The following is a 42,552-nucleotide window of genomic DNA, read 5'->3' as shown; positions in this document are numbered from 1 at the left end:
GGGTACGGCGGAAGGTACGCGGTCTGCTCCGCGGCCCCGCCCTGCTCCAGACCGGGACCCGGGTACGGCGGAAGGTACGCGGTCTGCTCCGCGGCCCCACCCTGCTCCAGACCGGGACCCGGGAACGGCGGAAGGTACGCGGTCTGCTCCGCGGCGCCGGACCCGGCCGCCGCACCCTGCCCGCCCTGGGACCAGTCCTGCACGGGCGCGGCGGGGGCCTCGTCGCGGAACCAGCCCTCCGGGGCCACGGCCTGCTGCTGCTCGGGCCCGGGGTAGGGCGGGAGGTAGGCGGTCTGCTCGGCGGCGGACCCGGCCGCCGCACCCTGGCCGCCCTGGCCGCCCTGGCCGCCCTGCGACCAGTCGTGCACCGGAGAAGCCGCGGGATACGGGGACGGGGCCGGGGCCGGGGCAGCCGGAGCCTCGTCGCGGAACCAGCCCTCCGGGGCCGGCGCCTGCGGCTGCGGGCCGGTGGCCGGCGCTCCCCAGGCCGGCCCCTCGGCCGGAACCCCGGCAGGCGGCTGCCCCTGGCCCTGGCCCGGGTACGCCGGGTAGGCCTCGGCCTGGCCGGGCACGAACCCCGCACCCGGGGCGGCGGCCTCCTCGCGGAACCATCCCTCGGGCGCGACCGGCTGCCCCGGCACCGAGCCCAGCGGCGGATGCACCGGCTGGTAACCGGTGTCCCAGGTGTCGGCCTGCCAGGTCTGGGTCCCGTACGGGTCCTGCGGCGGCTGCTGCTGCGAGCGCTGCTGCTGCTGTTGCTGCTGTTCCTCAGGCGTGCTCATCGGCTCCCGCTCACCCGCCCGCGAACGGCGGGAGCACCTCGACGGTGCCCCCCTCGGTCAGCGGTACGGAATCGTGCGGGCGCTTGCCCACAGGTTCTTCGTTCACGAGGAAGGAGCAGCGCAGCAGGACCCGGGTCAGCTCCCCGGGGTGGCGTTCCCGCACGCCGTCGAGCGCCTCGGCCAGCGTCCCCGCCGAGTACGGCTCCTCCGCAGTCCCGGCGGCGGCCTTGGCCGCCGCCCAGTAGCGGATGGTTCCGGTTGCCACTGCAGCTCCTATCGTCGGCTCTCTACCGTCGGCCTCCATGATGGCCCCTCCGGCCACCGCCCCCGGCGTGCTCCGACGCGCCGTCCGTGCGCCGGGGGGTGACTGCCCCGCCGACCCGCATACCTCCGTTCCGGTGAAAAACGGTGCATACGCAGGGCGGGAACGTGGCAGGAGCGTGGTAGGAACCACAGAAGACGAAGCAGGAGAGTCCCGGACGGGAAACGACGGGTGGGCTATTCTGCTGGCGAGAGGATCCGGGCAATGTGGCCCCCGGGTCCTTTTGTGCTTTCAGCACGTTGAACGAACCGAGAACAGTGGTGGCCGGGCGGATCCCCAGGGCGCGGGGCCGCGAGGGCACCAGGCGACACGTACGAAGCAGTACCGCGCACGTCCTCGACGGGACCGAGGAGGAACCGACGTGATGGACCAGCGAACCGTGCACCACCGTCCGGCCCGGGCAGGTGGTCGGTCATGAGCTCGCTCCTGCTGCTCACCAACGCACTGCAGCCGTCCACCGAAGTGCTGCCCGCACTCGGCCTGCTGCTGCACAACGTCCGGGTGGCGCCGGCCGAGGGCCCCGCCCTCGTGGACACCCCGGGCGCCGACGTCATCCTCGTCGACGGCCGCCGCGACCTGCCGCAGGTGCGGTCGCTGTGCCAGCTGCTGCGCTCCACCGGCCCCGGCTGTCCGCTGATCCTCGTCGTCACCGAGGGCGGCCTGGCGGCCGTCACCGCCGACTGGGGCATCGACGACGTCCTCCTGGACACCGCCGGCCCCGCCGAGGTCGAGGCGCGTCTGCGGCTGGCCACGGGCCGCCAGCAGCTCGGCTCGGACGACTCCCCCATGGAGATCCGCAACGGCGACCTGTCGGTGGACGAGGCCACGTACTCCGCCAAGCTCAAGGGGCGGGTGCTGGACCTGACCTTCAAGGAGTTCGAGCTCCTCAAGTACCTCGCGCAGCATCCGGGCCGGGTCTTCACCCGTGCGCAGCTGCTGCAGGAGGTCTGGGGCTACGACTACTTCGGCGGCACCCGGACGGTGGACGTGCACGTACGGCGGCTGCGCGCGAAACTCGGCCCCGAGCACGAGTCCCTGATCGGCACGGTCCGCAACGTCGGCTACCGCTTCGTCACGCCGGAGAAGGTCGAGCGGGCGGCGGCGGAGGCGGCGGCCCAGGCGGCGGCCCAGGTCGCCGCGGAGGCGGCCGCGGAGGGTTCCGCCACGGCCTCCGGGGCGGCCACCCGGTCGGCCTAAAGGCCCGGTGATCGTCCGGTCTTCAGGACGCCCTGCCCAGAGGTAGGTCACCCCGCGTAGACTGCCGCGCGTGGCCAAGGTGACGCGGGATGACGTAGCGCGACTTGCGGGTACTTCTACCGCCGTCGTGAGCTACGTCATCAACAACGGACCCCGGCCGGTCGCCCCGGCCACGCGCGAGCGTGTCCTCGCCGCGATCAAGGATCTGGGCTACCGCCCGGACCGGGTCGCCCAGGCGATGGCGTCGCGGCGCACCGACCTCATAGGCATGATCGTCCCCGATGCCCGCCAGCCGTTCTTCGCGGAGATGGCGCACGCGGTCGAGCAGGCCGCCGCCGAGCGCGGGAAGATGGTCCTGGTCGGCAACTCCGACTACCGGACCGAGCGCGAGGTCCACTACCTGCGGGCCTTCCTCGGCATGCGGGTCTCCGGCCTGATCCTGGTCAGCCAGGGCATGAGCGAGCAGGCGGCCAGCGAGATCGAGGCGTGGGACGCCCGCGTGGTGCTGCTGCACGAGCGCCCGGAGGCGATCGACGACGTCGCCGTCGTCACGGACGACATCGGCGGCGCCCAGCTCGCCACCCGGCACCTGCTGGAGCACGGGCACGAGTACGTCGCCTGTATCGGCGGCATCGAGAACACCCCGTCGGTCGGCGACCCGGTCGCCGACCACGTCGAGGGCTGGCGCCGGGCCATGCTGGAGGCCGGCCGCTCCATCGAGGGCCGGCTGATCGAGGCCCCGTACAACCGCTACGACGCGTACACCGTCGCCCTGGAGGTCCTGGCGCGGCCGGACCGGCCCACGGCCATATTCTGCGCCACGGACGACCAGGCGATCGGTGTCCTGCGCGCCGCCCGTGAACTGCGCATCGACGTGCCCGGGGAACTGGCCGTGGCCGGCTTCGACGACGTGAAGGAGGCGGCCCTCACGGACCCGCCGCTGACCACGATCGCCTCGGACCGCCCGGCGATGGCCCGTGCCGCGGTGGACCTGGTCCTGGACGACGGCCTGCGCGTGGCCGGCTCGCGCCGCGAGCGCCTCAAGCAGTTCCCGTCGGCGCTGGTGGTCCGCCGCTCCTGCGGCTGCCGCTAGGCCGCGGCCTCGGCCGTCCGCTGCCTCAGCCTCACCAGGCGCAGAAGAGGAACAGCAGGAACATCAGAGGCAGCACCACGGCCAACACCACCGAGGCGCAGCCGGGCGAGTTGTCGGGATCGGCGACGGCGGCGACCAGCAGCAGGAGCGACGCCGGGACGACGGGTCCGAGACCGAACGCGGCCCCGATCAGCGAGGCCCACAGCAGCACCATCCCGATGAGCAGGCAGGCCCGGCGGAAGACCGTCGGCGCGGCGCGCATGAGGAGCGGCAGGGCGGCGACGGCCAGCACCGCCAGGTGGACGGCGGCCGGCACGTCCCCCATCCCCACGGTCGCGGCGCACGCCGCCGGGACGGCCGTCACCGCGGCCGCCGTCACGGCCAGCCTCCACGGCACGCGGGGCACCCTCCGGCGCACAACTTCGTCCACGATCTCCCCCGACCATCATGTGAACACGTTCATTTGAACGCGTTCAAGATAGCGGATCGGGGCGACGTCGGGAAGCGTCCTTACATCGGGCATACACGGTTCTGTCGGGCTTCTCAGGCCTGACTCAGGAAGCTCTCATCAACGGCGGGGAGAGTCGTGTCATGACCGAGAGCTTCCGCCGCGAAGGCGAGTACCCGCAGGAACACCGCCCCCAGCACGCGCCGTTCGGCGAGGACTGGCAGCGCGGACGCGACCGGCTGGCGCACGAGGCGGGTGCCGGAACGGGAGCCGGGACCGGGGACGGACCCGGGACCGGGACCGGGGCGTATCCGCCGCCGCCCGCCTACCCGCCGGCCGCGCCCGGCTGGTACGAGGCGCACCGGCCGCCCGTCATCCGGGGCGAGACGGTCCCGGCCCCGGCCGGCGGCGGCGAGGGCGGCGAGGGCGAAGCCGGCGTCCCGCAGGGGCCGGCCCACGCCGCCCCCGCCCGGCGCGCGAAGAAGCCCGTCGCCCTGCTGGCCGCCGTCGCACTCGCCGCGGCCGTGGTCGGCGGCGGCACCGCGGTGGCCGCCCGGGAACTGCTGGAACGGCAGGCCGGCACCAGCGGCGGGGTCAGCGGCACCAACGTCTCGCAGTCCAGCAGCGGCACCGTCGCCGGCGTCGCCGAGCAGGTCGGCCCCTCCGTCGTCCGCATCGACACCCGCACCGGTTCCGGGCAGGGCACCGGATCCGGCTTCGTACTGACCGCCGACGGGGAGATCGCCACCAACAACCACGTCGTGGACGGCGCCACCCGGATCCAGGTGACGACGAGCGACGGCAAGAAGTACACCGCCAGGATCGTCGGCACCGATCCCGGCAAGGACCTGGCCCTGATCAAGCTGGAGGGCGCGTCCGGCCTCAAGCCCGCCAGGCTCGGCGACTCCGGCAGCGTCAAGGTCGGCGACCAGGTCGTCGCCATCGGCTCCCCCGACGGCCTCACCGGCACCGTGACCAGCGGCATCGTCTCGGCCCTGAACCGCGAGGTGAAGGTCCCCACGTCGCAGCAGAGCGCCCCGCGGGCCCGCCAGCAGGGCGAGGACGGCTGGCCCTTCTCCTTCGGCGGCCGCCAGTTCAACGGGGACACCGGCGCGAACACCACCTCCTACAAGGCCCTCCAGACCGACGCCTCACTGAACCCGGGCAACTCCGGCGGCGCCCTGGTCAACATGAACGGCGAGGTCGTGGGCATGCCCTCCGCCATCTACTCGCCCTCGACCGGCGACTCCGCCGCCGGCAGCGTCGGCCTCGGCTTCGCCATCCCCGTCGACACGGTCAAGGCCGACCTGGATTCCCTGCGCAAGGGCGGCCCCGGCGGCAAGGGCTCCTCCGACACCTCCGGCCAGGACTCCTTCGCAGACGGCTTCGGCACGTCCTTCTAAGGGCTGTCCCGCAATCCCCGGTGGATCGGCGCACGGCGTCAGATGCGGTGCATCGCAAGGCGGAAGGGCGTCCTCATACTGGGCGTATTCGGGCGTTCCGACAACGCAGCGAGGTGCCGTAGCTGTCGTCGTGCGCCCGCCGGGGACTACGGGACAGCCCTCAGGCGGCCGTGCGAGGCTGGAGGCGCCGTCAGCCGCCGGACCCCGCAGGCCGGCCACCACCCCCGGGAGACCCATCCATGAACCCCGCCGAAGGCGACGCGCGGATCCTCGTCGTCGACGACGAACCGGCCGTACGCGAGGCCCTGCGCCGCAGCCTCGCCTTCGAGGGCTACGCCGTGCAGACCGCCGTCGACGGGCTCGACGCCCTCGACAAAGCGGCCTCGTACGCCCCCGGCCTGATCGTGCTGGACATCCAGATGCCGCGGATGGACGGGCTCACGGCCGCCCGCCGGCTGCGCGCCTCCGGGAGTGTCACCCCGATCCTGATGCTCACCGCCCGCGACACCGTCGGCGACCGCGTCACCGGCCTCGACGCGGGCGCCGACGACTACCTCGTCAAGCCGTTCGAGCTCGACGAGCTCTTCGCCCGCGTCCGCGCCTTGCTGCGCCGCAGCTCCTACACCGCCGCGCAGGCCGGCGCCGCTCCCCACGAGGACGCCCTGACCTTCGGCGACCTGCGCATGGACCTCGCGACCCGCGAGGTCACCCGGGCCGGACGCCCGGTGGAGCTGACCCGGACCGAGTTCACGCTGCTGGAGATGTTCCTCGCGCACCCCCGCCAGGTCCTGACCCGCGAGCAGATCCTCAAGACCGTCTGGGGCTTCGACTTCGAGCCCAGCTCCAACTCCCTGGACGTGTACGTGATGTACCTGCGCCGCAAGACCGAGGCGGGCGGCGAGCCGCGCCTGGTCCACACCGTGCGCGGGGTGGGCTACGTACTGCGCGCCGGCGAGGGCGGGCCCGAGTGAGCCCGGCCGCCCGCTTCCGCGCGCTGCCGCTGCGCTCCCGGCTGGCCCTGCTGGTCACGGTGGCCGTGGCCGCGGCCGTGGCCACCGTGGCCGGGGTGTCCTGGGTGGTGGTACGGGCCCAGCTCGACAACCAGCTGAACCAGTCCCTGATGGCCACCAACCCGACCAGCCAGGTCCTGGACCGGCTGCGCAGCGGCTGCCCGGCCCGCCCGCCCGCCCAGCCCCAGCAGGACATCGCCGAGAAGCTGAACGCGACCGTCCAGATCGTCACGGCGGACGGCAACCACTGCTGGGTGAGCGGCCAGACCGACCTGCCGGTCAGCGCCCTGGACCGGCAGGTCGCGACCGGCCTGAAGAACAAGGCCCTGCACGACGCGACCACGGACAACGGCGTGCGGATGCGCGTCTACACCTTCGCCGCGCAGACCACGCCCGGCGCACCGATCTTCGCGGTCTCGGTGGCCCGGCCGCTCTCCGACATCGACAAGCCGCTGTCCACCCTGGCCTGGGTGCTGCTGCTCGTCTCCGCCGTCGGCATCGCCGGCGCAGGCGCGGCCGGCCTGTGGGTGGCCCGTACGGGGCTGCGGCCCGTCGACGAGCTGACCGACGCCGTCGAGCACATCGCCCGCACCGAGGACCTGACGGTACGGATCCCCGACGAGGGCGACGACGAGATCGCCCGCCTGTCGCGGTCCTTCAACTCGATGACCGCGGCCCTGGCCTCCTCCCAGGAGCGGCAGTCCCAGCTGATCGCGGACGCCGGGCACGAGCTGCGCACCCCGCTGACCTCGCTGCGCACCAACATCGAGCTCCTCGCGCGCAGTGAGGAGACCGGCCGGGCCATCCCGCCCGACGACCGGCGCGAGCTGCTGGCCTCGGTCAAGGCGCAGGTGACGGAACTGGCCTCGCTGATCGGGGACCTCCAAGAGCTGTCCCGGACCGACGCGGCCTCGCCCGGCCCGCTCGGGGTGGTCGCCCTGCACGAGATCGCCGCGGCGGCGCTGTCCCGGGCCCGGCTGCGCGGTCCGGAGCTGGCCTTCACGTCGGACCTGGAGCCCTGGTACGTACGGGGCGAGGCGGCGGCGCTGGAGCGGGCGGTGGTCAACATCCTGGACAACGCGGTGAAGTTCAGCCCGCCGGGCGGCACGGTCGAGGTGGGGCTGCGGGCGGGCGAGCTGACCGTACGGGACCACGGGCCGGGCATCCCGGCGGCGGACCTGCCGCACGTCTTCGAGCGGTTCTGGCGGTCGGAGTCGGCCCGCGCCCTGCCCGGCAGCGGGCTGGGCCTGTCCATCGTGGCCCGTACGGCGGCCCGTGCGGGCGGCAGCGCCGAGCTGCGGGCGGCGGCGGACGGCGGCGCGGGCACGGAGGCGGTGCTCCGCATCCCGGGGGCGCCGACCCCGCCGCCCTCCGAGCCGTCAGTTGTGCCGGATCAGTGAGGCGACCAGGCCTGAGCGGGTGTTCGGGAAGTCCATCGCGGCGATGCCCAGCCCGGTCCGGCCGGCCATCTCGCCGCCGTCGACGAAGCCGTGGACCTGCGGGTTGAGCCGGTCGGAGTTCCAGCGGGGCGGCATGTAGGCGGAGGTGCTGACGTAGTTGACGAAGAGCTTGCCGGGCTGCTGGACGGCCTTGCGGAAGTGGTCCTCGATCTTCCCGCGCTTGGCGAAGGGCTCGGCGTTCCAGTCGTCCTGGATGTCGAAGACGTTCCCGTCGCCGTAGCGCAGGCCCGGCAGGCCGCCGTTGTCGGCGAGCAGCACCACCTTGCCGCGGGCCTGTCCGAGCGTGGGCAGGGCGTCGGCGATCCGGAACAGCGGGCGCCAGCCGCGGTGGTCCAGGTAGTCGTCGAAGACGGCGCGGAAGGTGGCGTCGCTCTCCCCGGAGTACTCCTGCTTGACGCGCATCAGGACGGTCTCGGCGGGGTGCGCGGCGAGGAAGTTCGCGCAGGCGGCGAGGACGTCGCCGAACATCAGGTCCTGGAAGAAGGACCCGTGGTGGATGGCGAAGGAGCCGCCGGTGACCCGGCAGCGGATGTCGAGGAAGCGGATGCCGGAGTCGAGCTGCTGGGCGATCGAGGTGTTCTGGCAGGCGACGTAGAGCCCGCCCCGGGTGGCTCCGGAGTCGTGCGTGCCGGGGATGGTCATCCGCTGGAGGGCGGTGGAGTCGCCGAGGCCGGCCATCCAGTCCTGGGTGCCGAGCGCGGCCGCCGAGGCGGGCGCGGCCCCCAGTCCGACGGCCGCCCCCAGGGCCAGTGCTCCGGCCAGGAACGCCCGCCGGCCCACTGCCGGTGCGGCGGCCGTGCCCGCATCGGCCGCATCGGCCGCGACGATTGCTGCGCGCCGGCCCCCGCCCGTACCCATGCCGATGGCGATGCCCGTGCCCGTGCCGATGCCCATGCCCGCCCCTTCGCCGACCCGGTGACGGCCGGATTATGGCGTGCACGCGTCAGCTTTACCACCACGTCGGCGGGGTCAGCCTTCGAGCAGACCGACCATGGAGCGCAGCCCCTGGAGGAGTTCACGGCCGTCCGGGGCCTGCTCCGGATCGGTCAGGGTCTGCACCATCACCCCGCTGAGCAGGGCGATGTGCAGCGAGCCGAGGGCCCGCACATCCTCCTCGGAGACCTCCTGCGGCGGCACTCCGCGCAAGGCCGCGGCCACCATCCGCCGGTTGCGGCGCTGCCCCTCGGCGAGGATCGCGAGCAGCTCGGGTGAGGACTGCGCGTGGACGAAGGCCTCGACGGAGGCCAGCCAGAGCCAGCGCGTCTCGCCGAAGTCGCGGATCTTGCGGTCCCAGGTGTCGGCGTAGCGCTCTCCCGCGGTCTCGCCCTCGCCGGCGAGCCGGCCGGATCCCGCGGCCCATTCCTCCATGGCGGCGAACAGCGCCTGGTTGAGCAGGGCCTCCCGGGATCCGAAGTGGTAGCCGATCGCGGCCATGCTCACCCCCGAGGCCGTGGCGATGTCGCGCACGGTCGTGCGCAGGTAGCCCTTCTCCTCCAGGCAGCGCCGGGCTCCGGCCAGCAGGTCCTCGCGATTTCCCATGCCGGGATCGTAGTCGCGACCTTTTTTGGGCAAGCGCGCAATACAAGTGTATTGCGCGCTTGCCCAAATCCTGGCAGGGTGGCGCCATCGGCAAGATCAACGGGCCCACGGGAGGCACGCACATGCGCCACGAGCTGAAGATCGACGACCGGACCCTCTCCTACCTGGACTTCGGCGGCACCGGACGCCCGCTCCTCGCCCTGCACGGCGGCATGTCCGAAGCCCTCGCCTTCACCGGCCTCTCCGCCGCCCTCGGCGGCACCTGGCGGGTCATCGCGCCCGACCAGCGCGGCCACGGCGCATCCGACCGGGCGCCCCACTACCGCCGCGAGGGCTACGTCGCCGACGCCGTCGCCCTCCTCGACCACCTGGGCCTCGACACCGCCGTACCGCTCCTCGGCTACTCCCTCGGCGGGCTCAACGCCTACCACCTGGCCGCCGCCCACCCGGACCGGATCTCCGCGCTCATCGGTGTCGACGCCACCGTCGAGATCCGCATCCCCGACGGCCCGAACTGGTTCGACTTCCTGGGCGGCCTCCCCCACACCGCCGCCACCCGCGAGGAACTCCTCGCCGCCGCCGGCCCGGCCGCGCCCTTCGTCACCGACGGGATGCGCCCGCTCCCGGACGGCACCGGCTGGCGCCTGGCCTACCACCCGCAGGACATGCTCGACTCCATCCACGCCTGCGCCGGCGACCACTGGGACACCTGGCTCGCGAGCACCTGCCCCGCCCTGCTGGTCCACGGCACCGGCAGCCAGGCCCTCACGCAGTCGGTCGCCGACGCGATGGTCGCCCGGCGCCCGAAGACCTCGTACGCGCCCCTCCACGGCGACCACTTCGTGCCGTTCACCGACCCGGACGGCTTCCACCGGGCCGTCGGGACGTTCCTCGCGACCCTCTGAACCCGCCGGTTCCCCGCGCCACGGGGGTGCACGGGGAGGAACGCCGAAGGGGCGGCCGGCCTGTCGGCCCGCCGCCCCTTCGGGCACGCTGTGCGCGGGTGTTACTTGATGACGGTGATCCGGTTCGCCGCCGGCGGGGCGATCGGCGCGGACTCCGAGGAGTTCTTCGTCAGGTAGGCGTTGAAGCAGTCCAGGTCGGACGCGCCCACCAGCTTGTTCTTGTGCTCGCGCAGGACGCTGAAGCCGTCACCGCCGCCCGCGAGGAACTCGTTCATCGCGACCCGGTAGGTCGCGGCGGGGTCGATCGCGACACCGTTCAGCCGGACCGAGTCCACGACGATGCGGTCGGCACCGGTCTTCGTCATGTCGAGGGTGTACGTGAAGCCCTTCGACACCTGGAGGATCTTCGGGCTGGTCCCGTTGACCGGGCCGCTGACCTGCTGCTGGAGTGCGGTGATCAGCTGCGCGCCGGTCAGGTCCACGACGTTCATCATGTTGTTGAACGGCTGCACCGTGAAGGACTCGCCGTAGGTCACGACACCGTCGCCCTCGGCCCCCGAGGCCTTGTAGGCGAGGTCCGAGCGGATGCCGCCCGGGTTCATCAGGGCCAGCTGCGCGCCGCCCTTGTCCGCCGGGGCGAGCGCCTCGAGCTGGGCGTCGGCGATCAGGTCGCCGAGCGGCTTCTCGGGCTCCGCCGAACCGCGGCCCGGGATGTCCGCCGAGATGAAGCCCTGCGGACGGTTGGCGATCGGGGCCGCCAGGGCGTTCCAGCGACCGATCAGCTCGGTCATGTCCGCGGCCTTGGGCTGCTCGCGGTGGACGACCTTGTTGACCGGCTTGGGCGAGCTGATCGGCGTACGGACGATGTCCTTGGTCTGCCGGTCGTAGGTGAGCGTGGTGTCCGTGAACAGACGGCCGACGGAGGCCGCGGAGGTCACCGCGCGCGGGTTGCCCGCCGGGTCGGGGATGTTGCAGGCGTACGCCTGGTGCGTGTGGCCCGTGACCAGCGCGTCGACCTTGGCGTCGACGTTCTTGGCGATGTCCACGATCGCGCCCGAGATGCCGGCGCCGGCGCCCGGGACGTCGCAGTCGTAGTTGTACGCGCCGCTCGCGGGCAGACCGCCCTCGTGGATCAGCGCGACGATCGACTTCACGCCCTGCTTGTTCAGCTCCGCGGCGTACTTGTTGATCGTCTCGATCTCGTCGCCGAACTTGAGGCCCTTGACGCCCTCGGCGGTCACGACGTCCGGAGTGCCCTCCAGGGTGACGCCGATGAAGCCGATCTTCACGTCGCCCTTCTTCCACACGTAGGTGGGCGACATCAGGGGGCGCTTGGTCTTCTCGTCCGTGACGTTCGCGGCGAGGTACTGGAAGGTGGAGCCCGTGAACTCCTTGCCGAGCTCGTAGCAGCCATCGACCGGGTGGCAGCCGCCGTACGCCATGCGGCGCAGCTCGGTCTTGCCCTCGTCGAACTCGTGGTTGCCGACGCTGGAGACGTTCAGCCCCAGCTTGTTCAGCGCCTCGATGCTCGGCTCGTCGTGGAAGAGCCCGGACAGCATCGGGCTGCCGCCGATCATGTCGCCGGCCGCAGCGGTGACGGAGTACTCGTGGCCCTTGCGGGCCTCGCGCAGGGCGGTCGCGAGGTACTCGACCCCGCCCGCGGGTATGGCCTTGGTGGTGCCGTCGGCCTGACGTTCGGTCACGGTGCCGGAGGAGCCCTGCGGGGGCTCCAGAGTGCCGTGGAAGTCGTTGAACGACAGCATCTGCACATCGACGGTCCGGCTCTTGGCCGTACCGCCACCACTCGCGGCTCCGGCCGGGAGTGCGGCGGCGACCATCGCCCCGGCCCCGGCCGTGGCGGCGAGGGCGGCGAAGGTCAACCGGCGGGTTCGGCGGTGCCGTTGTGGCGTCGCTGACATTTAGTCCCCTTTGTGGACAGCGATACTGCTCGGGAGGTCCGCCGAAGCCTATGGTCAACGCGCGTAGCTCTACCAGGGGGTAACGGGTATCGCGTTGGTTACACGCAGAAGAAGGACCGACCCCGCGCCCGTACTCCGCCCGGCGGCCCGGACGGTCGTAGGCTCGTTCCATGACTGACTCAAGCGCGGCCCTGGAGCCGGGACGGCAGATCGAGACCCTCGACGAGCTGACGGGGGAACAGGCCGATGCCGTCCTCGACCTGATCGAGGACGCGGCGCGTACGGACGGCACCACCGCGGTGTCGGAACAGGGAAGGCTCCAACTGCGCGGAGGCCCCCGCCCGGGGATCCGGCACTTCCTGCTCACCGACGGAGGCCGGCTCGCCGCGTACGGGCAACTGGAGGACACCGACCCGGTGGAGGCCCCCGCCGCCGAGCTCGTCGTGCACCCGGCGCTGCGCGGCCGCGGCCACGGCCGGGCGATGGGCATGGCCCTGCTGGCCGCCTCCGGCAAGCGGCTGCGGGTGTGGGCCCACGGCGGCAAGTCCGCCGCCCGGCACCTCGCCCAGGTGCTCGGCCTGACCCTCTTCCGCGAGCTGCGCCAGCTGCGCCGGCCCCTGGCCGAAGGGGCCCCGCTGCCCGATCCGGTGCTCCCGCCCGGAGTGGCCGTACGCACCTTCCTGCCCGGCACCGACGACGCGGCCTGGCTCGCGGCGAACGCGGCCGCCTTCGCCCACCACCCCGAGCAGGGCTCGCTCACCCAGCGCGACCTCGACGACCGGATCGCGCAGCCCTGGTTCGACGCCAAGGGCTTCTTCCTCGCCGAGCGCGACGGCGAGCTCGTCGGCTTCCACTGGACGAAGGTCCACGCGGCGGAGCAGCTGGGCGAGGTCTACGTCGTCGGAGTCCTCCCCGGCGCCCAGGGCGGCGGCCTCGGCAAGGCCCTCACCGCGATCGGCCTCCAGCACCTGGCGGCCCTGGGCCTGCCGACGGCCATGCTCTACGTCGACGCCGACAATCCGGCGGCCCTGGCCGTGTACGAGGGCCTCGGCTTCACCACCCACGAGGTCGACCTGATGTACCGCACGGAAAGCTGACCCGCACAAGCCCCAGGCCCAGCCGCCCCGCCCGACCCCGCCGCCTCACGTCAGCCCCGCCGGCGTTTGAGGCGCGGGGTCCGGGGCAGCGCCCCGGCAACGGCGCCGCACCCGCGCACACCCCCGACCACCACCACACCCCGCGCCCTCCGGGAACGACTCGTGCGCCAGCCGGAGCCGGGAAGCCACGCGCCATTAACCGGGCATTCACAAGCGCTTGCGACTCTCCCCCAATGCAGCCCCGACTCCGGCTGACGGCCGACCCGTCCGACGCGCCTGTCCTGCCGCTTGCGCGGAAGAATGGAGTCATGAGTCACAAGCCCAGCGCCGGCCCCACCGAGGTCCCCGCCCAGCACCCGTCTCACACGTCCGCCTCCGCCGCCGGCAAGGCCACGGGCAAGGCGACAGGCAAAGACACCGGCAAGGCCGCCGCCCCGGCCACCGCCGCCGCGCACGCCCGCATAGGCTCCATCGCCGCGCACCGCCCGCACATCGGCCTCGACCCCGACCTCGACGCCGACCTGGACGCCTACGACGACAAGGACGGCGGGGAGCTCCCCCCGGACCGCTTCCTCGACCGGGAGCGCAGCTGGCTCGCGTTCAACGAGCGGGTGCTGGAACTCGCCGAGGACCCCACGACCCCGCTCCTGGAGCGCGCGAACTTCCTGGCGATCTTCGCGAGCAACCTCGACGAGTTCTTCATGGTCCGCGTGGCCGGCCTCAAACGGCGTATCGCGACGGGTGTCGCCACCCGATCGGCCTCAGGCCTGCAGCCCCGCGAGGTGCTGGACCTCATCTGGACGCGCTCGCGCGAACTCATGGCCCGCCACGCCGCCTGCTTCCAGCAGGACATCTCCCCGGCGCTCGCCGAGGAGGGCATCCACCTCATCCGCTGGCCCGACCTCACCGAGAAGGAGCAGGCCCGCCTCTTCACGCTGTTCCGGAACCAGATCTTCCCGGTGCTCACCCCGCTGGCCGTGGACCCCGCGCACCCCTTCCCGTACATCTCCGGCCTCTCCCTGAACCTGGCCGTGGTCGTACGCAACCCCGTCAGCGGCCACCGCCACTTCGCCCGGGTCAAGGTCCCCCCGATCCTCTCCCGCTTCCTGGAGGCCTCCCCGCAGCGCTACGTCCCGCTGGAGGACGTCATCGCCGCACACCTGGAGGAGCTGTTCCCGGGCATGGAGGTGCTCGCGCACCACATGTTCCGCGTGACCCGCAACGAGGACCTCGAGGTGGAGGAGGACGACGCGGAGAACCTCCTCCAGGCCCTGGAGAAGGAGCTCATGCGGCGCCGCTTCGGCCCGCCCGTGCGCCTGGAGGTCGAGGAGTCCATCGACCCCGGCGTCCTGGACCTCCTCGTGCAGGAACTGAACGTCAACGCCTCCGAGGTGTACCCGCTGCCCGGGCCCCTCGACCTGACCGCCCTCTTCGGGATCGCCTCCCTGGACCGGCCCGAGCTCAAGTACCCGAAGTTCGTCGCCGGCACCCACCGGGACCTCGCCGAGGTCGAGTCCGCGCACGCGCCCGACATCTTCGCCGCCCTGCGCGAGCGGGACGTCCTGCTCCACCACCCCTACGACTCGTTCTCCACCTCGGTGCAGGCCTTCCTGGAGCAGGCCGCCGCGGACCCGGACGTCCTCGCCATCAAGCAGACGCTCTACCGCACCTCCGGCGACTCCCCGATCGTGGACGCCCTGATCGACGCCGCCGAATCCGGCAAGCAGGTCCTCGTCCTCGTCGAGATCAAGGCCCGCTTCGACGAGCAGGCCAACATCAAGTGGGCGCGCAAGCTGGAAGAGGCCGGCTGCCACGTCGTCTACGGGCTGGTCGGCCTCAAGACCCACTGCAAGCTCTCCCTCGTCGTCCGCCAGGAGGGCGACCAGCTGCGCCGCTACGCCCACGTCGGCACCGGCAACTACCACCCCAAGACCGCCCGGCTCTACGAGGACCTGGGCCTGCTGACCGCCGACCCGCAGGTCGGCGCGGACCTCTCCGACCTGTTCAACCGACTGTCCGGCTACTCCCGCCGCGAGACCTACCGCCGGCTGATGGTCGCGCCCCGCTCGCTGCGCGACGGACTGATCGCCCGGATCGACAAGGAGGCCGCCCACCACAAGGCCGGCCGCCCCGCGTACGTCCGCCTCAAGATGAACTCGATCGTCGACGAGGCCCTCATCGACTCGCTCTACCGGGCCGCCCAGGCGGGCGTGCCCGTCGACATCTGGGTGCGCGGCATCTGCGCGGTGCGCCCCGGCGTCCCCGGACTCTCCGAGAACATCCGGGTCCGCTCGATCCTCGGCCGCTTCCTCGAACACTCCCGCGTCTTCGCCTTCGGCAACGGCGGCGAGCCCGAGGTGTGGATCGGCAGCGCCGACATGATGCACCGCAACCTCGACCGCCGTATCGAGGCACTGGTCAGGGTCGCCGACCCGGCCCACCGCGCGGCCCTGGACCGGATGCTGGAAACCGGCATGTCCGACACGACCTCCTCCTGGCACCTGGGCCCGGACGGCGAATGGACACGGCACAGCACGGACGCGGACGGCCAGCCGCTGCGGCACGTACAGGAGATGCTCATAGACGCCCGGAGGCGCCGGCGTGGCTCAGCAAAACCGTAACCCGCAGGCAGGGGAGCCGGACGCAGGTGACGTGCTCGGCACGTACCTGCGTTCGCAGGCCACGGCCTTCCTGCGCGGCCTGCGCCTGCACGAGGAGAGCGGGGCCGACGCCGCGGAGAGCAGCGACGCGGCGCGCAGCCTGCGGGGGGCCGCGCGCCGCATCAGCGGATCACTGGCCACGTTCCGGGTGGTGACCCAGTCGTCCTGGGCCGACGCACTGCGCACCGAGCTGGCGTGGCTGTCCTCGACCCTGGCCGACGAGCACGCGTACGCCGCCCGGCTGGCCCGCCTCACGGCCGCGCTGCACCGGCTGTCGGGGTCCCCGGAGCTCCCCGCGCAGCGCGGTTCGGCCGGCTCGCTGACGGTGGGCTCGACGCGCGCGGGAGCACTGCTCGACCGCCAGCTGACCCTCGCCCGCACGCGCGCCCACTCGGCCACCCTCCAGGCGCTCGGATCGTCCCGCTTCCACGCGGTGGCGGACGCGGTGGCGCTCCTGGCCTCCGAGGTGCCGCTCGATGCGGTCGCGGCCCGCGGACGGGTCGGGGAGGTCCTCGTCCCCCTCGCGGCCGTGGCCGAATCCCGACTGTCGGCCGCGGTGTCGGCGCTGCCGCCGATCGACGCCCGCGAGGCGACGCCGAGCCCGTACGACGCCGACCACGACGGCCTCTGGCACGACGTGCGCCGCCTGCTGCGGGTCCACCGCTACGCGCAGGAGGTCCTCGGAGAGGACGTGAGCCGGTCGGCGGCCGCGGGCGAGGCGCTGGACCGCCACCGCGACGCCGCCGAGGCCGCCGCCGCCTCCGCCGCCGCGGCCCGTACCCCGCGCATCGCCCCGGCGACCGCCTACGCCTTAGGCGTCCTGCACGCCGACCAGCGCCACGAGGTCGAGGCGGCCCGGACGGATTTCCAGCACCTCTGGCTCCGGGAGCCCGCGGGGCGCACCGCGGTAACGGCGGGATAACGGATGATGGCGATCGTGGGCGGACTCGCCGGAACGCACCGGGTCGTCCGCCACGGTTCACCCTCCGTTCACTCGGGCCGGTCGGCTGCTTCACCTGTTCTGCCTAGTTTCGGTCGTGCACGGAGACGGCGGTCCGCAGACGGAGCGGCCGGCCCGCGCACCCGACGTAGTAGTCCTCTTCGCACGCCGCCCGGTACGAACGGAAAGCGGCCGGCGGCTTCTGGAAGGAACACCCGAAAGTGAAGCTTCAGCGCAAGAACATGCTTCGTGCCTCCGCCCTCGGTGCGCTTGTCGTGTCCGGCGCCCTGGTCCTCACGGCGTGCGGCTCGGACGACAACACCAAGACCGGCGACGGTGCATCGAAGGCCGCCGCTCCGGCCGCCGGCGACATCAAGTGCGACGGCGCCAAGGGCAAGCTGCTCGCCTCCGGCTCCTCCGCGCAGAAGAACGCGGTCGAGCTGTGGATCAAGAACTACATGGCCGCCTGCTCCGGCGTCGAGGTGAACTACAAGTCCTCCTCCTCCGGTGAGGGCATCGTCGCCTTCAACCAGGGCACGGTCGGTTTCGCCGGCTCCGACTCGGCGCTGAAGCCGGAGCAGATCGAGGAGTCGAAGAAGATCTGCACGGGCGGCCAGGGCATCGACCTGCCGATGGTCGGCGGCCCCGTCGCCCTCGGCTTCAACGTCGCCGGCGTGGACAAGCTGAACCTGGACGCCGCCACGATCGCCAACATCTTCAACGACAAGATCAAGAAGTGGGACGACGAGGCGATCAAGAAGCTGAACCCCGGGGTCACGCTTCCCTCCACCGCCATCCAGGCCTTCCACCGCTCCGACGACTCGGGCACCACCGAGAACGTCACCAAGTACCTCAAGGCCGCCGCCCCCGACGCCTGGCCGCACGAGGCCGCGAAGAAGTGGGCCGCCCCCGGCGGCCAGGCCGCCTCCGGCTCCGCCGGTGTCGCCGCGCAGGTCAAGCAGGTGGACGGCGCGATCGGCTACTTCGAGCTCTCCTTCGCCAGCGCCCAGGGCATCAAGACCGTCGACCTCAACACGGGCGCGGCCGCCCCGGTCGCGGCCACCGGCGAGAACGCCTCCAAGGCCATCGCCGCCGCCAAGGTCTCCGGCACCGGCTCCGACCTGGCCCTGAAGCTCGACTACACCACCAAGGCCGAGGGCGCCTACCCGCTCGTCCTGGTGACCTACGAGATCGTCTGCGACAAGGGCAACAAGGCGGACACCCTGCCGACCGTGAAGTCCTTCCTGAGCTACGCCGCCTCGGACGCGGGCCAGAAGGTCCTCCTCGAGAACGGCTACGCGCCGATCCCGGCCGAGATCAACGCCAAGGTCCGCGAGACCATCAACTCGCTGGGCTAGTCCTGAGCTCCGAGGCCCGGTCCGCCCCCTCCCCCCGTCCGGGGACCGGGCGGGCCGGCCCCGGAGACACTTCCCCTCCACCCGGGGGAATCCGGTGCACCGCCGCCAGGGGGCTCGCCCCCCACACAGACCGGAAAGACCATGGCTTCCACCACACCCACCCAGATAGACACGGCTCCGCCTGTCGCCAAGAGCGGAAGGTCCACCGGCCGCGCCGGCGACAAGATCTTCGCCGGGCTCTCCAAGGGATCCGGCATCCTGCTCCTGGTGATCATGGCGTCGATCGCCGCCTTCCTCACCTACCGCGCCACGATCGCCCTGTCGGAGAACGAGGGGAACTTCCTCACCACCTTCGACTGGAACGCGTCGGCCAACCCGCCCGTCTTCGGCATCGCCGTCCTGCTCTTCGGCACCGTCGTCAGCTCGATCATCGCGATGGCCATCGCGGTTCCGATCGCTGTCGGCATCGCCCTGTTCATCTCGCACTACGCGCCGCGCAGGCTGGCCGCGCCGATCGCCTACGTGGTCGACCTGCTGGCCGCCGTACCGTCGATCATCTACGGCATCTGGGGCGCCCTCTTCCTCGTTCCGCAGCTGAACGGCCTGAACCTCTGGCTCGACGAGTACCTGGGCTGGACCTACGTCTTCGACAAGACCCAGGTCGGCGTCGCCCGCTCGCTCTTCACCGTCGGCATCCTGCTCGCGATCATGATCCTGCCGATCGTGACCAGTGTCAGCCGCGAGGTCTTCCTCCAGGTCCCGCGCATGAACGAGGAGGCCGCCCTGGCCCTCGGCGCGACCCGCTGGGAGGTCATCCGGATGTCGGTGCTGCCCTTCGGCCGCTCCGGCGTCATCTCCGCCTCGATGCTCGGCCTCGGCCGCGCCCTCGGCGAGACCATGGCCGTCGCGACCGTCCTCTCCCCGAGCTTCCTGATCTCCGGCCACATCCTGAACCCGGGTGGCGGCACCTTCGCGCAGAACATCGCCGCGAAGTTCGACGAGGCCAACGAGTTCGGCCGGGACGCGCTGATCGCCTCCGGTCTCGTCCTCTTCCTGCTCACCCTGCTGGTCAACGGTGCAGCTCGCCTGATCATCGCTCGCCGCAAGGACTTCTCGGGGGCGAACGCCTGATGAGCCACACACTCCAGGACCAGCGGCCCACCCGGGCCCGCAAGTCCGCCGCCCCCGCCTCCCTCACCCGCGGCGGCCTGCCCCGCTGGGCGCCGGCCGGCATCGCGGCGCTCTCGATCGCCCTCGGCAGCGGCATCGGCCTCGCCTTCGACCTGCACAGCAAGATCCAGTGGGGGCTCATCGCCTCCCTGCTGTTCATCGGCATCACCTACGCCGCCAGCGCGGTGGTCGAGAACCGCCGCCAGGCCAAGGACCGCGTCGCGACCTCCCTCGTCTGGGTCTGCTTCGTCCTCGCGGTCATCCCGCTGCTCTCGCTGATGTGGACCACGATCAGCCGCGGCCTGAAGCTGCTGAACGGCAACTTCCTCACCCACTCCATGAATGGCGTGACCAGCTTCGACGAGGGCGGCGGCGTGTACCACGCCCTGCTCGGCACCATCGAGCAGATCGCCCTGGCCACCCTGATCGCGGCCCCGATCGGCCTGCTGACCGCCGTCTACCTCGTCGAGTACGGCAAGGGCAAGCTCGCCAAGGCCGTGACGTTCTTCGTCGACGTCATGACCGGCATCCCCTCCATCGTCGCGGGTCTGTTCATCCTCACGACCTGGAACCTGATGCTCGGCTTCGGCCCCTCCGGCTTCGCCGGCGCCATGGCCCTGTCGATCCTGATGATGCCGGTCGTGGTCCGCTCCACCGAGGAGATGCTCAAGCTCGTCCCGAACGAGCTGCGCGAGGCCGCCCTCGCCCTCGGTGTGCCGAAGTGGCGCGTGATCCTCAAGGTCGTCCTCCCCACCGCCATCGGCGGAATCTCCACCGGCCTGATGCTGGCCGTCGCCCGCATCGCCGGCGAGACCGCCCCGATCATGCTGCTGGTCTTCGGCTCCCAGCTGATCAACGGCAACCCCTTCGAAGGCGCCCAGTCCTCGCTCCCCCTCTACATTTGGGAGCAGTACAAGGTCGGCAGTGACGCCTCCTACGACCGGGCATGGGCCGCAGCGCTCGTCCTGATCGCCTTCGTCATGATCCTCAATCTGGTGGCCCGCGGCATCGCCCGCTGGAAGGCCCCGAAGACCGGTCGCTGACGCGACTGTATGAAAGCGAAGTGACCCCCATGGCGAAGCGAATCGACGTCAGCGGACTGTCCGCCTTCTACGGCAGCCACAAGGCCATCGACGACATCTCGATGACCGTCGAACCCCGCTCGGTGACGGCCTTCATCGGCCCCTCCGGCTGCGGAAAGTCCACCTTCCTGCGCACCCTCAACCGCATGCACGAGGTCACCCCCGGCGGCCGCGTCGAGGGCAAGGTGATGCTGGACGACGAGAACCTGTACGGCGCCGGCGTGGACCCCGTCGCGGTCCGCCGCACGGTCGGCATGGTCTTCCAGCGCCCGAACCCCTTCCCCACCATGTCGATCTTCGACAACGTGGCGGCGGGCCTGCGGCTGAACGGCAGCTTCAAGAAGTCCGAGCTGAGCGACATAGTCGAGCGGTCCCTCCAGGGAGCCAACCTCTGGAACGAGGTCAAGGACCGCCTGGGCAAGCCCGGTTCCGGCCTCTCCGGCGGCCAGCAGCAGCGTCTGTGCATCGCCCGCGCCATCGCGGTCGAGCCCCAGGTCCTGCTGATGGACGAGCCCTGCTCGGCCCTCGACCCGATCTCCACCCTGGCGATCGAGGACCTGATCGGCGAGCTCAAGGAGCGCTTCACGATCGTCATCGTGACGCACAACATGCAGCAGGCCGCCCGCGTCTCCGACCGCACCGCCTTCTTCAACCTCGCGGCGGTCGGCCAGCCCGGCAAGCTCATCGAGATCGACGACACGGACCGGATCTTCTCGAACCCGTCCGTGCAGGCGACCGAGGACTACATCTCGGGCCGCTTCGGCTAAAGCGAGATGTGAGAGCGTCCCGCGGTGCTGCATGGCGGTGCCACCGCGAGGGCGGAAGAAAGAAAGAGGGCCGGCTCCCCCTGGGTGGGGGGAGCCGGCCCGCTTTCGTGCCCGTACGGCCGCCGCCCCGGCAGGGGCCGGCGGCCGCCCTAGCCGAAGGCCAGGTTCACGACCCAGAAGCTGACGGCGGCCACCAGAGCCGCGGCCGGCATCGTGATACCGCATCCCCCGGGGGATGACCCCCGGACCCCCAGCAGGGGCCGGCAGCCGCCCTAGCCGAAGGCCAGGTTCACGACCCAGAAGCTGACGGCGGCCACCAGAGCCGCGGCCGGCATCGTGATGAACCAGCCCAGGATGATGTTCTTGGCGACGCCCCAGCGCACCGCGTTGACACGCTTGGTCGCACCCGCACCCATGATCGCCGAGGTGATCACGTGGGTGGTGGAGATCGGCGCGTGGAAGAGGTAGGCCGAGCCGAACATGATCGAGGCGCCCGTGGTCTCCGCCGCGAAGCCCTGCGGCGGGTCCAGCTCGATGATCTTGCGGCCGAGCGTGCGCATGATGCGCCAGCCACCCGCGTACGTACCCAGCGACAGCATCACGGCACACGCGACCTTGACCCATACCGGGATCGGCGCGTCGGAGCTCTGCACGTCGGCGATGACCAGGGCCATCACGACGATGCCCATCGTCTTCTGCGCGTCCTGCAGGCCGTGGCCGAGCGCCATCGCGGCGGCCGACACGGTCTGCGCGATGCGGAAGCCGTGCTTGGCCTTGTGCGGGTTGGACCGGCGGAACATCCACAGGATGACCACCATCACCAGGTAGCCGGCGACGAGGCCGACGACCGGCGAGGCGAACATCGGGATGACGACCTTGTCGACCACGCCCGACCAGATCACCTCCGTGCCGCCGGCCAGGGCCGCGCCCACCATGCCGCCGAAGAGCGCGTGCGAGGAGGACGAGGGCAGGCCGAAGTACCAGGTGATCAGGTTCCAGACGATCGCGCCGACCAGCGCCGCGAAGAGGATCCACATGCCGGTGGAGCCGTGCGGCGTCTCGATCAGCCCCTGACTGACCGTCTTGGCCACCCCGCTGCCCAGGAAGGCGCCGGCGAGGTTCATCACCGCGGCCATCGCGAGGGCGGCGCGCGGGGTCAGCGCACGCGTCGAGACCGAGGTCGCGATCGCGTTCGCGGAGTCGTGGAAACCGTTCGTATACGTGAAACCGAGCGCGACACCGATGGTCACGACCAGAGCGAAGGTGTCCACGAGGTTCAGGACTCCTTGACCGCGATGGTCTCCACCGTGTTCGCGACGTGCTCGAACGCGTCGGCCGCCTCTTCGAGCACGTCGACGATCTGCTTGAGCTTCAGCACCTCGATGGCGTCGTACTTGCCGTTGAAGAGGTGCGCGAGCAGCTTGCGGTGGATCTGGTCGGCCTGGTTCTCCAGCCGGTTGACCTCGATCCAGTACTCGGTGAGGTTGTCCATCGTGCGCAGGTGCGGCATGGCCTCGGCGGTCAGCTCGGCAGCCCGCGCCAGGACCTCGATCTGCTGCTCGACACCCTTGGGGAGCTCTTCGATGTTGTAGAGGACGACGAGGTCGACGGCCTCCTCCATGAAGTCCATGATGTCGTCGAGCGAGGACGCCAGGGAGTAGATGTCCTCGCGGTCGAACGGCGTGATGAAGGAGGAGTTCAGCTGGTGGAAGATCGCGTGGGTCGCGTCGTCCCCCGCGTGCTCCGCCGCCCGCATCCGTTCCGCGATCTCGGCCCGGGCGGAGGCGTCCGCTCCGAGCAGTTCCATCAGGAGCTTGGAGCCCGTGACGATGTTGTCCGCGGATGCGGCGAACATGTCGTAGAAGCTCGTCTCCCTGGGGGTCAGACGAAATCGCACGTGAGGTCCTCGGGGTGCATCGGATTCGGTCAGGCTGATGCTAGGCGCATCCCCCTGCCACGGCTAACCGGCCGTTCCCCAGTGTCCTCCATCAGGCAGAGTGAGGACCACGAGCCCCTGCCAGCCGGGCGGGAGCCCGGTACCCTATACCCATGAGGGGTATCCACCCCCCTCGTTCCGGACCACGGGAGAACCTATGACGACCATCGAGGCGGAGGGCTCCGGAGCCGTGTCCGGCGCGGCGGCCACCCCCGGCACCTCCCACGACGCCGCGGCCGTCCACGGCTACCACCACCAGAAGGACGAGCACCTCAAGCGGCTGCGCCGGATCGAGGGGCAGATCCGCGGCCTCCAGCGGCTCGTCGACGAGGACGTCTACTGCATCGACATACTCACCCAGGTCTCGGCGAGCACGAAGGCGCTCCAGTCCTTCGCGCTCCAGCTGCTGGAGGAGCACCTGCGCCACTGCGTCGCCGACGCCGCGGTCAAGGGCGGGGCCGAGATCGACGCCAAGGTCGAGGAGGCCACCAAGGCCATCGCACGGCTCCTGCGCACCTGACCCGGGCACCTGACCCGCCCGGCCCCCGCCGCGGGACGTCGCGCTGCGGGGCCCGGAGCGGCACCCGTGACGGGCCGGTGGGCGTCCGGCGGATGTCCGGCTAGCGGCCCAGCAGGACCTCGTCGATGCGGTCCAGGCTCAGCCGGTCCTCGGCGGCCGCGGACGCGGCGATGATCAGCTCACCGCACAGTTCGATCTCGGCGAGCGCCACGTGGTCCTGCACCGTCGTACCGCCTGCGGGAGTCACGCGTGTCACCTCTGTCTGCCACCGGCCACCGGCCGTCATCGGTCATGCCGCACCACCTGCCGGCGCCCGGCTTCTCAGCGTAGGGAGGACGCCCGGCCCCCCGCATGACACGGATGGACCATTTCCGGATACCCGGCCATGGCCCGATCGCGCCGCCCCCGGACCGCCCGCCCCACTAGTCGGCGATCTTTCCGGCGTAAATGTCCCTGCTCGCAGGCAAGACGACGGTGACCGGCGTCCCGAACCCGTACAGCAGCGTGGTCGATGACACATCGATCACGCCATTGTTGACGTAGGTGAAGCGGTGCCGGACCTTCCGCAGGCGCCCCTCTTCGTCCAGGTACGCGTCGAAGGGCACCGTGTCCTTGCTGAACCCTTTCGCCGCTGCCGCCAGCGCCCCGCGCAGCTCCGCCGACGCGCTCGCCGCGGCCCGCCCGATGTCGGTGGTGCCCCGGTAGTGCCGCACCTTGGTGCCCGCCACCTCGGTCTCCCCGACGTACGTCACCTCCTGCGCCGCCCGCAGCAGCTCGGCCGCGATCAGCGGGTCGGTGGCCCCGCCGGTGACCAGGTTCCCGTCGGCGAGGGTCGTGGTGTCGACGCGCACCCACTTGTCGGCGGGGACGCCCGCGCCGCGGTTCTTCATGTAGAGCGCGCCCGGCACGAGAAGCTCGGTGATCGGCCGGTGCTCGTCCTCGCCCTTCACATCGGCGGGGAGCAGCACGAGGAGCTGCCCCATCCGCTTCTTGAAGTCGACGCCGCCCTCACCGCGGATGGTGACCCGGGTCCCGCCCGTGGCCATCTCCATGGCCGTACGGACCCGGGCGCTGCCCGCGGGTGCCAGGGCGTCGGCGGCCCCGCGGACCACCGAGGCCGCTTCCGCCGGGGACCGGTCGTCGCTCCCGTGGCCTCCGGCGCACCCGCTCGTCGCCGTGACCGCCAGGGTGACTCCGGCGGCGAGCACCACCTCAGCCGCGCGCCCGCGCAGCCGCTTGTGCCGGTGAACCACCATCGCCTGCCAACCCCCAACGCGTGACCGCTGTTTGCCCGAGGCCCCCACCCGCTCCGCTTAACGAGGCCCCGGGTCTCCCGTCACGGGGGCACCCTCCCCGCCCCCGCAGGCCCCCGGTACCGTGGAGAAGTGGAACCGCACATCGACGCGACCCCGGTCCCTCCGCTCGACTCCGTAGCGCCTCCGCGGCCGCCGTCGCAGCCGCAGCCGCAGACTTCCCACACCACATCCACCGCCGACCGCGGATCGTTCTGCCTGGCCGTCTGCTCCTGCGGCTGGAAGGGACCGGCCCGCCGCTCGCGCGACCTGGCCCGCAAGGACGCCGCAGGCCACGAGGCGGCAGGCGCCGTCTGAGGCCCCTTCGGCGCCCCTCTGGCATCCCGCTGGCATCCCTCTCGCGTTCCTCCGACGCCCCCTCGCCCGTTCGGACGGCCCGGCTGGCCGGGGGACGCCGCAGCGGATGCCCTTGACTCATGCCAGGTTCCGCAGCCCGCCTCGCCACCCTCCTCCGGGTCGTGCTCATCGCGCTCGCCCCGGCCGCCGCGGCCCGGGCCAGACCCGTGGGCCCGGCGGACAGCCCGGCCGGCGCCGCCCCGGCCACCGGGCTGTGGCCGCGCGCCCGCCACCGCCGCGAGGGCGACACCGAGGCGGGGGACCGGTGACGCCCCGACCCCGCCCGCGGGCGGTCCTGGTGTGCTTCGGGGTGGCCGCGCTCTGCCTGCTGACGGCGGCGCTGCTCGCCGTGTGGGACTCGTACGGGACGGGCTGAGAGCCCCGCCGCGTCCCGGCCGGGCCCTGCGTCAGGCGGCGAGGTCCTTGTCCTGGGGGCGCCGGCCCGCGGGCGGGGTCCGGGGCTGCGCGAGGTCGACCGGCAGGGCATGCGCCCGGCCTCCGGCCCGTACGAGCCGCCCGAACCGCCGGGAGCCGGCCACCGCCCGCACCACCGGGCTCAGCAGGGCCAGCGTGAGCGGCGCGAGCACGAGGACCACGGCCGTGCCGAGCGCGAGCCCGCCGATCACGTCCGTCGGGTAGTTGACGCCCATGTAGACGCGGCAGAGTCCTTCGACGAGGGCCAGCCCGATCCCCAGGATCCCGAACTTCCGGTCGGCGACGAACAGGCCCACGCCCAGGGCCATCGCGACGGTGGTGTGTCCGCTGACGAACGAGAACTCGGTGTTGCCCAGTCCCACGCCCCAGCCGGGGTCGAGGACCTGCAGCCCCTCGTGCTGGCGGAAGGGCCGCTGCCGGCCGACGAGTTCACGCAGCGGCACGTTCACCAGCAGGGCCAGGCCGGCGGCGAGGGGCGCCCACACCAGCGCGGTGAAAGACTCGACGGCGGCGGCCTCGTCCTGTCGGCGGGCGCCGCGCCAGCACCACAGGACCAGCAGCACCAGGGCCAGCAGGACCCCGTACTCACCGGCCAGGCTCACGGCGGTGTCCAGCCACGCGGGGGCCCGCCGGGCCGCTCCGTTGACCTCGTACAGCAGGCTGACATCCACGTTCGGCCCACCTGTCGTGAGTCCAGCCATGGTGACGCGGCCCCTTGCTCTTGCCGTGGTTCCCCCGCAGGCGCACCCGGGTGTGCGCCCCTTCGACACCCACTTGATCAACCCCCGCGTTGATGGAACGCCCGCTCCGACAGCCGGGTTCCACTCTCCACCGAATGATCACGGCAACGTTATCGAAGAGTGACTGGCCGTCGCAGCTCAGGGCCTTTGCATCACGGAGAGTTGCTAGGACGGCCGGCCGGTACCGGACCGCTGCGGGAGGGACTCCGCACCGTCCTTCGTCACGCGGGTCGCTCCGAAGTAGTCGGGCGTGTCGATCTTGTCGAAGCGGATGACCGCTCCGGTGTACGGGGCGTTGATCATGTATCCGCCGCCCACGTAGAGCCCGACGTGCCGGATCTCCCGGGAGTTCGTCAGATCATCGGAGAAGAACACCAGGTCCCCGGGCAGCAGTTCGTCGCGCGAGGGGTGCGGACCGGCGTTGTACTGGTCGTTGGCCACACGCGGCAGCTCGATCCCGACCGTCTCGTACGCGGCCTTGGTCAGCCCCGAGCAGTCGAACCGCCCGCCCTGGTCGGGCGTGCCGTTGCCGCCCCACAGGTACGGCGTGCCCAGCTGCTTCTGCGCGAAGTAGATCGCACCGGCGGCCTGTTGCGAGGGCGCCACCCGCCCCACGGGCCGCGCGAAGCTCTTCGCGAGCGTGGTGATCGCCTTCACGTACCCCTGGGTCTCCTTGTACGGCGGCACTCCCCCGTACTTGATGACGGCGTAGGCGCCGGCGTTGTAGGCGGCCAGCATGTTCGACGTCGCGTCGCCCGGCACGCTCTTCACGTCCTGGGCCAGCTGGCAGTCGTACGAAGCGGCCGAGGGGATGGCGTCGTTCGGGTCCCAGATGTCCCGGTCCCCGTCGCCGTCCCCGTCGATGCCGTGGCCCGCCCAGGTGCCCGGGATGAACTGCGCGATGCCCCGCGCGTCCGCCGGGCTGACGGCACTGGGGTTCCAGCCGCTCTCGGAGTACAGCTGCGCGGCGAGCAGAGGCGGGCTGATGGCCGGGCAGAGGTTGCCCCACTTCTCCACCAGCGCCTGGTACTTCGCGGGCACCGCCCCCTTCGTCAGGCCCACGGCACGGCCGCCGGCACCCGATCCCACGAGCCCCGCCGCCGCCGAGTACGTCCCCACGACGAGGAGTGCCACGAAGGTCAGACACAGCCCGATCCCGATCCCGCCCGCCATCCAGAATCTACGCACCCGTCAACCCTCCCCCATGCCCGTCGCTTTCACGTGCGAATCGCCCGTGTCGACGGATCCGCTACTCCACTTACTCCACCCGGAAGCCCGTGCAGTGGAAGCTCGCGTACTGCGCAGGGTCATCCTCGACGTGATAGAAGACCAGCGTCCAGTCCCCCGGGTCGTTGGCCAGGGGCACGCCGGGGTACGTCTTGCCGTTCACGTGCTCCGCGAAGTCGTCCGGGTACGTGAGCGTCAGGTACTCGCCCGTCTTCCACTTGCCGTAGATGTCGACGGGCTTGCTGGTGAAACCCACGGACCGGTTGTCCATCGGGAACGGCTTTCCGGTCTGCGGGTCGAGGTCGTGCGGGGCCCTGACCGCCACCGACACGTAGTACGGATCGGGTTTGGTCGGGCTGCTCTCGGCGTACTTGACGCGCATGCTGATCTTCACGGACTTGCCCACGACCTCGGCGCCCGCCTGGAAGTCCGCACCCGGCGGCTTCTGCTCCACCCCCAGGTTGCACGCGCCGGTGCCGTGCGCCGCGCGCTCCGGGTCGGTGGAAGGCAGCCAGAAGTAGCGCGAGATCCGGTTGCCCTCGATGTACTCGGCCGGCGGCTTGCCGGCGGGGCCCCCGCTCGCGGCAGGCGTGGCGCCGACGCCTCCCGTCGCAGCAGGCGTGCCGCCGGCGCCTGCGGCGCCCGGGGTCCGGCCCGGCGTGCCCGCGGCACCCGCCGAGGCGTCCCCGCCCCGGCCCGCCTCGCCGTCCCCGCCGCCGAACGGGACCAGCTTCCAGGCGGCCAGCGACAGGGCCGCGACCACCGCCACCGCCGCCACCCACATCCCCGCCCGCCCGCGCCGCGCCGTGGCCTCGGCCGGAGCGGTGCCCGGGGCCGCGACCGCGAGGTCGGTCGGCGTGTAGCCGTACGGGAGGCCCGGCCCCTGCGTCCGCATCTCGTGCACCGGCACGGCCTCGCCCAGCGTGCCCAGCCCCAGGTAGACGGGATCGTCGATCAGCGCGTCCCGCACCCCGCACCGGGCGATGACCTCCGGCAGGCCGGGCCGGGCCGCCGGGTCCTTCGCGACGCACGCCCCGATCAGCGCCGCCAGACCCGGCTCCACCCCGGCCAGGTCGACCGGCTCGTGCACCGCCCGGTAGCTCACCGTCGCCGCGTCGCCCGTCCCGTACGGCGGGCGCCCGGTCGCCGCGTACGCCATCGTCGCGCCCAGGGCGAAGACGTCCGCCTTGCCGCCCCCGGGGCCGTCCCCGTCCCCGCTCCCGTCCCCGCTCCCGCCGCCGACGAGCACCTCCGGCGCGGTGAACCCGGGCGTGCCCGGGGCCTGCCCGTCCTGGGTGAGCGCGGTGGCCCCGACCCCCTTGGCGATGCCGAAGTCGATGAGCTGCGGTCCCTGCGCGCCCAGGATGACGTTCTGCGGTTTCAGGTCCCGGTGCGTCACCCCGTACGCGTGCACGCTCGCCAGCCCCTCGGCCAGCGCCGCGAACAGCCGCAGGCAGGTGTCCGCCGGCAGCGCCCCGCGCGTCGCGACCGCCCGGCCCAGGGTGGGGCCGGCCACGTACTCCGTGGCCAGCCAGTACGGCGGGGCCGCGAGCGAGGCGTCGATCAGGTTCGCCGTGTAGGCCGACCGGACCGCCCGCACCGTCTCGGCCTCCCGCCGGAACCGCGCCAGCGCCTCCGGGTGCCCGGTGATCTCGTCCCGGATCACCTTGACCGCGACCAGGCGCCCGCCGGGCGACCGGCCGAGATACACCTGTCCCATGCCTCCGGCCCCGAGCCTGGCCAGCAGCGTGTGCTCCCCGATGCGGGCCGGGTCGGTCCCCCTCAGTGCGTCCATCCGCACGAGGCTGCCATACCGACTGCGTTGCACCGCAACGGGGTTGCCCTCGCGCGGGGGGTCAGCGCGGCGCCACGTACAGGCTCTGCGCGCTCCGCCCGATCGGGCCCTTCTCGTCGTGCAGCTGCGCGTCGGCGAGCCCGATGCCGGCCGCGTCCACGTGGGTGCGGGCCTGCACGCACGCCCACTCGCCCACCGGATGGCGGTGCAGGTGGACGGTCAGGTCGCTGTTGACGAAGACGTAGCGCCCGAAGTCCATCACCGCGCTGATCCCGTTGCCCGAGTCGGCGGCGATCAGGACCCGGTCCAACGGCCGGGTCTCCTCCCCGGCGATCAGCGGCACCTTCATCCGCATCCAGCAGGTGCCGGGCCCCGGTTCGACGAACGCGCCCTCGGTGAACCGGGTCTCCATGGCCGAGTGGTAGCCGGTCTCCCACGGCACCGGGAAGAAGGGGGTCACCTCCACCTCCCCCGGCGCCGGCAGCTGCGGCCCGCTCACCACGGCCGGTACGGACTCCTCCGCGACCCGGATCCGCAGGGCCCGCGCCAGCATCACCGGCGCGGCGCCCACCGGGCCGATCGCGGCCTCCACCACCTCGGTGCTGCGCCCGGAGCGCAGCACGCCGGTGGTGACCTCCAGCTCGCCGATCGGGACCGGGCGCAGGATCTCGTACGTGATCCGGGCGATCCGCATGTCCGTGCGCGCACCGGGCCGCTCCTCGACGGCCCGCCCGAGCAGCGCGGCCGGCGGGCCGGCGTGCTGCGAGCCCGCGTCCCACGGCCCGCGCGTGTACTCGGTGGCGGCGAACCGCCCGGCATCACGTCGCTCGAAGAACCCCTCGCCGGTGCCCATGCCCATGCCTGTGCCTGTGCCCATGCCCTGCACGCTACCGACAGGTAACCAGCGGCACCAGCCCCGTTCCGCCGCTCACCGGGCGAACCCCAGCCCCACCCCCAGCCCCACCAGCACCGATCCGATGGCCCGGTTCAGCGTCTTCTGCGCCTTCAGCATCCGCTCGCGCAGCCCGGAGACGGAGAAGAACACCGCCACCGCCCCGAACCAGCCCAGGTGCGCCGCCGACATGAACAGCCCGTAGCCCGCCTGCTGCCACAGCGGCGTACCCGGATCGACGACCTGCGTGAAGGTCGACACGACGAACAGCGTCGTCTTCGGGTTCAGCACATTGGTCAGGAACCCCGACCGCATCGCCCCCAGCCGGGTCAGGCCCGGCTTCGACTCCAGGTCCACGGTCACCTCCGCCCGCGCCCGGAAGGTCCGTATCCCGATCCACACCAGGTAGGCCGCACCCGCCAGCTTGATCACGGTGAACAGCGCGGTGGAGGAGGCGATCAGCAGACCGACCCCCAGCATCGTGTACGAGACGTGGACCAGCACTCCGGCCGCGACTCCGGCGGCGGCGAACAACCCGGTGGGCCGCCCGTAGAGGTAGCTGTTGCGGACCACCATGGCGAAGTCGGCGCCGGGGCTGATCACTGCGAGCAGGGTGATGACGGCGACTGCGATCACTTCTGTCATACGGCGATGCTCGCCGCCGCCTCCCTCGCGATCAACCCCTCTTCCGCGGCGCCCACTTGGCGCACGGACCTCCCGCAGCCGCCCGCCCTGCGCCCCGTCCGCCCGGCCGCCCGGCCGAGAACCCCCGTCCCGCGCAGCCGGTCCCGCGCCCGCCGCCCGGCCCACCGCGGTCTCCCCGCTCGGGCACCTCGGCTTCGACGAGGCGGCCCTGACGCGGCGGCGCTGCGCGTCCACGAGAAACTCGGCTCGCGGTGGAGACGGGTCGAGACGGCCGAGACGGCCGACGGCGTGCCCTGGAGCGTCCACCGGATGCGACGTGCCCGCCTCCGACCGGGGACAATGAGGACGTGCCCCAGAGTCTGCCCCTGCCACGGCCCCTCCCCCTCCTCCAGGCCGACTGCGCGAACTGCTTCGCGCTCTGCTGCGTCGCCCTGCCGTTCGCGAAATCCAACGACTTCGCCGTGAACAAGCCCGCCGGAACCCCCTGCAAGAACCTCCGGCAGGACCTCCGCTGCGGCATCCACACCCGGCTGCGCGACCAGGGCTTCCAGGGCTGCACCGTCTTCGACTGCTTCGGCGCGGGCCAGCAGGTCTCCCAGGTCACCTTCGGCGGCCGCGACTGGCGCACCCGGCCCGAGACCCGGGCGGAGATGTTCGACGTCTTCCCGGTGATGCGCCAACTGCACGAACTGCTCTTCTACGTGGACCAGGCCCTGGCCCTGCCCGACGCGGCCCCCGTCCACCCCGACCTGCGCCGCCTGCTCGCCGAGACGGAGCAGTGGACGCGCGCCGACGCCGGCGCCCTCGCCGCCCTGGACGTCGCGGCCCTGCGCGGCCGCGTCAACACCCTGCTGCTCAAGACCAGTGAGCTCGTACGGTCCAAGGTGCCGGGCCGCAGGAAGAACCACCGCGGCGCCGACCTGATGGGCGCCCGCCTCTCCGGGGCGAACCTGCGCGGCGCGAACCTCCGCGGCGCCTATCTGATCGCCGCCGACCTCTCCGGCGCCGACCTCCGCACGGCCGACCTGATCGGCGCCGACCTCCGCGACGCGAACCTGCGCGGCGCGGACCTCCGCGGAGCCGTCTTCCTCACCCAGCCCCAGCTGAACGCGGCCCACGGCGACCCGAAGACCCACATCCCCGACACCCTCACCCGCCCCACCCACTGGACCTGACCAAGCCCGCCAGGCCGTCAGCCCCGCCGGCGTCCGAGGCGCGGGGGCCCGGGGGCACGGCCCCCGCAACGGCGCCGCACCCGGCCCACGGGCGCCGGCCCCACGGGCCCCACGGGCCCGGGCCCGTGGGGCCCGTGGGGCCGGAATCCGCCGAGCCCGCGGCAGGCGAAGGGTCAGCCGGCCGAAGGCGGGATCTCCTTCATCCGGTCCACAACGGTCCGCGTCATCACGGCAGTGGTGGCGACGACCGTGCCCGGCTTGATCAGTCCCCCCTCCCCGGCCTCACCCTGCACCTGGACAACCCGCTCACCGAGGTACGTCAGCGTCTGCCGATCGAAGATCCACTCCTCCCGCTGCCCGCTCGTCTCGTCGAGCCGGGCGACCGCAATCCCATGGCGCCCCGCGGCGTCGACCGCGTCGTCCACGACGACCACACCGGGGATCTTCGCCGCAGTCTTGTAGAGCGCGGCCGTGAGCTCGGCCGGCGGATAGCTGGAGCGCAGCAGGTCGCCGATCGTCGTGAAGGCCTCCTGGTCGGGCGCGCGGCCCATCCCCCGGGTCTCTTCGTAGATCTTCTTCAGCAGCACGTCGGGATCGGTGGGCAGCCCGGCGAGGTAGTCGTAGCTCGGCGCGTTGAGGTACGGCGTCGGGGTCTCGCCCTTCTCGTTCTTCCCCCCCAGGGTCATGCCCTTCGGACCGGTGTTGCCTGGCTCGATCAGCCAGCCGTCGCGGCCGTCCGGGGAGTTCCACTGGTGGCGCATGTGCAGCTCTTCGCTGACCAGGGTGTTCTTGTCCCCGGTGCTCTTCACGTAGGTGGTGGCCGTCTTGCTGCCGATGTAGATGAACTGGTCCGCGCGCACCTTCGCCCCACCACCGGTCGAGGCGGCCGCCAGCGAGATGCGGTCCAGGAGCTGCGGCGTACCCTTGCCGTCGTCGGCGGTCCCGATGCGGGTGGTCATCGCCGGACCCGTGGCGATCGTGGAACCGCGGCCGTCCGCCGCGCCCCGGTCCACGTAGGTGAGGAAGCCGGCGGCGAGCGCTCCGGCCAGGGCGAAGGCCGCGGCGGGCACGAGGAACGCACGGTTCAGGAAGAGCCGGCGCGGCCTCGCCGTACGGGCGGGGGCGGGGGCGGTCATGCCGGGGTGGGCGTCGGCGGCACGGAGGTCTTCGTGGATCTGGGCCATCAGTCGCTCCTTGTGGAACCGGTGGCGGCCCGCGGGCAGTTCCCGTTCGGCGAACGGCAGGGGGAGGGGATTCTCCTCCCGGCCGGCCGGGTGGCGCCGGGAAAGGTCGGCGTTCATCAGATTCCCTCCTGTGCGGACCGGACCGTCTTCGCGCGGTCGTCATATGTCTGTCGGGACCGGGCGGCGGGTTCCCGTCTGTTCTTCTTCAGTTCCGCGTCGGCGAGCTTGCGCAGCTTCGTACGGGCCCGGGACAGCCGCGAGCGCACGGTTCCGACGGGGATGCCGAGGACCCGCGCGGCCTCGGCGTACTCCAGGCCCTCGCACAGGCACAGCAGGAGGACCTCGCGCTCGGGCCCGCGCAGCGCACTCAACTGCGCCAGCGTGGCCGCGATCTGCTGCCGGTCGTCGAGCCGGCCGGCGACCTCTTCGGCGTGGTCGGGCACGGACGCGGAAGCCGCCGCCGCCGCTGCGGCGGCCGCGGCGGCCCGGAAGCGTCGGTTGCTGCGGCAGTGGTTGCGGGCCAGGTTGGTGGTGATCCCCAGGAGCCAGGGCCGGAGGGAGCCGCCCTCGGGATCGACCGTGCCGCGCAGCCGCCACGCCTCCATGAAGGCCGCCGACATGACGTCCTCCGCGACGGCCCAGTCCCCGGTCATCCGGAAGGCATGGTTGTAGAGGGTGCGGGAGTAGCTGTCGAACAGCTCCGCATAGGCGTCCGGATCTCCGGACCGCACCCGAGTTCGCATCTCTGTGGTCACTCCTGTCGGCTGTCCGGCACCCACGAGGGAGTTCCCGTGACCTGCGTCACGCGACCGTACGGCCCACGAGCACCCTACGAACCACCCGCCGCCCCCGACCACGGGGCCACACCTCCCGCCACGACGTCAGAACGTCGGGGCAGCACCGGGCCGGCCGGTCGCCCCGACGACCGGATCGCCAGACAACCGGAAACACAGCCACGCCGACTCCCCCATGGCCGCCCCCGGCACCCATCCCCGCAGCGGACCCCGCCCCGACACCCCGACGGCCGGACAGCCAGTTCACGGGCGACCGGGAACAGAGCCGCGCCGACTCCCGCATGGCCGCCCCCGGCACGGGTGCCCACAGCACACCCGCCCCGCGGCCATGCCGCCCCGGCCGTCCCGGCCGCCCGGAGCCTCGGCGCCCCAAGCGGTGGCCCTGGCGTACCTCAGCCGCTGCGCCGCCGCCCGGCCGCCTGCCCCGGCGATCACCCAGCGGCAGCGCCCCGGCAGCGATCAGGCAGCGGCCCCCCGCCCGACCCGCGCCAGGAAGCCCCGTACCGCGGCGAAGTACCCCTCCGGGTCCCCCTCCCGCACCGCGTGCCCCGCCGGCAGCTCCACCAGCCGCACCCCCGCCCTCCGTACCGTCATCTCCCGGGCGTGCTCCGCCGACAGCACCCCGCTCCGGTCCCCCCGCACCAGCAGCGTGGGCCTCTGCACCCGCAGCCAGTCCCCCCAGTGGTCGCCGTTCAGCTCCTGCTGGGACACCACCATGTCCTCCACCTCGAACGCGGGCCCCCAGCCGTCCGGATGTTCCCGTACCGACTCGTGCAGATACGGCGCCGAGCTGCCCACCCCCGCCAGGAACCCGGCCCGGGTCTCGGCGCGCCGCGGCCACGCCCGCGCGAACGACAGGTCGTCGTCGACCACCGTCCCGATGTCCTCGACGACCACCGCCCGCACGAGATCCGGCCGCCGCGCAGCCAGCTGGTAGGCGTTGACCCCGCCCAGCGAATGCCCCAGCACCACCGCCGGACCGAGCCCCACATGCTCCAGCAGGGCGGCCGCGTCCGCGACGTACCCCTCCCGCGTGTACTCCCCCGCCCGGTCGGAATCCCCGTGCCCGCGCTGGTCCAGGGCGATCACCCGCCAGGCCGGGCCCACCTCCCGGGCCAGCCGCTCGAACGCGGCCCGCGACCCGAAATGCCCGTGCAGTGCCAGCAGCGGCGCTCCGGGCCCGCCGAAGTCGGTGTAGGCCAGGCGCCGCCCGTCCTGCGTCACCATCACCCCCGGCAGCGGCCCCAGCTTGTCGATGACCCGTTGCCGCAGCAGCTGGTACTCCTCCCAGCGCCGGTTCAGCCGCCCGCCCGGCCGCTTCACCACACGCCCCGGCGTGACCGTCTCACCCCGCCGGAACTGCTCCCGCGTCAGATCGACCCGAATGCCGCCGGGCAGGAGGTTCCACCAGTGGTAGCCCTCCTGTCGGCCTTCGTGGAACACCTCGCCCAGCACCAGGTCCCCACCCACGAGGTCCTGCACGACCAGGGCCGTGATGTCACACTGCCCCCAGGCCGGATTCTCCGGAGTCCAGGGCACCCGGCTGTTGTCGGTCGGCTCGGTGGTATCGGCGGACCATCCCGCCCGAATGGCCGCCTCGAGATCCGCAAGAGTCCAGGGAGTCGTCATCCCTCCAGCCTGCCGCACCCCACTGACAACAACGCGGCGGCCACGACCCTGCACGCGGTCTCGAAGACCACGCCGACGGTGGTGAGCGCCTTCAGGCAGAAGGCGTTCCGCGGATGACCCAGCGTCTGCCGGCGGTCGGCCGGGTCTGTCAGCGCGTAGGCACCGGTCGGCGCGCTCCGTAGCCGACGCACGTCCCACGGCGGGCCAGCGCCACCCCCTATTCCGCCCGACATCGCCCCCGGCGGCCCGGCGGCCCCGGCGGCACGGCGCCCCACGCTTCGCCCCCCAGCCCCGCGCCGGACAAGCCGTACCGCAGGCGCCGGCGCCCGCCCCGATCGAGGAACCCATCCCTCACCACCCGCGTCGTACTCCCCGTGACGCGGAGCTTCGCCCGCAGCGCCCCGCACGCGAATGGACTACTGACGGAATGTCGGACATATGTCAGCGAGTCGGCCCAACGACACGCGACCCCACTGCTCCGAACGGCGGCCCCTCGCCCCACCCCCCGTACGCCGAGAGGACAATCATTGCCCGGCGTCACCCCCCGTGATACACAGAGTGACCGCACGTTCTCGCGCACGGACGGCAGTCCGGCCCAGGTCAGAGCGCGGAAGCCGGTCGCGGGCCGCGAGATCGGGTAAAGAGAGCCGACAAGTCGACGACGGCGGCGGTTTCATCAGCGAAGATAGTGCGTGACCCCTGCCATCGGGCAGCGGGCATCCGGAACTACCCGTACAGGGGCGGTGAGTTACATGATCCTGGCAGCTGAAAAGGGCGACATCACCACCATCATCGGCGGAATCGCCCCGAACTGGGGGCCGTTCGGCAGCCTCGGCAACGAGGCGAAGGTCATGATCGAGGTGGTCATGGCCGTGGCGATCCTCCTCTGCCTCGGCATCGCCATCTGGGGCGCGGCCAAACAGCGCATCGGCGCGACCGCCCTGCGCGACACGTTCAGCGCGGAACAGGGCAAGGGCCTGATCGTGGCCGGCCTCACGGGCGTCTTCATCATCGGCTCCCTCGGCACCCTCTTCACGATCGTCTACGGAATGGCCGTCTAGCCCGACCGACCACCGGTGGCCCCGACCTGACGGGAGCTCACCACACCGCATCCACGCGGGAACCAGCGCTACCGTCGTACGACGCGGAGGGGGCGGAAACGGAATGAGCAACGACGACCAGTACGGCGGCGCCGGCTACGGCGAGGTCGGCGGCACGGGCCAGACCCGCACCCGCCTCCCCGAAGCCCCCGCCGACCCGTACGGGCCCACCCGCCGCACCTCCCGCGCCCCCCGCAGCCTGGTCACCGTGGTCGGCGTGGTGGTCCTCCTGATCGCCGCCATCGCCTTCGCCAACCAGTCCCCGGACACCCCTGACGACCGCCCCTCGGACGACGCCCCGGCCGCCGCCTCCACAGCCGCCACGGGCACGGACCCGGTCACCGGCAAAACCGCCGGCATCCCGAAGGGCTTCGCCCAGGACGAACAGGGCGCCCAATCGGCCGCCGCCAACTACGCGGTGGCCTTGGGCTCCGACGGGATGTTCAACCCGGCGCGGCGCCACTCCATCGTGGACGCCATGGCGGAGGAGAGCAGCCGCACGAGACTCCAGGCCGCTTTCGATGCCGACTACTCGGCGGGCCTGCTCGCCCAGATCGGTCTCACCAAGGACGGCTTGGCGCCGACTGGTTCCACCTTCGTCAACCGCACCATCCCGGCGGGCGCCAAAGTCAAAAACTTCTCCGCCGGATCCGCGTCAGTCGATGTGTGGTGCATCGGCATGTTCGGCCTTACCGGCGACAAGTCCACGCGCCCCGTCACCAGCAGCTGGTTCACGATCTCAATGACTCTCAAGTGGAACGGCTCGGACTGGAAGGTGGTCGAAACCTCGCAGAAGGACGGACCCACGCCGGTCACCGGCGACGTCCCCGTCTCCACCTCGGACGAGATCGGCAGCGCGGTCACCGAATTCGGAGGGTTCACCTATGCCCGGTAGCAACCGGCCCTCGCTCCGAAAGGTCGGCGCGGTCACCGCGGCCGTCCAGACCGCGGTCGTCCTCCTCGCGGCACGGGCGGCGGCCGCGCCGGACCCGACACCCACTCCCTCGCCGAGCGCGAGCAAGGACCCGTGCTCGCTGATCGCCGGCCCCGCCAAGGAGTACTGCGAGCGCGGCGAAAGCGGAACTCCCCGCACAGGCCTCGCGCCCAGCGACCCGGCCGACGCCCTCAACCCCCTCGCCTCCCTGGCCAAGGGCTGCGCCGACGCCGCAGCCTGGATCGTCACCAAGCTCAGCGAAGCGGTCAACGGCAGCGCCAACGTCGACTTCACCAACGCCACCTTCCTCAAGCAGTACGCCGTCGTCTTCGCCGCCTCCACCATCCTCACGCTCGTCCTGTGGCTCTTCGCCGTCGCCAAGCGGGCCGTCCGCGGCGTCCCCCTCACCACCGCCATCTCCGAAGCCATCGGCTTCCTCTGGCTCACCGTCCTGGCCTCCGCCTTCACCCCCCTGATCCTCTACACCGTCGTCTCCGCGACCGACGGCGTCACCGAGGTCATCGCCTCCGCCACCGGCGGCCAGACCGACGTCTTCTTCGGCTCCTTCTCCGAGGCCCTCAAGAAGGGCGACGACATCGGCGGCGGCCCGATCATGCTGATCGTCGTCGCCCTCGTCACCGTCCTCGCCGCCGGCATCCTCTTCCTCGAGCTCTTCATCCGCGCCGCCCTCCTCTACGTCGGCGCCCTCCTCGGCGTCGTCGTCTACTCAGGGCTCGTCGACCGAAACCTCTGGGGCCACGTCCGCCGCTGGGCCGGCATCATGATCGCCGTCATCCTCGTGAAGCCGGTCATCGTCATCGTCCTCGGCCTCGCCGGCGCCCTCACCGGCGAACAAGGCCCGAACGCCTTCTCCGCCGTCGTCACCGGCCTCTCCATCATCCTCCTGGCGATCTTCGCCTCCGCGATGATCTACCGCTTCGTCCCCGGCTTCGGCGACGAGATCGCCTCCGCCCGCGCCGGCCGCAGCAAGGCCACCGACGGAGCCCAGGCCGCCGCCGTCATCAGCTCCCCGGCCTCCCTCGTCTCCCAGGGCATCAAGACCCACAGCAGCCGCGGCGCCCACCACGGAGGCGACGGCGGAGGCGCTCCCCGCCCCGCCAACCCCCTCTCCGGAGGCGTGGCCGCCCACAGCAGCCGCCCCACCTCCGGCGGCGGGGGCGGCGGCGGATCTGTCCCCTCCGCCGCACCCCCGCCCCGCACGAGCTCGAGCACGAGGAACACAGGAGGTGACGGGCGTTGACGTCCCAGTCCCACCAGCTGCACCCGGTCGCGCCCCGCCGCACGTATCTCATCGGCCGCGCCCGGCCGAACGCGATCGTCGGCAAGAACCGCGAGACCGGCGAGATCGCCCTCATCATCACCGGGGCGTTCTTCGGCATGATGAGCGGACTACTCGTCCCCGACCTCACCCTGCGCATCGTCAGCCTCGTCGGCTTCCCCATGCTCGCGCTCGCCGCCGTGTACGTCCCGTACAAGGGCCGCACCTTCTACCGCTGGTTCGAGATCAGCCGCAGCTACAAGCGCACCCTGCGCCGCGGCACCACCTACCGCTCCGGCGCCATGGAAGCCGGCGTCCGCGCCGCCGACGGCCGCGAGGTCGAGGTCGGCCCGCCCCCGGGCATCGGCCGCATCAGCTGGCTCGCCGCCCCCTTCGGCCCCGACGAGATCGCCGTACTCCTCCACGCCGACCGCCGCACCGTCACCGCCGCCATCGAGATCGAGGGCCCCGGCGTCGGCCTGCGCGACAGCGAGGACCAGGAAGCCCTCGTCGACCGCTTCGGCACCCTCCTCAAGCACGTCGCCAACGGCGACGGCTTCGTCACCCGCCTCCAGATGCTCGCCCGCACCCTGCCCGCCGACCCCGACGCCCACGCCAAGGACGTCGCCCAGCGCGGCGACACCCAGGCCCCCGTCTGGCTCCGCGACTCCTACGACCAGCTCCAGTCGATGGTGTCCACCTCCTCCGAGCAGCACCGCGCCTACCTCGTCGCCTGCATGCACTACACCCGCGACCTGGCCGCCGAGGCCGTGACCATCGCCCGCGCCTCCACCCCCCACAAGGGCCGCAAGCTCGACCGCGACGCCGGCCTCGCCATCGTCATGGCCCGCGAGCTCACCGACATCTGCGCCCGCCTCGCCGAGGCCGACATCCGCGTCCGCCAGCCCCTCGGCCAGGGCCGCCTCGCCTCCCTCGTGCACTCCATGTACGACCCCGACCACCCCATCGACCACATCCAGGCCATGACCAAGCGCAACGCCTGGCCCGCCGAACTCGACGCGGTCGAACCCACCTTCCTCCAGGCCAAAACCCGCGAGTCCTCCACCCGCGCCCCCTGGTGCCACGCCACCGCCTGGGTCAAGGAATGGCCCATGACCCCCGTCGGCGTGAACTTCCTCGCCCCCCTCCTCGTCCACACCCCCGACGTCATCCGCACCGTCGCCGTCACCATGGACCTGGAGCCCACCGAGGTCGCCATCGAGCGCATGCTCACCGAGAAGACCAACGACGAGGCCGACGCCTCCCGCGCCGCCAAGATGAACCGCACCGTCGACCCCCGCGACATCGCCGCCCACGGCCGACTCGACCAGAGGGGTGAAGATCTCGCCAGCGGCGCTGCCGGAGTCAACCTGGTCGGGTACATCACGGTGTCCTCGCGTTCACCGGAGGCCCTCGCCCGCGACAAGCGCACCATCCGCGCCTCGGCCGGCAAGTCCTACCTGAAGCTGGAGTGGTGCGACCGCGAGCACCACCGCGCCTTCGTCAACACCCTGCCGTTCGCCACCGGCATCCGACGCTAGCTGGAGGGAAAGCCGCCCATGCGAGATCCCATGACAGCGCTGACGGACGCCTTCACCAGCTTCCTCTTCGGCAAAGTCGAAACCACGCGCCTGCCCGTACGCACCTCCACCGGGCAGGCGCAAGCTGTCTACCTGCCCACCGCCGCCCCCGGCCTCGGCGACTCCGGCGTCATCATCGGCCGCGAGGTCTACAGCGGCAAGGGCTACATCTACGACCCCTTCCAGCTGTACGGCCAGCAGCTCCCGGCCCCCCACTGGCTGGTCCTCGGCGAGTCCGGCAACGGCAAGTCCGCCCTGGAGAAGACGTACGTCCTGCGCCAGCTCCGCTTCAAGGACCGCCAGGTCGTCGTCCTCGACGCCCAGGGCGAGGACGGCGTCGGCGAATGGAACCTGATCGCCCAGCAGCTGGGGATAACCCCCATCCGCCTGGACCCGATCGCCGCCAACGACTCCGGGATCCGCCTCAACCCCCTCGACCCGGCCATCACCGCGACCGGCCAGCTCGCGCTGCTCCGGACCATCATCGAGGTGGCCATGGGCCACGGCCTCGACGAACGCGCCGGCTTCGCCCTCAAGGTCGCCCACGCCTACGTCGTCGACACCATCCGGGACCGCCAGCCCGTCCTGACCGACATCGTGGAACAACTGCGCCACCCCGAAGCCGAGTCCGCCCTCGCCATGAACGTCGACATAGACGATGTCCGGGCCTGGGGCCTCGACGTGGCGCTCGTCATCGACCGCCTCGTCGACGGCGACCTGCGCGGCATGTTCGACGGCCCCACCACCGTCGGCATCGACCTCGACGCCCCACTGATCGTCTTCGACCTCTCCCACATCGACCGCAACTCCATCGCCATGCCCATCCTCATGGCGATCGTCGGCGTGTGGCTGGAGCACACCTGGATCCGGCCCGACCGCAAGAAGCGCATCTTCCTCGTCGAAGAGGCCTGGCACATCATCAACAGCCCCTTCGTCGCCCAGCTGTTCCAGCGCCTCCTGAAGTTCGGCCGCCGCCTCGGCCTGTCCTTCGTCGCCGTCGTCCACCACCTCTCCGACGTCGTCGACGGCGCCGCGGCCCGCGAAGCCGCAGCCATCCTCAAGATGGCCTCGACCCGAACGATCTACGCCCAGAAGGCGGACGAGGCCCGCGCCACCGGCCGGGTCCTGGGCCTGCCCCGCTGGGCCGTGGAGATCATCCCGACCCTCACCCCCGGCATCGCCGTCTGGGACGTCAACGGCAACGTCCAGGTCGTCAAACACCTCATCACCGAAGCCGAACGCCCCCTGGTCTTCACCGACCGCGCCATGACCGAGTCCTCCACCCCGGCCCACCTGCCCGCAGACCTCCTCGCCGCCGAACTGGAAGCGGAGGAACGCGCCCTGTCCATCGAACGCAGCCGCGGCAGCGGCAGCCCCGGATCCGCGACCACGGTGGCCTGACCATGCACGACGCACGACGTACGGAGCCCTCCGCGCGCGGCGGCGGAATCCCGGACGGCCTGCTGGTCGCCCTGCTGGCCTTCCTCCTCGGCCTGGCCGTCCTCGTCTGGACGGCCACCGGGCTGGCCGCGCTCTTCGCCAAGGGCTCCTGGCCCGGCACCGTCACCTTCACCCGGACCCCGACGGCCGTCCGCGCCCTGATAGCGCAACCGCACGACCTCCCGGCCGCCTGGCCCGACACCGACCCCGCAGCCCTGTCCGGCTGGGGGCTGTTCTGGGGCCTGTTCGTCAGCCAGCTGCTGGTCCTCTTCGTCCTGACGGTCTTCGTGATCGGCATCGTGGCCCGCACCAAGGCCCGCCGAGCCCAGGCCCAACACCCGCCCGCCGCAGAAACCCCGTCGAAGCCGGCACCGATCCTGGCAACCACCCCACCCCAGCCGACCCCGCCGCCGTCCGAGCCGCAAGCCCCCGGCCCCCACACCCCC

General features: G+C 72.1%; 39 protein-coding genes and 2 pseudogenes. 23 read left to right on the top strand and 18 right to left on the bottom strand.

Features of this window, described 5'->3' with window-relative positions:
* Together AVW11_RS25650 and AVW11_RS25645 are read right to left on the bottom strand one after the other, a co-directional pair.
* A pseudogene (locus AVW11_RS25650) lies at positions 1-782 on the bottom strand (hypothetical protein); the annotation flags it as partial.
* A gap of 10 nt (positions 783-792) precedes the next feature.
* Positions 793-1,047: a MoaD/ThiS family protein gene (locus tag AVW11_RS25645; protein ID WP_030855193.1), complete on the bottom strand. Its 255-nt coding sequence runs from the start codon at positions 1,045-1,047 to the stop codon at positions 793-795.
* Between the two features lie 471 nt (positions 1,048-1,518).
* Between AVW11_RS25645 and AVW11_RS25640 the strand changes: the two genes are divergently transcribed.
* Together AVW11_RS25640 and AVW11_RS25635 are read left to right on the top strand one after the other, a co-directional pair.
* Complete coding sequence (locus AVW11_RS25640) at positions 1,519-2,301, top strand: response regulator transcription factor (protein ID WP_060178911.1); 783 nt, start codon at positions 1,519-1,521, stop codon at positions 2,299-2,301.
* 70 nt (positions 2,302-2,371) lie between these two features.
* Positions 2,372-3,394, top strand: a complete 1,023-nt coding sequence (locus tag AVW11_RS25635; RefSeq protein WP_030855197.1) for a LacI family DNA-binding transcriptional regulator — start codon at positions 2,372-2,374, stop codon at positions 3,392-3,394.
* 31 nt (positions 3,395-3,425) lie between these two features.
* Here the strand turns inward: AVW11_RS25635 and AVW11_RS37505 are convergent, their stop codons facing one another.
* Entirely contained in the window at positions 3,426-3,791 is a 366-nt protein-coding gene (locus AVW11_RS37505) for a hypothetical protein (RefSeq protein ID WP_060178910.1), read from the bottom strand.
* Between the two features lie 194 nt (positions 3,792-3,985).
* Between AVW11_RS37505 and AVW11_RS25625 the strand changes: the two genes are divergently transcribed.
* The 3 genes from AVW11_RS25625 to AVW11_RS25615 all read left to right on the top strand — a co-directional run bounded on the left by AVW11_RS25625 (position 3,986) and on the right by AVW11_RS25615 (position 7,655).
* Entirely contained in the window at positions 3,986-5,245 is a 1,260-nt protein-coding gene (locus AVW11_RS25625) for a S1C family serine protease (RefSeq protein WP_076046140.1), read from the top strand.
* 239 nt (positions 5,246-5,484) lie between these two features.
* Positions 5,485-6,216, top strand: a complete 732-nt coding sequence (locus AVW11_RS25620; protein WP_060178908.1) for a response regulator transcription factor — start codon at positions 5,485-5,487, stop codon at positions 6,214-6,216.
* Positions 6,213-7,655, top strand: coding sequence for a sensor histidine kinase (locus AVW11_RS25615; protein WP_030855204.1), 1,443 nt, complete (start codon positions 6,213-6,215; stop codon positions 7,653-7,655). Before AVW11_RS25620 ends, AVW11_RS25615 begins: the two co-directional genes overlap by 4 nt.
* On the opposite strand, the gene AVW11_RS25610 is transcribed toward AVW11_RS25615, so the two are convergent.
* Both AVW11_RS25610 and AVW11_RS25605 read right to left on the bottom strand, forming a co-directional pair.
* The gene (locus AVW11_RS25610) at positions 7,635-8,609 is read right to left on the bottom strand and encodes a phosphatidylinositol-specific phospholipase C (RefSeq protein ID WP_420856400.1); all 975 of its coding nucleotides are present in this window, start codon (positions 8,607-8,609) and stop codon (positions 7,635-7,637) included. The genes AVW11_RS25615 and AVW11_RS25610 overlap by 21 nt on opposite strands.
* Before the next feature lie 75 nt (positions 8,610-8,684).
* Entirely contained in the window at positions 8,685-9,254 is a 570-nt protein-coding gene (locus AVW11_RS25605) for a TetR/AcrR family transcriptional regulator (RefSeq protein WP_030855207.1), read from the bottom strand.
* Positions 9,255-9,313: 59 nt separating this feature from the next.
* Here AVW11_RS25605 and AVW11_RS25600 point away from each other — a divergent pair, with 59 nt between their 5' ends.
* Positions 9,314-10,159, top strand: a complete 846-nt coding sequence (locus AVW11_RS25600; protein WP_338058879.1) for an alpha/beta fold hydrolase — start codon at positions 9,314-9,316, stop codon at positions 10,157-10,159.
* 101 nt (positions 10,160-10,260) lie between these two features.
* Here AVW11_RS25600 and AVW11_RS25595 read toward each other — a convergent pair whose 3' ends face one another.
* Entirely contained in the window at positions 10,261-12,078 is a 1,818-nt protein-coding gene (locus AVW11_RS25595; RefSeq protein WP_060178905.1) for a bifunctional metallophosphatase/5'-nucleotidase, read from the bottom strand.
* Between the two features lie 170 nt (positions 12,079-12,248).
* Between AVW11_RS25595 and mshD the strand changes: the two genes are divergently transcribed.
* The 7 genes from mshD (at position 12,249) to pstB (ending at position 21,152) form a co-directional block, all read left to right on the top strand.
* A complete protein-coding gene (mshD, locus tag AVW11_RS25590; RefSeq protein WP_030855212.1) occupies positions 12,249-13,175 on the top strand; it encodes a mycothiol synthase in 927 nt (308 codons plus the stop codon).
* 308 nt (positions 13,176-13,483) lie between these two features.
* Positions 13,484-15,796, top strand: a complete 2,313-nt coding sequence (locus tag AVW11_RS25585) for an RNA degradosome polyphosphate kinase (protein WP_199838203.1) — start codon at positions 13,484-13,486, stop codon at positions 15,794-15,796.
* A complete protein-coding gene (locus AVW11_RS25580; protein ID WP_076046136.1) occupies positions 15,777-16,757 on the top strand; it encodes a CHAD domain-containing protein in 981 nt (326 codons plus the stop codon). Before AVW11_RS25585 ends, AVW11_RS25580 begins: the two co-directional genes overlap by 20 nt.
* Before the next feature lie 239 nt (positions 16,758-16,996).
* Complete coding sequence (pstS, locus tag AVW11_RS25575; RefSeq protein WP_030855216.1) at positions 16,997-18,133, top strand: phosphate ABC transporter substrate-binding protein PstS; 1,137 nt, start codon at positions 16,997-16,999, stop codon at positions 18,131-18,133.
* A 141-nt stretch (positions 18,134-18,274) separates the two neighbouring features.
* On the top strand, positions 18,275-19,264 hold the full coding sequence (gene pstC, locus AVW11_RS25570) for a phosphate ABC transporter permease subunit PstC (RefSeq protein ID WP_030855217.1): 990 nt from the start codon (positions 18,275-18,277) through the stop codon (positions 19,262-19,264).
* Positions 19,264-20,346, top strand: a complete 1,083-nt coding sequence (gene pstA / locus AVW11_RS25565) for a phosphate ABC transporter permease PstA (protein WP_030855219.1) — start codon at positions 19,264-19,266, stop codon at positions 20,344-20,346. The genes pstC and pstA overlap by 1 nt, the downstream gene beginning before the upstream one ends.
* A 29-nt stretch (positions 20,347-20,375) precedes the next feature.
* Entirely contained in the window at positions 20,376-21,152 is a 777-nt protein-coding gene (gene pstB / locus AVW11_RS25560; RefSeq protein WP_030855221.1) for a phosphate ABC transporter ATP-binding protein PstB, read from the top strand.
* A 272-nt stretch (positions 21,153-21,424) separates the two neighbouring features.
* Here pstB and AVW11_RS25555 read toward each other — a convergent pair whose 3' ends face one another.
* Positions 21,425-22,423 (bottom strand): inorganic phosphate transporter, encoded by a 999-nt coding sequence (locus tag AVW11_RS25555; protein WP_030855223.1) that lies wholly within the window; start codon positions 22,421-22,423, stop codon positions 21,425-21,427.
* Between the two features lie 5 nt (positions 22,424-22,428).
* Positions 22,429-23,049, bottom strand: coding sequence for a DUF47 domain-containing protein (locus AVW11_RS25550; RefSeq protein WP_029382179.1), 621 nt, complete (start codon positions 23,047-23,049; stop codon positions 22,429-22,431).
* A 196-nt stretch (positions 23,050-23,245) separates the two neighbouring features.
* On the opposite strand from AVW11_RS25550, the gene AVW11_RS25545 reads away from it, so the two are divergent.
* Positions 23,246-23,608: a metal-sensitive transcriptional regulator gene (locus AVW11_RS25545; RefSeq protein WP_030855227.1), complete on the top strand. Its 363-nt coding sequence runs from the start codon at positions 23,246-23,248 to the stop codon at positions 23,606-23,608.
* Positions 23,609-23,708: 100 nt separating this feature from the next.
* On the opposite strand, the gene AVW11_RS25540 is transcribed toward AVW11_RS25545, so the two are convergent.
* Positions 23,709-23,894, bottom strand: coding sequence for a hypothetical protein (locus AVW11_RS25540; protein WP_037834568.1), 186 nt, complete (start codon positions 23,892-23,894; stop codon positions 23,709-23,711).
* Positions 23,895-24,030: 136 nt separating this feature from the next.
* Entirely contained in the window at positions 24,031-24,864 is an 834-nt protein-coding gene (locus AVW11_RS25535) for an SCO4651 family lipoprotein (RefSeq protein WP_076046134.1), read from the bottom strand.
* A 129-nt stretch (positions 24,865-24,993) separates the two neighbouring features.
* Here AVW11_RS25535 and AVW11_RS25530 point away from each other — a divergent pair, with 129 nt between their 5' ends.
* Both AVW11_RS25530 and AVW11_RS25525 read left to right on the top strand, forming a co-directional pair.
* The gene (locus AVW11_RS25530) at positions 24,994-25,218 is read left to right on the top strand and encodes a hypothetical protein (protein ID WP_076046132.1); all 225 of its coding nucleotides are present in this window, start codon (positions 24,994-24,996) and stop codon (positions 25,216-25,218) included.
* 119 nt (positions 25,219-25,337) lie between these two features.
* Positions 25,338-25,526, top strand: coding sequence for a hypothetical protein (locus tag AVW11_RS25525; protein ID WP_060178902.1), 189 nt, complete (start codon positions 25,338-25,340; stop codon positions 25,524-25,526).
* A 138-nt stretch (positions 25,527-25,664) separates the two neighbouring features.
* On the opposite strand, the gene AVW11_RS25520 is transcribed toward AVW11_RS25525, so the two are convergent.
* The 5 genes from AVW11_RS25520 to AVW11_RS25500 form a co-directional block, all read right to left on the bottom strand.
* Positions 25,665-26,393: a phosphatase PAP2 family protein gene (locus AVW11_RS25520; protein WP_076046130.1), complete on the bottom strand. Its 729-nt coding sequence runs from the start codon at positions 26,391-26,393 to the stop codon at positions 25,665-25,667.
* Between the two features lie 204 nt (positions 26,394-26,597).
* Positions 26,598-27,605, bottom strand: a complete 1,008-nt coding sequence (locus AVW11_RS25515; RefSeq protein WP_030855235.1) for a C40 family peptidase — start codon at positions 27,603-27,605, stop codon at positions 26,598-26,600.
* Between the two features lie 85 nt (positions 27,606-27,690).
* The gene (locus AVW11_RS25510) at positions 27,691-29,454 is read right to left on the bottom strand and encodes a serine/threonine-protein kinase (protein ID WP_076046128.1); all 1,764 of its coding nucleotides are present in this window, start codon (positions 29,452-29,454) and stop codon (positions 27,691-27,693) included.
* Positions 29,455-29,515: 61 nt separating this feature from the next.
* Positions 29,516-30,331, bottom strand: coding sequence for a thioesterase family protein (locus AVW11_RS25505; protein WP_240528260.1), 816 nt, complete (start codon positions 30,329-30,331; stop codon positions 29,516-29,518).
* 51 nt (positions 30,332-30,382) lie between these two features.
* A complete protein-coding gene (locus tag AVW11_RS25500) occupies positions 30,383-30,991 on the bottom strand; it encodes a LysE family translocator (RefSeq protein WP_030855241.1) in 609 nt (202 codons plus the stop codon).
* A 347-nt stretch (positions 30,992-31,338) separates the two neighbouring features.
* Here AVW11_RS25500 and AVW11_RS25495 point away from each other — a divergent pair, with 347 nt between their 5' ends.
* Positions 31,339-32,166 carry a pentapeptide repeat-containing protein gene (locus tag AVW11_RS25495; protein ID WP_076046126.1) on the top strand — a complete coding sequence of 276 codons (828 nt, stop codon included), beginning with the start codon at positions 31,339-31,341 and terminating at the stop codon, positions 32,164-32,166.
* A 173-nt stretch (positions 32,167-32,339) separates the two neighbouring features.
* On the opposite strand, the gene AVW11_RS25490 is transcribed toward AVW11_RS25495, so the two are convergent.
* The 3 genes from AVW11_RS25490 to AVW11_RS25480 all read right to left on the bottom strand — a co-directional run bounded on the left by AVW11_RS25490 (position 32,340) and on the right by AVW11_RS25480 (position 35,773).
* Positions 32,340-33,467: a CU044_5270 family protein gene (locus tag AVW11_RS25490; RefSeq protein WP_060178897.1), complete on the bottom strand. Its 1,128-nt coding sequence runs from the start codon at positions 33,465-33,467 to the stop codon at positions 32,340-32,342.
* Positions 33,467-34,093 carry an RNA polymerase sigma factor gene (locus tag AVW11_RS25485; protein WP_030855246.1) on the bottom strand — a complete coding sequence of 209 codons (627 nt, stop codon included), beginning with the start codon at positions 34,091-34,093 and terminating at the stop codon, positions 33,467-33,469. The genes AVW11_RS25490 and AVW11_RS25485 overlap by 1 nt, the downstream gene beginning before the upstream one ends.
* 510 nt (positions 34,094-34,603) lie before the next feature.
* Positions 34,604-35,773, bottom strand: coding sequence for an alpha/beta fold hydrolase (locus tag AVW11_RS25480; RefSeq protein ID WP_079250784.1), 1,170 nt, complete (start codon positions 35,771-35,773; stop codon positions 34,604-34,606).
* 752 nt (positions 35,774-36,525) lie between these two features.
* On the opposite strand from AVW11_RS25480, the gene AVW11_RS25470 reads away from it, so the two are divergent.
* From AVW11_RS25470 to AVW11_RS25445, 6 genes and pseudogenes are all read left to right on the top strand, one after another.
* Complete coding sequence (locus AVW11_RS25470) at positions 36,526-36,834, top strand: hypothetical protein (protein WP_008742356.1); 309 nt, start codon at positions 36,526-36,528, stop codon at positions 36,832-36,834.
* Between the two features lie 103 nt (positions 36,835-36,937).
* Complete coding sequence (locus tag AVW11_RS25465) at positions 36,938-37,768, top strand: hypothetical protein (protein WP_076046122.1); 831 nt, start codon at positions 36,938-36,940, stop codon at positions 37,766-37,768.
* Positions 37,758-39,068, top strand: coding sequence for a hypothetical protein (locus AVW11_RS25460; protein WP_076046120.1), 1,311 nt, complete (start codon positions 37,758-37,760; stop codon positions 39,066-39,068). Before AVW11_RS25465 ends, AVW11_RS25460 begins: the two co-directional genes overlap by 11 nt.
* On the top strand, positions 39,065-40,627 hold the full coding sequence (locus AVW11_RS25455) for an SCO6880 family protein (protein ID WP_030856016.1): 1,563 nt from the start codon (positions 39,065-39,067) through the stop codon (positions 40,625-40,627). The genes AVW11_RS25460 and AVW11_RS25455 overlap by 4 nt, the downstream gene beginning before the upstream one ends.
* Positions 40,628-40,645: 18 nt before the next feature.
* The gene (locus AVW11_RS25450; RefSeq protein WP_030856018.1) at positions 40,646-42,067 is read left to right on the top strand and encodes an ATP-binding protein; all 1,422 of its coding nucleotides are present in this window, start codon (positions 40,646-40,648) and stop codon (positions 42,065-42,067) included.
* 2 nt (positions 42,068-42,069) lie between these two features.
* Positions 42,070-42,552, top strand: a pseudogene (locus AVW11_RS25445) (type VI secretion protein); the annotation flags it as partial.

Origin of the sequence: Streptomyces amritsarensis (assembly GCF_001953875.1) — a bacterium.
GTDB lineage: Bacteria > Actinomycetota > Actinomycetes > Streptomycetales > Streptomycetaceae > Streptomyces > Streptomyces amritsarensis.
Note: the sequence above shows the minus strand (reverse complement) of the source record. Positions and strands in the feature narration are given on the sequence as shown.

Coding starts and splice junctions, on each gene's coding strand:
- AVW11_RS25640 (WP_060178911.1), top strand. CDS start 1,519: ATGAGCTCGCTCCTGCTGCTCACCAACGCACTGCAGCCGTCCACCGAA.
- AVW11_RS25625 (WP_076046140.1), top strand. CDS start 3,986: ATGACCGAGAGCTTCCGCCGCGAAGGCGAGTACCCGCAGGAACACCGC.
- AVW11_RS25620 (WP_060178908.1), top strand. CDS start 5,485: ATGAACCCCGCCGAAGGCGACGCGCGGATCCTCGTCGTCGACGACGAA.
- AVW11_RS25610 (WP_420856400.1), bottom strand. CDS start 8,609: ATGGGCATCGGCACGGGCACGGGCATCGCCATCGGCATGGGTACGGGC.
- AVW11_RS25605 (WP_030855207.1), bottom strand. CDS start 9,254: ATGGGAAATCGCGAGGACCTGCTGGCCGGAGCCCGGCGCTGCCTGGAG.
- AVW11_RS25595 (WP_060178905.1), bottom strand. CDS start 12,078: ATGTCAGCGACGCCACAACGGCACCGCCGAACCCGCCGGTTGACCTTC.
- mshD (WP_030855212.1), top strand. CDS start 12,249: ATGACTGACTCAAGCGCGGCCCTGGAGCCGGGACGGCAGATCGAGACC.
- AVW11_RS25585 (WP_199838203.1), top strand. CDS start 13,484: ATGAGTCACAAGCCCAGCGCCGGCCCCACCGAGGTCCCCGCCCAGCAC.
- pstC (WP_030855217.1), top strand. CDS start 18,275: ATGGCTTCCACCACACCCACCCAGATAGACACGGCTCCGCCTGTCGCC.
- pstA (WP_030855219.1), top strand. CDS start 19,264: ATGAGCCACACACTCCAGGACCAGCGGCCCACCCGGGCCCGCAAGTCC.
- pstB (WP_030855221.1), top strand. CDS start 20,376: ATGGCGAAGCGAATCGACGTCAGCGGACTGTCCGCCTTCTACGGCAGC.
- AVW11_RS25545 (WP_030855227.1), top strand. CDS start 23,246: ATGACGACCATCGAGGCGGAGGGCTCCGGAGCCGTGTCCGGCGCGGCG.
- AVW11_RS25540 (WP_037834568.1), bottom strand. CDS start 23,894: ATGACGGCCGGTGGCCGGTGGCAGACAGAGGTGACACGCGTGACTCCC.
- AVW11_RS25535 (WP_076046134.1), bottom strand. CDS start 24,864: ATGGTGGTTCACCGGCACAAGCGGCTGCGCGGGCGCGCGGCTGAGGTG.
- AVW11_RS25525 (WP_060178902.1), top strand. CDS start 25,338: ATGCCAGGTTCCGCAGCCCGCCTCGCCACCCTCCTCCGGGTCGTGCTC.
- AVW11_RS25520 (WP_076046130.1), bottom strand. CDS start 26,393: ATGGCTGGACTCACGACAGGTGGGCCGAACGTGGATGTCAGCCTGCTG.
- AVW11_RS25515 (WP_030855235.1), bottom strand. CDS start 27,605: ATGGCGGGCGGGATCGGGATCGGGCTGTGTCTGACCTTCGTGGCACTC.
- AVW11_RS25510 (WP_076046128.1), bottom strand. CDS start 29,454: ATGGACGCACTGAGGGGGACCGACCCGGCCCGCATCGGGGAGCACACG.
- AVW11_RS25505 (WP_240528260.1), bottom strand. CDS start 30,331: ATGGGCACAGGCACAGGCATGGGCATGGGCACCGGCGAGGGGTTCTTC.
- AVW11_RS25500 (WP_030855241.1), bottom strand. CDS start 30,991: ATGACAGAAGTGATCGCAGTCGCCGTCATCACCCTGCTCGCAGTGATC.
- AVW11_RS25490 (WP_060178897.1), bottom strand. CDS start 33,467: ATGAACGCCGACCTTTCCCGGCGCCACCCGGCCGGCCGGGAGGAGAAT.
- AVW11_RS25485 (WP_030855246.1), bottom strand. CDS start 34,093: ATGCGAACTCGGGTGCGGTCCGGAGATCCGGACGCCTATGCGGAGCTG.
- AVW11_RS25480 (WP_079250784.1), bottom strand. CDS start 35,773: ATGACGACTCCCTGGACTCTTGCGGATCTCGAGGCGGCCATTCGGGCG.
- AVW11_RS25470 (WP_008742356.1), top strand. CDS start 36,526: ATGATCCTGGCAGCTGAAAAGGGCGACATCACCACCATCATCGGCGGA.
- AVW11_RS25465 (WP_076046122.1), top strand. CDS start 36,938: ATGAGCAACGACGACCAGTACGGCGGCGCCGGCTACGGCGAGGTCGGC.
- AVW11_RS25460 (WP_076046120.1), top strand. CDS start 37,758: ATGCCCGGTAGCAACCGGCCCTCGCTCCGAAAGGTCGGCGCGGTCACC.
- AVW11_RS25450 (WP_030856018.1), top strand. CDS start 40,646: ATGCGAGATCCCATGACAGCGCTGACGGACGCCTTCACCAGCTTCCTC.